Here is a 55,338-nt window from a genome sequence, read left to right as displayed (position 1 = left end):
GATCTCCATGTCGCGGTGACCATGGGTGCCAAAGCCAGTGCCCGGGGCGATGCGGTCTTCATTGATGACCCGCAGGTTGCCCACGCCCATGTGGGCGGGGTCGTAGTACTCAGCAAACGAGAAACTGTGCTGGCTGTGCAGCCAGCCATGGTCGGCCAAACCTCGGTCTTCAGAGCGGCGCAGGGTGATCATGGTGTGAAGCTCGCATTTCCAAGAGAGTGATGCAGCCAATGTAGAAGCAAGCCCCAGGCGCAGGGGCGGAGCCTGTTGAAGCCTTAATTCAAATAACATGAAGCATCCCTGCACTTGAGACCCGCCTGTGGACCAACGCAACGCCCTGACCCCCGACGCCCTGACCATGATGGACACCATCGCGCGGACTGGCAGTTTTGCCGCCGCCGCCCGAGAGCTGGGCAAGGTGCCTTCGGCCCTGACCTACAGCGTGCGCCAATTGGAGGACGCGCTGGACGTGCTGCTGTTTGACCGCCGCTCACGCCAAGCCAAGCTGACGGCAGCTGGGGAAGAGTTGGTCAGCGAAGGCCGCCGCTTGCTGGCAGAGATGGACGCCGTGGCCAACCGGGTGCGCCGCGTCTCCACGGGCTGGGAGGCGCAACTGACCATCGCCATCGATGGCGTGATCAACCGCCCCACCGTGCTGGAGCTGTGCGAAGCCTTTTACGGCCTGCGCCCGCCCGGCCATGAAGCCAGCGGCCCGGGCACCCGCCTGCGCCTGCGCACCGAGGTGCTGGCCGGTACCTGGGAGGCCTTGATCTCGGGCCAAGCCGACTTGGCGGTGGGCGTGCCCTTTGAAACCGCCCCCACCACCGGCATTGAGTGCCAACCCTTGGGCGAGCTGAACTTTGTCTTTGCGATGGCGCCGCACCACCCACTGGCCGCCCTGCCCGGCCCCTTGAGTGATGCCGACATCGTGCACCACCGGGCCGTGGCCGTAGCGGACTCGGCCCAGCGCTTGTCCCCCATGACGGTGAACCTGCTGCCCGGCCAAGACGTGCTGACCGTGCCCACCATGCAGGCCAAGATTGAAGCGCAGCTGCGGGGCCTGGGTTGCGGCTTTTTGCCCGAGCCCTTGGTATGCGACCTGGTGCGCGCCGGGCGCCTGGTGGTGCAATCTGTGCAGCGGCCGCGCCGCAATGCCAAGCTGGGCTATGCCTGGCGCACGGCCTCGGTGAGTGCGCCGCGCAAGGCCCCGCAAGGCCTGGCCCTGCAATGGTGGCTAGGCCAGCTGCAAAGCCCCGCCACGCGGCGCTCGCTGCTGCAACGCGCCAGCGGCATGCAAGGCTTGCACACGGACGTGGATTGATGAGGCCGCGGGGTCGATTTGCACCCTCGCCCACCGGCCCGCTGCATAAGGGCTCGCTGGTGGCGGCCCTGGCCAGTTGGCTAGACGCCCGCGCTCAGGGTGGGCAATGGCTGGTGCGCATTGAAGACGTGGACACGCCCCGCTGCGTGCCGGGGGCCGCCGAGCACATCTTGCAGCAGTTGGCCCGCTGTGGCCTGCTCCCTGATGAGCCGCCGCTGTGGCAATCCACCAGGCACGAGGCCTACGCGCAGGCCCTGGCGCAGTTGGTGCAATCCGGCCTGGCCTACCCTTGCAGTTGCAGCAGGCAGGACATAGCCCGAGCCTTGGCCGCCCAGGGGCTTGAACATCAGCGGCATGGCGAGCGAGTCTATCCGGGCACCTGCCGCCAGGGCTTGCAGGGTGGCCAGCCCCGCGCTTGGCGGCTGCGTACCGACCTGCACCCGACACTGAGCACGCCGCTGTACTGGCACGACCGTCGGCTTGGGGCCCAACACCAATGTGTCAGCACCGCCGTGGGTGACTTTGTGCTGAAGCGGGCCGATGGGCTGTGGGCCTATCAATTGGCGGTGGTGGTGGACGATGCGGCGCAAGGCATCACCCACATCGTCCGTGGAGAAGACTTGGCCGACAACACCGCGCGGCAGATCGGCTTGCAGCAGTGCTTAGGCATGCCGACGCCCCAATACTTGCATACGCCCTTGGTGCTGGCAGCTGACGGGCATAAGCTCTCCAAGCAGAACGGTGCGGCCGAATTGGACCTCTCTGATCCTTTGGCCGCCTTGCACAGCGCGGCAGCAGCCTTGGGGCTGCCGCCACAGCCTAGCGCATCCACGGCCAACTCCTTGGCGGATTGGCTGGCCTGGGCCGTCAGCGCTTGGGCCAATCTTTATGTTCGACGGTGACAATGCTGAAGCGTGTGCGCCGCACACTTTGCCCAGCAGCCCGAGACGGTGATTGATCGATGTTTGACTTCAACGCGTTCTTTGCTTTCGCCCCTCATTGGGACGGTCAGGGCTTTTTGCGCTCTGCTTTTTTTGGGGCCTGGGCCAGCTTGTCGGGCCTGAGCTTCGGGGTGCAACTTGCCGTGGGCTTGGCCACGCTGGCGGGCGGCATTGCGCTGATTCGGGCCTATCGGGCCAAACGTCTGGCCATGGCCGGAGTCAGCCGCGTAGAGTCGTCCTTTGTGCGGCATTTGGCGGGGTGGTATCTGGTGACCGCGACCCTGTGGGTCGAAACCTGGATAGCCAGCAGCCTGTTGGGTCAGCAGGCTGCTGCCCCGGTGCTGCTGGGTCTGGCCAACGGGGGCTTGGTGTTGTGCGCCATCAAGACCGGCAGCTGGGTGTTCCGCATGTTGATGCAGCCCCACGACCTGCTGAAGTTCTCACTCTGGTGCATCGAGTGGTTCTTGATTGCCTCGGTGGTGTTGTCCTTTTTGGGCCTCTATTCACCCATGGTTGGGCTCATCGAAGCCATCCACTTTTCGGTTGGCGACCAGGTGTTCAAGGGCAAGAACATCGTCGAAGGTATTTTGATGGCGGCGATTGCTTTCACCTTAGCCGCCCAGTTGGCGCGCTTGCTGGAGCTGTGGCTCAACCGCTATGCCGAGCGAAAGAGCCTGCATCACAACGACGCCCTGTTCTTGAGCCGCATCTTCGGCACCTTGCTGTTTGTGGGCACCACCATCGGGGTGTTGACCCAATCGGGCATTGAAGGGGGCACCTTGGCCGCCTTTGCCAGCGCGCTGGGCATTGGCTTGGGTTTTGGCCTGCAGCAAGTGGTGATGAACTTCTTCAGCGGCCTCAACATCTTGATGGAACGCACCATCAAGCTGGGGGACTTCATCACCATCGACAAGGTGACGGGGCGGGTCATCGACTTGAACCGCCAGTCCATCGTCATCCGCGACGGCGACGGCACCGAAAGCCTGATCCCCAACTCCAGCATCACGCGCGGGACTTTGCAGAACCACACGCTGAGTAACCCAGACTTTCGGGTGTCGTTCAATCTGGAGCTGGCCAGCATTGAGAACTTCAATCAGGCGCGCAGCATCATCTTGGGTGTGCTGGACATCCACCCTCGAGTACTGAACAACCAGCCCAAGAGTGTGTTGATCACCGGCCTCAAAGAAAACTGCGTCACCCTGGAGGTCAGCCTGTGGATCAACGACTTGGACAAAGGGCGTAAGTCTTTGATCTCAGAGCTGTTGGTCGGCATTGGCATGGGCTTGCGCGAAGCCAATATTCGTTTGAATCACAAGGAAGACTGAGCGCCTGGTTCGGTCGGTGGCATGATGCCGGGCTTTCGACCCTCATCCCCCACCTGAACAGGACTCCTCATGAGCACCCCCAGCACGGGCCTGCAGATCGACGACGTGGTCGTCGGCAGCGGCCCCACCGCCCAAGCGGGCCAGACCGTCACCGTCCATTACACCGGCTGGCTGCATGATGCCGCCGCCCCCGGCCAGCGCGGCAGCAAGTTTGACTCCAGCAAAGACCACGGCGAGCCCTTCGAGTTTGATCTCGGCGCTGGCATGGTCATCCCCGGCTGGGACGAAGGTGTGCAAGGCATGAAGGTGGGCGGCACGCGCGTGCTGACCATCTCGCCCGAGCTGGCCTATGGCGCCCAAGGCGCTGGTGGTGTGATCCCGCCCAACGCCACGCTGGTGTTTGAGGTGGAGTTGCTGCCCACGCCCGAGCGGCCCCAACTGCAGATGACCGATGTGGTGGAAGGCTCCGGCGCCGTGGCCCGCGAAGGCCACTCGGTGACCGTGCACTACACCGGCTGGTTATTCGATGAAGCCGCCCCGCAACAGCGTGGCCGCAAGTTCGACTCCAGCAAAGACCGCAACCGCCCCTTTGAGTTCGACCTCGGCGCCGGCATGGTGATCCGCGGCTGGGACGAGGGCGTTCAAGGCATGAAGGTGGGCGGCACCCGCGTGCTGGTCATCCCGGCTCACCTGGGTTATGGCTCGCGCGGCGCCGGTGGCGTGATTCCGCCCGATGCAACTCTGGTGTTTGAAGTGGAACTGCTCGGCGTTTAAAGCGGTGCCGCCGGGGGCTTGCAGCCGAGCACCTGCCCCTGGCCCTTTAGGAAGCCGCGACGCACCGCGCCAGCGGCAATGGCGGCCGCCACCTTGGCGGATTGGCGCTCTGCCCCACTGAGCTTGCGCAGCCAGCCCCGGAAGGGAATGGCGCCTTCCACCGCGCCCTTCACGGCGCCCGTGGCGGCGTTGCCCACCGCACCAACACCACGCTCCAGCGCGCTGGGGTTTTGTGGGCTGTGGGGCACATCCAGATCTGGCCCCAGCGCCTCATTCAGCGCGTTGATCTCAGCGGCCAGGCCTTCACAGGACAAAGCGGCCTGGATGGCATAGGGCGCACGCACTGCGTCTTGCAGCACGACCGGGATCTCCACCTTCACCACATTCAGATCGCTCAACGGTGTGGTGGCAATTTGCGCCACTTTGTCTTGGCCTGTAGGCGCTGTGCCGTTGGGGGCGCTGGTTTGGCAGCCCACCAAGCCCCAGGCCAAGCCTAGACAGCACAACAGAGGATAGGCGGAGGGAATGCGTGGGGTCATATTGGCCTGTCTGCCCTTAGGCATTGTCACAAACTCGGTCTTGAGCTGCATTGCGCCAGCTTCGTTGTTGTATTCAGAGCCGCACTTCAGCCAAGCAGGCAAGGGCATGATGAGCACCAAAGTCAAAAAGCCATTCTCGCCGCTGGGCCACCGCAGGCATCAGACATTGAGGAAGTGCGTTCGGTAGTGGATCAGCTCGTCAATGGACTCGTTGATGTCCGCCAAGGCCGTGTGGGCCTGGGCCTTCTTGAAACCTTCGGTGGCGACAGGCTTCCAGCGCTTGGCCAGCTCTTTGAGCGTGCTGACATCGAGGTTGCGATAGTGGAAGTAGGCTTCCAGACCGCGCATATAGTTGGCCAAGAAGCGGCGGTCTTGGCAAATCGTGTTGCCACACATGGGGCTCTTGCCCTTGGGCACGTACTCAGCCAAGAACTCGATCACGCTGGCCTCGGCATCGGCCTCGGTCACCTCTGAGGCTTTAACCCGGTCGATCAGGCCGCTCTTGCCGTGCGTGCCTTTGTTCCAGTTGTCCATGGCGTCGAGCACGGCGTCGGTTTGGTGAATGGCGAACACCGGCCCTTCGACCCGAACGGTGAGATGCGGGTCTGTCACCACCACCGCAATCTCGATGATGCGGTCTGACTCGGGCTTCAAGCCGGTCATCTCCAAGTCAATCCAAATCAGGTTGTGTTCGCTCTTGGCCAGTATCGGGGCGGTGGTGCTCATGGGTTCTCTCGCGTCTCTGTGATCCGGCCATTCTCCAACAACTACACTTGAGCCCATGTCTTCCATGATCGTGACCTGGGCCTTTTGTGCCGCTGTGCTGGCCTCATTGGCCACCAAATTCTGGCTGGCCTCGCGCCAAATGCGGCATGTGCATGCCCACCGTAGCAGCGTGCCGCCCGCCTTTGCGGGGCAAATCAGCCTACCGGCCCACCAAAAGGCGGCGGACTACACCGTGGTGCGCAGCCAGTTTGGCCTCTTGACCGAGGCCTTTGGTGCCGCCGTGCTGCTGGGCTGGACGCTGCTGGGTGGCTTGGACGCATTGAACACCTGGGTGTATGGCCTGGTGCAGCCGGCCTGGGGTGAGATGGCCTATCAACTGGCCTTGTTCGGCCTGTTCAGCCTGATCGGTGGGGCGCTGGATCTGCCCTTTTCGCTCTGGCAGGTGTTCCGCATTGAGCAGCGCTTTGGCTTTAACCGCATGACCTTGAAGTTGTTTGTGGTGGACATGCTCAAGGGCAGCGTGGTGGGCATCGTGATTGGCGTACCGCTGTTGAGCGCGGTGCTGTGGCTGATGAACGCTGCGGGCAGCCTGTGGTGGCTGTGGGCCTGGGGCTTGTGGGCGGGTTTCATCTTGTTGATGCAACTGATCTATCCCACGCTGATCGCGCCCTTGTTCAACCGCTTTGCGCCACTCGAAGACCCCGCATTGACCAGCCGGGTCCAAGCCTTGATGCAACGCTGCGGCTTTAAGGCCCAGGGCTTTTTTGTGATGGACGGCAGCCGCCGATCCGCCCACGGCAACGCCTATTTCACGGGCCTGGGCCGCAGCAAGCGCGTGGTGTTTTACGACACCTTGCTGGCGCGCTTGCAGCCCACCGAGGTGGAGGCCGTGCTGGCCCATGAGCTGGGCCACTTTCACCACAAGCACGTGCTGCACAACCTCTTCACCATGCTGGGCGTGAGCCTGGCCGGCTTGGCCTTGCTGGGCTGGCTGAGCGGCCAAATGGGTTTCTACACAGGCCTGGGCGTGAGCCCCAATATCGGCTCGCCCTCGCATGCTTTGGCCTTGATTTTGTTTGGCATGGTGCTGCCGCCCTTCATGTTTTTCATCTCACCGCTGATGGCGCTGCGCTCGCGCAAAGCCGAGTTTGAGGCCGACGCCTATGCCAGCCAACATGCCGATGGCCAGGCCTTGAGCCAAGCACTGCTCAAGCTCTATGAAGACAATGCCAACACCTTGACACCGGACCCGCTCTACGTGCGCTTCTATTACTCGCACCCTGCCGCGTCAGAGCGCTTGGCCGCCTTGGCCGCACTCGGCGCCAGCCGCCCTGCGGCGCCCGGGCTGGCGGCATGAACAAGCACGCGCATTTGCAAGTGGCCTTGGTGGTGGGCGCACACGGCCGCCACGCGGTGATTGAAACCCCTGAAGGCCAGCGCTTGATGGCCCACCCGCGCGGCAAGAAAAGCGCCTGTGTGGTGGGCGACCGCGTGCGCTGGGCGGTGGCGGGCGACGAGGCGGTGGTGGAGGCCGTCGAGCCGCGTCGCAACCTGCTGATGCGCCAAGATGAATGGCGCACCAAGTCCTTTGCCGCCAACCTGGACCATCTTTTGTTCATGGTGGCGGGCGAGCCCATGTTCAGCGAGGCGCAACTGACCCGCGCTTTGATCGCCGCCGAAGACGCCCGCATTCCCACCACCCTGCTGCTGAACAAGGCCGACCTGCCCATTGCAGACGCAGCCCGCGAGCGACTGTTGCCCTACAAAGCCATGGGCCTGACGGTGCTGGAAACCTCGCTCAAACGCGACTTGGACGGCGCACGGGCCTTGCTCGGCCCCTGCTTGGCCGGCCGCACCACCTTGATCCTGGGTGCCAGCGGCATGGGCAAGAGCACCTTGATCAACCTGATGGTGCCCGCCGCCGCAGCCCAGGTGGGGGAGATTTCTCAAGCCTTGAACTCGGGCAAGCACACCACCACCACCTCGACTTGGTTTTGGCTGGATGGCCTCAGCGGCAGCGACACGCCGCAAGGCCAAGACGGCGCTCGCGCCGCCTTGATCGATTCACCGGGTTTTCAAGAGTTTGGGCTGATGCACATTTCGCCCCAGCAACTGCCCGAGTTGATGCCGGACTTTCGAGCGCATTTGGGCGATTGCCGCTTCTACAACTGTACCCATCGGCATGAGCCAGGCTGTGGTGTGCGTGCGGCAGCCCAGCGCGGCGAGATCAGCCCGTCCCGAGTGCGCCTCTATGAAGGCTTGTGGGAAGAGCTGGAAGCGAGGCAGCGCAAGGGTTGAATCAACCCAGCAAGTTGGCCAAGGTCAGCAAGGCCAGCAGCAGCATCCACAAGACCACGGAGCGCCAGACCAAGCCCACCACCGCGCCCAGATGGGCCAACTGCGGCGGCAGGCCCGGCGTGGAGCCGGTGGCTTCGCCCTCAGCGGCATCGACGCCGACCGTGAAGGACTTGGAGCGATCGGGCGTGACGCCCGGCGCACTGGCGCCCCCAAGCTGCACCCCTACCGCGCCAGCGGCGGCGGCCAGGATGATGCCTTCATTGGCATGCTTCCACAGCTCGGCGTCGCGCCGCCAGCCAGCCACGGCCTCTTCAAAATTGCCCACCACGGCAAAGCCGAATGCGGTCAGACGCGAGGGAATGTGGTCGATCAGGGCGAAGGCCTTTTGGGACAGATCGCGCAAGCCTTCATTGACGGCGACACCCAGACTCAGGCTCTTAAAGGCCCAGTAGCGGCTGCCGAACTCGGCCATGCGGTAGAGCACCGCACCTGCCGGCCCCAGGCCTAAGCCGGACAACACCACAAACCAGAAGAACACGCCAAACACATGGCGGTGCGCCGCCAGCAGCGAGTGCTCGATGACATGGCGCAGCAGTTCGGTGCGTGGCAGCTCCGAGGTATCCAGGTGGCGCCATTCGGCCAACAGGCTGCGGGCTTGGTCTTCATCGCCACGCTCAAGGGCGTCGCGAATGTCGGTGAAGTAATGGCTGAACTGGCGAAAGCCCAGGGTCAAGTAGAGCACCGCCACATCAAAGGCCAGCGTCAAGAAGAAGCTGACGTACTCTGAGAGTGCGAAGTGAATGGCCCAAGCGATCAGCGCTGGCACCAGCGCCGTGACGGCCCAGACGATGCGCGCGTGATGCGGCTGGCCTGCATCAAAGTTGCGCCCTGTCCATCGCACCCATGCCGTCAGGGAGTCGTGCACCCAATTGTCGCGCGGCAGGGGTTTCACCTGCTCCAACATCAGCGCAAAAAGTACGGCAAAGAAGCTCATCGCCCCGGATGATAACGAGGGAATCGTGTTGTCTTCATCCCGCGCTTGCAGGCTGCGGGGCATTGGCGCAAAGAGGCCACATTTTCAGGCGGGCTGGGCGTCGCCGAGCAGGTGATAGAAGTTGCGCAGCATGGACGCCGTGGCGCCCCAAATGAAGTAGCGCTGGGCTGCCGCATCGTGCCAAGGCATGGAGAGGTACTGACGCTTGTGGCCCTGCCATTCATGCTCATGCCATTGGTGGTGCGCCGGGTTCATCAGGTGGCTGAGCGGCACTTCAAAAACGTCTGCCACCTCGCCAGGGTCAGGCCGCCAAGGCAGCTCAGGCGGCAGCAGAGCCACCACGGGGGTGATGACGAAACCCGTCACCGTTTTGTAGGCGGGCATGCTGCCCAGCACCTCAGCCTGATGCGGCAAGAGGCCCACTTCTTCCTCGGCTTCACGCAGTGCGGTGGCCTGGGGTGAGTCGTCATGGGGCTCTCGCTTGCCTCCGGGGAAGCTGATCTGCCCGGCATGGTGCTTGAGATGCGCGGTGCGCCGCGTCAGCACCACGCTGCTGATCTGCCCTTCGCGGACCACCAAGGGCAGCAGCACCGCCGCCTGCGCGGGTGGGCGATCGGGCTTGATATCCAGCCGAGCCGCATCACCTTGAATCACCGGCTGCCACTGCGCCGCCGCCAGCAGACGCTGACGCACCCAGCCTACCTGCAATGCAGGTGCAGCCAGTGGCGGGAGATGCCCATCCCGCCGAACCACGGGTGTTTTTTCGGGGTCAAAGCCGGGAATGCCTCGGCCGACAGGAACAGTGGTCATGATGGGCAGGATAAACGCAACAAAGCCGCTTCACCGTGAGATGAAGCGGCTTTGTCAGAAAAACCGGCAGCTCTGAGGAGATGCCAGCGGCCTGGATCAGGCCAGCTTTTCTTTGATTCGAGCCGACTTGCCCGAACGCTGACGCAGGTAGTACAGCTTGGCGCGACGGACATCGCCGCGACGCTTGACTTCGATCGACGAGATCAGCGGGCTGTACAGCTGGAACGTACGCTCCACGCCTTCGCCGCTAGAGATCTTGCGCACGATGAAGCTGCTGTTCAGGCCGCGGTTGCGCTTGGCAATCACGACGCCTTCATAGGCCTGCACACGCTTACGGGTGCCTTCAACGACGTTGACGCTGACGATCACGGTGTCGCCAGGAGCGAATGCCGGAATGGTCTTGTTCAGGCGAGCAATTTCTTCTTGCTCAAGGGTTTGGATCAGGTCCACAGGGTTCTCCAAAAAGATCGTGCCGACGCGGGTTTGAAATGGATGAGCGATGGTCTCAAAGACCTCACTCTGCCCGGCAGAGGATCGAAAAGCTGATGATTATAGCGCGAGAGTCGCCAAATAGCGCTCATCGGCTTTTGAAAGCCGCCCAGCCGCCCGGGCTGAGGCAATCAGATCAGGCCGGCGCTGGGCTGTGAGGCTCAGCGAGCGCTCGCGGCGCCAGCGGGCGATGTCGGCATGGTGGCCAGACAACAGCACCGGCGGCACCGGCTGCTCACCTTCGGGCAAAGGCAGCACTTCAGGACGGCTGTAATGCGGGCAGTCGAGCAGCCCGTCTTCGAAGCTGTCTTGCTCGTGTGAGCGAGCGTCGCTGAGCACGCCTGTCTGCAATCGGGCAATGCCATCCAGCAAAGCCAGCGCGGGCAACTCACCGCCTGACAGTACAAAGTCACCCAGGCTCAGCTCCAGGTCGACCTCGCGGTCCAAGACGCGCTGATCAATGCCCTCATAGCGGCCGCACAGCAAGGTCGCACCAGGCCCTTGGGCCAGTTCGCGAAGCAGGGCTTGATTGATGGGCTGGCCGGTTGGGCTGAAGTGAATGACGGGGCCTGATGTGGCACCCGCCTCCGCGCGCGAAGAGCGCACCGCGCCCAGGGCTTTGAGCAAAGGCTCGGCCAGCATGACCATGCCTGGGCCGCCGCCATAGGGGCGGTCGTCGACACGGCGGTAGTTGTCGCTGGCGAAATCTCGCAGCGGCCACATGCGCACATCGACTTGCCCCGACTCAAAGGCACGCCGGGTCACACCCACGGTCATGAAGGGGGCAAACAACTCAGGGAAGAGTGTGATCACGTCAAAGCGCATGGCACCCTCCAGGGCGTGCGCGCGGCCAAGGACGGCAGCGCTCAGTAATCCAGACCCCAGTCGACGGTGATGCGCTTGTGCTCCATCTCGACCTTGTCCACAAAGGCAGCCACAAAGGGGATCAGGCGCTCGGCATCGTCGGGCTTGGCGTCAGGCGTCGCATCAGGCTTGCGGATGCGCAGCACGCTGTGCGGGCCGGTATCCAGCAGGTCAATGACTTCACCCAGCAATTCGCCCTCGCGATTGAGCACGCTCAGGCCGATCAGGTCGACCCAATAAAACTCATCGGCACTGGCCGTGGGAAAGCTTTGGCGGGAGATGAACACCCGCACGCCCTTCAGGCTCTCTGCCGCGTTGCGGTCAGGAATTTCTTGGGCAGTGGCCACAATCACATCGCCCTGCTCGCGCGCAGTGGTGATCTTCAACAGCGGGGGCAGAGGCAACATCGCCTTGGCCGGCTTGGCCACCAAGGCAGGCTTGTTGGCCTGAGGCAGGGCTGGCTGCAGAAACCAACGCCGCGAGGAAAAAAGGGCCTGAGGATCGGCGGAAAAGGCTTGCACCTTGAACCCGCCTTTGATGCCCCAGGCGTCGATGATGCGACCGACTTCGACCGCGTCATCCGGCCATGCGAGAGCGTCTGTCACAAGAAGGAGTCCTCTTGAAACCGCGCACCGACCATGGCCTTAAAGACCATCAGGCAGCAGCCTTGGCCTTGGCTTCACCGACCAAACGCTTGACGGTGTCAGAGAGTTGAGCGCCAACGCCGCCCCAGTGGGTCACGCGGTCTTGGGCTACGCGCAGGCCTTCAACGCCTTCTTTGGCCATGGGGTTGTAGAAACCCAGGCGCTCGATGAAGCGGCCATCGCGGCGCTCACGGGAGTCAGCCACAACGATGTTGTAGAAAGGGCGCTTCTTGGAGCCGCCACGAGCCAAACGAATCACGACCATTTTGTCGTCCTTGAAATCATGGATTCGACCGCTGAACCAAGGAGACACCGCAAGGTCAGCCAGCCTGAAACCGGCCGCCACACAAGCAAACCGGCATGATCCAGCCCCGTAGATACGCCGCTGTGGGTGGATGGGTGCCTTGTCTATTGAAAGACGCCCCTGCCCTCAGTGACCGTGGCCGAAACATGAGATTATAGACGGTTGTTTGCACACCACCTAGCGCACATGTCCGAAACAGCCTTGTTGATCCGCCCGAGCACCGATGCCGACCTTGCCGCCATCACCGCCATCTATGCCGACAACGTACTGCATGGCACCGGCACCTTTGAGCTGGAGCCACCCGATGAGGCCGAGATGGCCCGCCGCAGAGGCGACGTGCTGAGCAAAGGCCTGCCCTGGCTGGTGGCCGAACGTGCGGGCGTCGTGCTGGGCTATGCCTATGCCAACCACTTCCGGCCCCGTTTGGCCTACCGTTTCTGCGTGGAGGACTCGATTTACCTGGGCCCGGATGCCAAGGGCCAAGGTGTAGGCACCTTGCTGTTGGCAGAACTGATTGCGCGCTGCACAGCGGCCGGTGCGCGCCAGATGGTGGCGGTCATTGGCGACAGCGCCAACTTGGGCTCGGTGGGCGTGCATCGCCGCCTGGGTTTTGAAGATGCAGGTGTGCTGAAGAGCGCTGGCTGGAAGTTCGACGCTTGGCGCGATGTGGTGCTGATGCAGCGCCCGCTGGGCCTGGGCGACAGCGAAGCTGCAAAGGATGCTGTATGAGCACGACCGCAAAATCCAAGACCTTGGCGACCTGGCTGGCCGTGCTGGGGGGCACCTTGGGCGCACACCGCTTCTATCTGCACGGGCTCAAAGACCCCTTCGCTTGGTTGCATCCGCTGCCTACCTTGATCGGCTTGGCCGGAGTGATCCGGATGCGTAACCTGGGCCAGGACGACACCGTTTCTTGGCTCTTGATCCCCATCTTCGGTGCCATGATCTCCGTGGCCATGTTCAGCGCAATCTTCATCGGCCTGACCAACGACGAGCGCTGGGCCCAGCGCTTTGGTGCGGGCCAGGCCCCTCAAAGCACTGGCTGGGGCCCGGTGATAGGCGTCGTCGTGGCCTTGTTCCTGGGTGCGGGGGCGCTGATGGGCAGCATTGCCTTCGGCGGCCAGAAGTTTTTTGAATGGCAGCAGGAGAAGGCGGCTGCTGCGGCAGCGGCAACGGCGCTTGACCCCAGCATGGAGAGGTTGAGCTGAGAACAGCACCGTGCTGAGCCAGTAGCACAGCCCCGCCACAAAGCCGAAGGCCGGGATGGTCAAGATCCAAGCCCAAACAATGTTGCTTGAGCGTCAACAGGCCCTCGCCTTCAGGCCCTAAAGATGAAGTACACCGCGCCGATCAAGCACAGGCCAGCCCACAGGTAGTCCAACTTCAAGGGTTGCCCCATGTAGAAGACCGCAAAGGGCACGAAGACGGCCAGCGTGATGACTTCTTGGGCGATCTTGAGCTGGGCCAAGCTGTAGCCTCCGGTGTAGCCAATGCGATTGGCAGGCACCTGCAACAGGTATTCAAACAGCGCGATGCCCCAGCTCACCAAGGCCGCCACCAGCCAAGGCTTGCTGGCTTGATGCTTGAGGTGGCCGTACCACGCAAAAGTCATGAACAGGTTGGACAAGACCAACAAGCCGAAGGTCTGCACGCTCAGTGGCAGTGCGCTGAAAAAGGCACTCATGAAGAGGCTCCTCTCAGGTCAAAGGGGCGATGGCTTGGTCTGCCGTGGTGGTGACCCAGGTGCTGACGGTGTCAGTGGGGCTCAGACCAGGAATCAGCAAGCCGGGCAGCAGGTCCTGCAAGGGCCGCAGCACAAAGGCACGCAAATGCATGCGCGGATGTGGCAGGGTCAGGCGCGGCGTGTGTAGTTGCAGCTCGCCCATCATCAGCACATCCAGGTCCAGTGTGCGCGGTGCGTTGGGATAAGGGCGCTCCCGGCCGTGCTGCAGCTCCAGCGCCTGCACGGCATCGAGCAGTTCCAACGCTTGGAGGCCGGTTTGCAGCCACGCGACGGCATTGATGAAGTCTGGACCTTGGGCCTGCCAAGGCGCACTGCGATAGAGCGGCGAGCAGGCCAAGAGCCGGGTTTGAGGCAAATGCCCCAGCGCTTGGGCGGCACTGCGAACAGCGCCCACGGCATCGCCTAAATTGGCCCCCAGGCCAATCAGCGCATGGTCAGGCGCCAGCGCCGCCATCACCGCCCTGCCCGCCCGCCGCTGGCGCGGCGCCACGCGCCCCAGACGGCTTGCGACGACGGCGGCGGCGTTTGCGCGGCGCCTCAGCGCCACCCGCGTCTGGCGCGCCATCATCGGCCTCCTCGTCGCCCTCTTGCTCGGCAGCGGCGTCGGCCGTGTCCTTGGGCGGGCGAGGCGCCGAGCGCGGCGCCGCACCGTCGGGCTTGGGGCCAGTGCGCTTGCTGCGCGCACCGGGGGCGCGGCTGCTCTCGCGGGCAGCCTCGACCAGGGCTTCACGCTCGGCGTCACTGCCCAAAGAGAAGTCTTCCCACCACTCAGCCAATTCGGGCGAGGCCTCGCCCACATCGGCGCGCAAGCGCAAAAAGTCGAAACCCGCCCGGAAGCGCGGCTGCTCGACCAAGGAGTAAGCGGAAGATCCGGTACGGCGGTCGAAGCGCGGCTGCATCATCCAGATCTCGCGCATATCAGCCGCCAACTTGCCGCGGCCGGAAATGTCGCCAATGCGCGCGTCAAACACGCTGTCAATGGCCTGCTGCAGCGCAGGCGTAGGGTGCTCGCCCTTGGCCTTCAGGTCGGCCCAGGCGTTTTGCACGTCGTGCCACAACATGCAGGCCAGCATGAAGCTGGGTGCCACAGGCTTGCCCTCGCCCACACGGCGGTCGGTGTCATTGAGGGCCAACTCGATGAACTTCTGGCGCGGGCCGCCTTCTTCGGTGCGACTGAAAACGGAATCGAGCACCGGGAAGATGCCGCGCTCCAAATCCTGGGCCTTGAGCTGTGCCAAGCTGGCCAGGGCATGGCCGGTTTGCAGCAGCTTCATCATCTCGTCAAACAGGCGAGAGGCCGGCACATTGGCCAGCAGAGCCGCTGTTTCACGCAATGGCTTCTGCGTTTTCGGCTCAATGGCAAAACCCAGCTTCGCCGCAAAACGGACCACGCGCAAGATGCGGACCGGGTCTTCGCGATAGCGGGTCAGCGGGTCGCCGATCATGCGCAGCAGCTTGGCTTTGGCGTCCTTCAAGCCACCGTGGTAGTCGACCACCGTTTGGGTGCGAGGGTCGTAATACATGGCGTTGACGGTGAAGTCGCGGCGCGCTGCGTCTTCGATCTGCGGGCCCCAGACGTTGTCGCGCAACACGCGCCCGCTGGCATCCACCACATGGCTTTTGTCGGCAATAGCGGCCTTGGAGGTCTTCTCGTTGCCCGGCACTTGCTCGGCGGCACTCGCGTCGAGGTAGGCCCGGAAGGTGGAGACTTCGATGACCTCGTGGTCGCGGCCACGGCCATGGATGACGTGAACAATGCGAAAGCGCCGCCCGATGATGAAAGCGCGGCGGAACAGGCCCTTGACCTGCTCCGGCGTGGCATTCGTGGCCACGTCAAAGTCTTTGGGGCGGCGATGCACCAGCAGGTCACGCACCGCACCACCCACCACATAGGCCTCATAGCCCGCGTCTTGCAAAGTGGTGACCACGCGAATGGCCCGCTCGTCGAGCAAGCTCGGGTCAATGCCATGTTCGGCCGGCCCAAACTCGACGCGTTTGCCCAGGGGAATGCGGGCGGCTTTGCCACTCTTGGGTTCTGAGGCGTCGCCGTCAGATTTGCCCAGCAGCTTGCTGATGAATTTGCGGATCATGTGTTGAAGAGGTTCAGGATGCGCCAGCCGCGTTCGCGGGCAATGGCTGCCAGTGCTGGGGTGGGGTTGGTGGCGATGGGCGTGCGCACACGCTCCAGCAGGGGCAGGTCGTTGGTGGAGTCGCTGTAGAACACCACGTCGTCGAAAGTTTCAAGGCTCAAGCCTTGCTCGGCCAGCCAGGCCTCTACGCGATCAATCTTGCCCGCCTGATACGTGGGAACGCCCTCAATGGCGCCGGTGACCCGGCCTTGGGCATCGCGCTGCAGGTTAACGGCCAAAATATGGGGAAGCTCAAAGGCGGCAGCAATCGGGCGAGTGACAAACTCGTTGGTGGCCGTCACCATGGCGCACAGGTGGCCGGCCTGCAGGTGCTGACGCACAAGTTGGCGCGCGCTGTCATGCATCATGGGCTCAATCACTTCGCGCATATAGCGCGCATGCGCAGCGGCGGCCTCCTCGGGCGGGCGGTCGCGCCACACCGAGGTGGCGAAGGCGATGTACTCGGCCAGGTCAAGACGCCCGGCTTGGTACTGGGCGTAGAACTCATCATTGCGCCGCTGCCACACCTCGGCATCGGCCCAGCCCAAGGTCACCATGAAGGCGCCAAAGGCATGGTCAGAATCGCCGGGCAGCAAGGTGCCGTCCAAATCAAAAAGTGCCAAGGTTTGGGCCATGCTCAACACATTCCTTCTTCAGCAACCATCTTCTTCAGCAGCGGCACGGTGACAGCCCGCTTTTCGGCCAGCGAGAAATGATCCAAGCGCTGCAGCAAGGCCATTTGCGACGACAAATCGCGCGAGAAGCGCGTCATCAAATGCTCCATCACCTCGTCCGATAACCACAGCCCACGGCGGTCGGCCTCGCGCCGCAAGGCTGAGCGCGTCGCAGCCTCGTCCAAGGGCTGCAGCGCATAGACCGGCCCCCATCCGAAGCGTGAGCGCAGGTCCTCGCGTACCGGCAAATCCACCGGTGGCAGGCTGCCCGAGCAGGCCATCTGAATGCCATGGGTGGCGGCCTCGACAAACAGCGTGAAGGCAGCGTGCTGACGCGCGGCGTCCAGTTGCTCTGCGCCTTCGATGACGATCAGCGTCCAGCCTTCATCAAAGGCCCATGGCAGCGGATCTTGCGCTTTAAACCAGCCGCAGCGACCGCCCTGGCTACGCACCTGGGCCGCCAGTGCCGACAACAAATGCGTCTTGCCCGAGCCCTCCGGCCCGTGCAGATACAGCGGCGCCGAGGGGGCGGACCAGTGACGCAGCGCAGCCACGGCCATCGCGTTATGGCCCGGCACAAAAGTCTCAAAGCTCGGCTCTGCGCCCAAGCCCATGTCCAGCGGCAGTTGTTTCATCCGCGGTACAGCTCGCTGTTCAGATAAGTCACCTTGACGCGGCGCAGCGCCACCAGCAGCACGGCCGACACCGGCAAGGCGATCAGCACGCCGACAAAGCCAAACAAGTGTCCGAAGGCCAGCAAGGCAAAAATCACGGCCAAGGGGCTCAGGCCAATGCGTTCGCCCACCAAACGTGGCGTCAACACAAAGCTCTCCAGCACCTGGCCCAGGCCGTAGATGACGGCGACCGCGCCCACACCCCACCAACCGGTGAACTGGAGCAAGCCAGCCAACAAGGCCAACACCGCACCTAGGCCAAAACCCAGGTAGGGGATGAAGATGGCCAGCCCGGTGAAGATGCCCACGGGCAGTGCCAACTCAAAACCAGCCATCCTCAGGGCCACGGTGTAATAGACCGCGAGCGCCAACATCACGGCCAACTGGCCCCGCAGATATTGGCCCAGCACGTCGTCGCACTCGGCCAAAAAGGCCTCAGTGCGGGCCTGAAAGCGTGGGGGCACAAAGCGGCGCAGCCGCTCCATGGTGTGGGACCAATCGAGCAGCAGGTAGAACAGCACCATCGGCACCAGCACCAAGTTGCCCAGCAGCGACAGCACCACGCTGCCGCCAATGCGGGCCGAACTGAGCAAGGTGGCCAGGCCATCTTCCAGGTTGCCATCAAAGAACTTCAGCGCCATGGCCTTGATGCCTGCGACGTCCAACTGGACTTGAATACCGAGTTGAGCCAGCACCGGCGTCAGGTGCTGATTCAGCCGTTCAGCCAAGAGCGGAATCTGCGCTTTGAGCAGCGGAATCTCTTTGGAGAGGATGGGAATGATGAGCAAGAACAGCGACAGCACGCCCAGCAGCGCCAGCAACACCACCAGCGTCACCGACAAGGTGCGCGGCAGGCGGCGCGCCACCAAGGCCTCGACCGCTGGGTGTAGGGCATAGGCCAGCACAGCGGCCACGATGAAGGGGGTCAACACCGGCGCCAACAGCCACACCACGCCCATGAGCGTGGCTGCAATCAGCAGCCAGCGGAACATTTGGCGCTGGTCAGGGGTAGGTGTCATGCAATCGAGAGGCGCCTAGGGGCGATGAAAAGGGTTTCAGGAACGCTGAGATTGTAGGTGCTGACCCTAGAGCCCTCGGGCGCATTAATGCAGCAAGGGCCGTGGACTGCTGCGCAATACGTCGAGGCGAGCTTGCAGCAAAGGCGCGTCGGCAGCATCGGGCCGTTGCGCCAAATATGCGCTCAAATCTGACTCTGCGGGTTCGTCCAGGCCCAACTCAGCCAACACCAAGCCACGGTCGCGCCGCTCTTCCCAGGCCTCGGGCAAGAGGGCCACCAGACGCTCTTGGATGGCCAGCAAGCGCGGCCAGTCTTGCCGTTCGCGATACAGGGCTTTGAGGTTGCCCAGCAGACGCGCCAGGATGTAGCGCGGCTCAGTAGACTGCAAAAACAGCCCCAGCGGCGCTTCAAAGTCGCCGACCAGGCCTTGGCGTTGGCGGAAGGGCTCCAGACGTTCTTCCAGGGCTTCACGGCTCAGGGAGCGGCCAGTGAAGGGGTCCATCACCACCTCCCCTGCAGGCAGCCGCAGCTTGACCAAAAAGTGGCCTGGAAATGACACCCCATAGGCCTTGAGCCCAATGTGCTGGGCCAATTCCATATAGAGCAAGGCCAGTGAAATGGGAATGCCGCGCCGGGTGCTCAAGACACGATGGATCAGGCTGTTCTCGGCGGCGTAGTAGTCATTGACATTACCCGAGAAGCCCAACTCCTTGAAGAAATAGCGGTTCAAGGCACGCAAACGCTGCACCGCCCCGGCGTCTTGGGGCAGCCGCAGCCGCAGGCGCTCAGCCAGGCCCTCCACCTCGGCCAACACCGCCTCGACATCCAGCACCGGGTCGTCGTCCAGGCCCACGGCGGCAGCGGCTTCCAGCAGCGGAAAGTGATCGTCCTCTGCCACCAAGGCAGCAAAGTACTCAAAAGCACTGGTCGACGCGGGAGCCCAACGCGAAGTCATGACTGCAAGTGTAGAGGCCCGCGCGCGAGCTTTCAGCCCCGGCGGACAAAACTGCGCAGATTCAGGCCTGTCATGCGCAAGACCGCAAAGTAGGCCGCAATGGCCGTCGCGATGATCAGCGCCAGCCAGCCCGCGCGTGCCAAGCGGTCAGCCTGCAGCGCAATCCAGTCGAACTGGGCCACGGCCCACCACAGGCCCGCCCCCATCAAACCATTGGCCAGCAGCAGGCGCAAGCCAAACACGCCCCAACCCGGCAGCGGCGCATACAAGCCCTGGCGGCGCAAGCCCATGAACAGCCACAGCGCATTCAAAGTGGCACCCAGGCCGATGGACAAGGCCAAGCCCGCATGGCCCAGCCAGGGCACAAAGGCAATGTTCATCAACTGCGTCGCCACCAGCACCACCATCGCAATGCGCACCGGCGTGCGCATGTCCTGCTTGGCAAAAAAGCCGGGCGCCAGCACTTTGACGCCCACAATCCCCATCAAACCCACGCCGTAGGACTGCAGGGCCAGAGCCGACATGGTCACCGCCTCGGCACTGAATTTGCCGTTGTGGAACAAGACCGCAATCAGAGGCTGGGCCATCAGCAGCAAGGCCACCGCACAGGGCAGCGCCAGCAGGGCGACCATGCGCAAGCCCCAATCCAGGTGGGCTGAATAGCCTTCGTGGTCACCCTTGGCCTGCAGGGCAGAAAGGCCCGGGATCAGCACCACGCCCAAGGCCACGCCCAAAATGGCAGTGGGCAATTCCATCAAACGGTCGGCATAGAACAACCAAGAGACAGCCCCTTCCCCCAGGTGCGAGGCAATCTGGGTGTTGATCAGCAGCGAGATCTGCGCCACCGACACTCCCAGCAAGGCAGGCCCCATCTGCGCCAGCACCCGACGAACACCCGGGTGGTGCCAAGCGGCACTGATGGCACGCCAGCTCAACCCAATGCGGGGCAAGCAGCCAATGCGGCGCAAAGCCGGAATCTGGATACCCAACTGCAGCGCACCGCCTATCAAGACCCCCGCCGACAAGGCATGAATCGGCGCAAAGCCATAGCGCTGCAGCAGCGGTGCTATCCAGAGCGATGCGCCGATCATGGCCACGTTCAACAAGACGGGTGTGGCCGCAGGCACGGCAAACTTCTTCCAGGTGTTCAACACCCCCGCAGAGAGAGCCACCAGCGACATGAACCCGATGTAGGGGAACATCCAGCGGGTCATCAGCACCGCCAAGTCCATCTCTTTAAGCCCTGCCCCGAACATCCACACGATGATGGGCGCCCCCGCCACACCCAGCACACAGGTCGCCAGCAGGCACCAAAACAGCACGGTGGCCACGGCGTCGATCAAGCTGCGGGTGACTTCGTCGCCCTCACTCGCCCGAGTGGCCGCCAGCAGCGGCACAAAGGCAGCCGAAAAGGCGCCTTCGCCAAACAAACGCCGCAGCAAATTGGGAATGCGAAAAGCAACGTTGAAGGCGTCGGTGATCGCCGAGGCACCAAATGCTGCAGCAATGAGCTGGTCACGCACCAAGCCCGTGATGCGGGACAACATGGTCCAGAGTGAAACGGTCGAAGCGGCCTTGAGCAGATTCATATATAGGCCGCGCGGCAGCGCACAGCGAAACGGAAGCAGGGCGAAACGGGCGCGCAAGAGGCTGCACGCCAGGAGCGACTGATTATAGAAAGCGTTACTTGGACACCGGCCAGTTGCACAGCTTGGCCAAATTCCTCGGCTGAGGAGGTCGGTAACTCTAGAGCACCGGCTCAGGGCCGGATTGCCAAGTTATTGAAATAACTGCTATACTCGACAGTCTTTACCACCTGGACAACCATACAGTATGGCCACCTCTTCCAAAGCCAAGAAGCGCACAGTGCGCCTGGCCTCGGGCCGCAAGCGCGCCCGCCAGGACGTCAAATTGAACGAAGCGAACTCTTCGCTGCGCTCCAAGTTCCGCACCTCCATCAAGAACGTGCTCAAGGCCGTCGCCAAGGGTGACAAGTCTGTTGCAGCTGAAATGTTCAAGACAGCCCAAGGCGTGATCGATTCGATCGCTGACAAGGGCATCTTCCACAAGAACAAGGCAGCACGCCACAAGAGCCGCCTGTCGGCCAAAGTTAAGGCGCTCGCCGCCTAATCGAAACCCCCAGGTGGAAAGAGAAAGGCCCTGCACAGCGGGGCCTTTTCATTTCTGAGTTCCTGAGTTCTGTACTCAATGAGCCGGGAGGCTCAAGAACTAGGCTGCTCCGGCAAGTAGCAGGCCTCCACCACTTGCAGGCCGTTGTCGCGGGCAAAGTTCATCACAAAGTCCCAGGCCATGGGCTCAATGCCCTTGAGCGCCTCGTTGACGATGACGCACTTCACGCCATTGATGACACGGGGTACGCAGTAAGGCGAGTAGCCAATGTAGGCGCCGATGCCACCTTGTGTGCCGCCGGGGCGAAAGCACGACATGGCACCCGCCAAGCGCTCCGCCCAATCGCTGGGTCGGAAGGTTCGGCCATCCTGGGTGATTCCCTGGATAAAGAGTTCGCTGGGCTTGGACACTGACTTGTGGTTCGAGTTGACAGGTACGGGCGCGGATACTACCGATAAAAGCTGGCATGGCGCTGTCGCCTGATGCGCATGGGTGGCGCAGGGTGACGGTGTCGCTATTGTGCCTTGGAGTTGTTGCACCGCAGCAAGCATGGAGATCATTCAAGGTGACCGAAGCCTTGCTCTTCGGCCGCACAGGGCACCGCTTTAGAATCAAAGCGTGGGCTGGTGCGACTTTCGGCCTGTTCGGCTTGAGAAAACGCACCCGCCCATTGCTTTTTTGTCGCCCACTTCTTTCCTCAACTTTTTGGAGATCGTTAATGTCTACCGACATGTCCCACGTGATGAACACTTATGGTCGCCTCCCCATTGCGCTGTCGCATGGCTTGGGCTGCCGAGTGTGGGACACCGAGGGCCGACGTTACTTGGACGCCTTGGGCGGCATTGCCGTCAACACCCTGGGCCATGCCCACCCTAAGCTGGTGGCGGCCTTGCAGGCGCAGGTCGGGCAGATGATCCACTGCTCCAACTACTACCAAAGCCCGCTGCAAGAGCAGCTGGCCGCCAAGCTCTGCGAGCTGTCTGGCCTGGAGGCCGTATTCTTCTGCAACTCAGGACTAGAGGCCAATGAAGCCGCCCTGAAGATCGCCCGCAAGGCCGGGCATGACCGTGGAATTGATCGCCCGGAAGTCATGGTGTTTGAGAAAGCCTTCCATGGCCGCTCTATCGCCACACTGTCGGCCACCGCCAACCCCAAGGTGCAAGCGGGTTTTGGCCCCTTGGTCGAGGGCTTTGTGCGCGTGCCGCTGAACGATCTTGAAGCCGTGCGCCAAGCCATTGCCAGCCACCCCAATTTAACCGCCATCTTCTTGGAGACCATTCAAGGCGAAGGCGGCGTGGTGCCGGCTCGCATCGAGTTTTTGCAGGGCTTGCGCGCCTTGTGCGATGCGCACAACCTGCTGCTGATGCTCGATGAAGTGCAATGCGGCATCGGCCGCACCGGCCAATGGTTTGCCCACCAGTGGGCCGGCATCAAGCCGGACGTGATGCCCCTGGCCAAGGGCCTGGGCTCGGGCGTGCCCATCGGCGCGGTGGTGGTGGGCCCCAAGGCCAAGACCATTCTGGGCCCGGGCAACCACGGCACCACCTTTGGTGGCAACCCCTTGGCCATGCGGGCGGGCATCACCACGCTAGAGGTCATGCAGGCCGAAGGCTTGATGGCCCATGCGGCCGAGATCGGCGCGCACCTCAGCGCCAGCTTGGCGCGCGAGCTGGCAGGCGTGGCGGGTGTCAAGGAGATCCGAGGCCAAGGCCTGATGCTGGGCATTGAGTTGGACCGCCCTTGCGGGGTGATCCTGACCCGCGCCATGGAAGCGGGTTTGCTGCTGTCGGTGACAGCCGACACGGTGGTGCGCATGGTGCCGCCGCTGATCCTGAGCCGCGACGAAGCCGACGAGATCGTCCGCATTCTGGCCCCCCTCATCAAGACCTTCCTCGCCGAGCCCAGCGCATGAAACCGGGAATGAGCCTCATGAAACACTATCTGCAATTCAAGGATCTCCGGGCCGAGGAATACGCCTATCTGTTTGAGCGTGCGCGCATCATCAAGCAACGCTTCAAGAACTACGAGAAGTACCAGCCCCTGGTGGATCGCACCCTGGCCATGATCTTCGAGAAGGCCTCCACCCGCACCCGCGTGAGCTTTGAAGCCGGCATGTACCAAATGGGCGGCTCGGTGGTACACCTGACCACCGGCGACAGCCAACTGGGCCGCGCCGAGCCCATTGAAGACAGCGCCCGCGTGATCAGCCGTATGGTCGACATCGTGATGATCCGCACCTTCGAGCAGACCAAGATCGAGCGCTTTGCCGCGCACTCGCGCGTGCCCGTCATCAACGGCCTGACCAACGAGTTCCACCCCTGCCAGATCCTCGCCGACCTCTTCACCTACCTAGAGCACCGTGCGCCCCTGAACGCCAAGGGTTACGACCTCGACTGCCTCAAGGGCAAGGTGGTGGCTTGGGTGGGCGACGGCAACAACATGGCCAACACCTGGCTGCAGGCAGCTGAAGTCTTGGGCTTCACCGTGCATGTCAGCACGCCCGGCGGCTATGAGGTGGACGCCACCGTCGCTGGCATCAGCAACAGCGCCTGCTACAAGGTCTTCAAAGACCCCGTCGAGGCCTGCCGGGGCGCCCACTTGGTGACCACCGACGTCTGGACCAGCATGGGCTACGAGGCCGAGAACGAGGCTCGCCTCAAGGCCTTCGCCGACTGGTGCGTGGACACCGACATGATGGCCCAGGCCCAGCCCGACGCCCTGTTCATGCACTGCCTGCCCGCCCACCGTGGCGAAGAAGTCAGCGCCGAGGTCATCGACGGCCCCCAATCCGTCGTCTGGGACGAAGCGGAGAACAGAATGCACGTGCAAAAAGCACTCATGGAGTACCTCTCGCTCGGCCGCATCGGCTGAACACCGAGGCCCAGGCCCGCAAGGGCCTGCAGACTGTTCGATCACGATAGACGGGTGACTCAGAGCGCCCGCAGGAGACAAGCACCATGAAGTTGGCGGTGATCACCGACCTGCACGCCAACCGCGAAGCGGTTGAGGCCGTGCTCCAGCACGCTCATGAGCAAGGCGCCGAGCGCTTTGCCTTTTTGGGCGACTACGTCGGCTATGGCGCAGACCCCGGCTGGGTGGTGGACACCGTGCGCCGCTACATCGCCGACGGTGCCATTGCGGTGGGCGGCAACCATGACGCGGGGGTGGCCGAAGCGCCCTCACCCAATATGCGGCCGGAAGCGCGCATCGTGCTGGAGTGGACCCGGTCGCAACTTGATGCGGATCAACTCGCTTGGTTGCAAGGCCTGCCACTCTCCAAGACTGACGGTGACATGCTGTTTGTGCATGCCAACGCCTTTGCGCCGGCCGAGTGGGAATACATCCAAGGCCGCATCGAGGCGGTGCGCAGCCTGCATGCCACGACCTGCCACTACACCTTCTGCGGTCACATGCACGAGCCCAAGCTCTTCCACCTCTCTGGCACCGGCAAGGCGGGCGATTTCGTCCCCACACCCGGCATCGAGATCCCGATTCCCTCTCTGCGCCAATGGCTGATCGTGCCGGGCTCGGCGGGCCAACCGCGAGACGGCAACCCCGCCGCCTGCTACGCCATCTTCGACACCGATGAGCAAACGCTGACCTTCCAACGCGTGCCATACGACTACGAACTGGCAGGTGCCAAGATCCGCGAGGCCGGCCTCCCTATTCGACTGGCGGAGCGACTGGCGCATGGACAGTAACAGCTTCACCGGCTTCGGCAGCAATGCCGCCGAGGTCGGGCTGAACCCGCTGGAAGCAGGCCAAGAGATCGACGGCTTCAAGCTCGAAGAGCGCCTGCACCAGGGCGGCATGGCCACGCTGTGGCGGGTCTCCCTCATGCCTGACACGCCGCAAGGCGCCAAGCTGGCGGCCAAGGTCACGCCGGGCATGCCGCTCATCATGAAGGTCCCGCGCATCAAGGGCGGCGAGGACCCGGCCACCATCGTGGGCTTCGAGGTCGAGCGCATGATCATGCCCACGCTCAGCGGGCCGCATGTGCCCAAGTTCGTGGCCAAGGGCGACTTCACCCGCCAGCCTTTCATCGTGATGGAGCACATCCCCGGCGCCAGCCTCAGGCCGCGCTTGGATGAGGCCCCGCTGTCGCTGGACGAAGTGGTGGAGTTGGGCTCGCGCGTGGCCGCCGCCCTGCACGAGTTGCACCGCCAGCATGTGGTGCACCTGGACATCAAGCCCAGCAACATCCTCTTTCGGCCGGACGGCACCGCCGTGCTGATCGACTTCGGTCTGTCGCGCCACGACCACCTGCCCGACCTGCTGGACGAAGAGTTCACCCTGCCCATGGGCACCGGGCCTTATATGTCGCCCGAGCAGGTACAGTTTGTGCGCAACGATCCGCGCTCAGACCTCTTCGCCTTGGGCGTGATGCTCTATCACCTGACCACCGGCGAGCGGCCTTTTGGCGCGCCCAACTCGGTGCATGGCTTGCGCAAGCGCTTGTTTGTCGAGGCCGTGCCGCCCCGCGCCATCCGCCCAGACTGCCCGCCCTGGCTGCAAGAGGTCATCCTCAAGTGCCTGGAGGTCAAGCCCGAGCACCGCTATCAAAGCGCCGCGCAGTTGTCACTGGCCCTGCAAGACCCGACTCAGATCCCGCTGACCAAGCGTGCCGAGCGCATGACGCGCAGCGGCGCGCTCACCCGCCTCAAGCGTTGGTTCTTCGCGATTGGCTCCGAGCCCGAGACCCGGGGCATCAGCGCCACCCAGGTGGTCAACCAGAACCCCATCATCATGGCGGCGGTGGACGTGGAAAACGCTGCGCCAGAGCTGATCGAAAAACTGCGCGAGACCGTCAGCCGCATCGTGCTGACCGAGCCCGGCGCTCGGCTGGCCTGCGTCAGCGTGATGAAAATTGCCCGCATTGGCATGGACGAGCTGACCGACGAAAAAGGCCAGAGCGTGCACGTCAAGCAACTGATCAGCCTGAAGCACTGGGCGCGGCCCATCAGCAAGTCCCTCAATCTGCAAGACGGCCGCTTGACTTTCCACGTGCTGGAGGCGCCCGACGCGGCCTCGGCGATTGTGGAGTTCGCCCGGCGTAACCAGGTCGACCACATCGTGATGGGCGCACGCGGCCAGTCGACGCTGCGCCGCTACTTGGGCAGCGTGTCCTCGCAAGTCGTGGCTGAAAGCGACTGCACCGTGACCGTGGTGCGCGCCAGCGCCCCCACGGAGGACGCGGGGCAATGACCGCCCTGGGCGCCTTGCCATGACGGACAACCCCTGCGTGGGTTGCGGCGCCTGTTGCGCCAGCTTCCGGGTGGACTTTGCGCGGCAAGAGTTGCTCAGCGAAGGCGGCAGCGTGCCCGACGGCCTGACCGTGGAGCTGACGGACTGGACCTGCCGCATGCGCGGCACCGACCATGCACTGCCCCGCTGTGCTGCGCTGACGGGCCAGGTGGGGGTCAATGCCCAATGCGGCATCTACGAGTGGCGCCCTGGCCCTTGCCGCGAGTTTGGCGCGCTCTCGCCCTTGGGGCGTGGCGACGAGGCCTGCGCCCGCGCACGTCGACGCCACGGCATGCCCCCACTACCCGGCTGATCTGGCTGATCCGGCCACGTCGAAGCCCGGGGTTTTCCCTGGGTGTTGGCGGCAACCGACACCACATCCCCGCCATTGGCGCTAACTTCGCGCCCATGGACAAATACTTTAGTTGTCAACTAATTGACATCAGCCCACCGGTGCGCACCGGCTCGCCGGTGTTCCCTGGCGACACCGCCTACCAGCAGCAATGGGGTGCCACTGTTTCGCCGGGTTGCCCGGTGAATGTGGCCAGCCTCACCCTATCGCCGCATGTGGGCGCCCATGCGGATGCGCCGCTGCACTACGACCCGCAGGGTCAGTCCATCGGCCAGGTGAGCCTCACGCCCTACCTCGGGCTGTGCCGCGTCATCCACGTGATGGGCTGCGGCCCGCTGATCGAGCCTCAGCACCTGCAGCACGCTTGGGGCAACCTGCCGCCACGCGTGCTGGTGCGCAGCTACATCCGCCAGCCACAAGACCACTTCGACACCGCCCTGCCCGCCTTTGCGCCCGAGACCATCACCGCCCTGGCCGATGCCGGCGTGCTGCTGGTGGGCATTGACTCGGCGAGCGTAGACCCCGCCGACAGCAAGACCTTGCCCAGCCACCAAGTGCTGCGCCAGCGCGGCCTGCGGGTGCTGGAAAACCTGCTGCTGGACGAGGTGGCCGAGGGGGACTACGAACTGATCGCCCTACCGTTGAAATTGATGGAAGCCGACGCCTCACCTGTGCGGGCGGTGCTGCGGCGGCTGGCCTGAACCCTTCAATACCGCCACAGAGACACGGAGACACAGAGAAAACTTCATTTTTTGTTTTTCCTCTGTGTCTCTGTGCCTCTGTGGCGGTCTTCCTAACTTCCTTGAGAACACAACCATGACCCTGACTCGACAAGACTGCCTGGCCCTGGACGCCGCAGACCCCCTGGCCGCGTTGCGCGAGCAATTCCAACTGCCCGACGGCGTGAACTACCTGGACGGCAACTCTCTGGGCGTGCTGCCACGCAGCACCGGCCACCGCGTGGCCGAGGTCATCCAGAAAGAATGGGGCGAGGGCCTGATCCGCAGCTGGAACACTGCCGGCTGGATCACCCTGCCGCAGCGCGTGGGCGACAAGGTCGGCCGGCTGGTGGGTGCGCAGCCCGGCGAGTTGGTGGTGGCGGACTCCACCTCCATCAACCTCTACAAAGTACTCAGTGCAGCCCTCAGTCTGGCGCGGGCAGATCACCCAGAGCGCAAAGTCATTCTGTCCGAGCGCAGCAACTTCCCCACCGACCTCTACATTGCGCAAAGCCTGGCCGCCCAGCACGGCATGACGCTCAAGCTGACCACGGCCGAACAACTGAGCCAAGACCTGACGGCCGACGTGGCCGTGCTGATGCTCACCCATGTGAACTACCGCAGCGGCCGCATGTTCGACATGGCCGCTGTCACCGCCCAGGCCCATGCCGTGGGTGCGCTGACGGTGTGGGACCTGGCGCACTCCGCCGGTGCCGTGCCCGTCGACCTGAATGCCGCCCAAGCCGACTTCGCCATTGGCTGCGGCTACAAATACTTGAACGGCGGCCCGGGCGCCCCCGCCTTTGTGTGGGCCCATGCGCGCCATGCCGACCGCTTCTGGCAGCCGCTCTCCGGCTGGATGGGCCATGCCCACCCCTTCACTTTTGACACCCAGTACGCGCCCGCACAAGGCATCTCGCGCTACTTGTGCGGCACGCCTGCCGTGCTGGCCATGTCGGCCCTGGAGTGCGGTGTAGACACCCTTCTGGCGGCCGAGCCCCACGGCGGCATGGCCGCACTGCGGGCCAAGTCGCTGCAATTGACCGACCTGTTCATTGCCCAGGTGCGCGAGCGCTGCGCGGCCCACAGCCTGCCCGTCGTCACGCCCGCCACCCATGGCGAGCGCGGCAGCCAGGTCTCGCTGGCCTGCCCGCGAAACGGCTATGCAGTGATGCAAGCGCTGATCGCCCGAGGCGTGATTGGCGACTTCCGTGCCGGTGACGGCACCGCCGCCGAGCCCGACCTGCTGCGCTTTGGCTTCACCCCGCTGTATGTGCGCTTTGAGGACGTGTTTGACGCCGTCACCGCCTTGGCCACTGTGCTGGACAGCGGCGAATGGCGCGAAGCGCGCTTCAACCAAAAAGCCGCTGTGACCTGAAGGAGCCGCCCTATGACCTGCCCCTATCACGCCCCTCACAGCGCCCCCGACGCCGAGCCCACCGGCGCCGAAGCCATCGTCCATGAAGAAGGTGCGCAGCTCGACTTTTCGAGCAGCATGACCTATGGCGATTACCTTCACTTGGACGAGGTGCTCAGCGCCCAGCACCCGCTCTCGCCCGACCACAACGAGATGCTGTTCATCGTGCAGCACCAAACGAGTGAGTTGTGGATGAAGCTGATGCTGCACGAGCTGCGTGCCGCCGTCAGCCACCTGGCTCAAGACGAGCTGCCCCCCGCCTTCAAGATGCTGGCCCGCGTCTCCAAGATCATGGAGCAGCTCGTCCACGCCTGGGACGTGCTGGCCACCATGACCCCGCCCGAGTACTCGGCCATTCGGCCCTATCTGGCGCAAAGCAGTGGCTTTCAGAGCTGGCAATACCGCTGCATTGAGTTCAGCCTGGGTAACAAGAACGCCGCCATGCTCAAGCCCCATGCGCATCGGCCCGACCTTTTAGCCCCGGTGGAGCAAGCCTGGCGCACGCCGTCGCTGTATGACGAAGCCCTGCGCCTGCTGGCCCGCCGTGGCATCGCGGTGCCCCAGAGCCACACCGAGCGCGACTGGACCCAGCCCTACAGCGCAAGCCCCGCAGTAGAGGCCGCCTGGCTGCAGGTCTACCGCAACCCGCAGACTCATTGGGACCTGTACCAACTGGGGGAGGAGCTGACTGATTTGGAAGACGCCTTCCGCCTCTGGCGCTTCCGCCACCTCACCACGGTGCAGCGCATCATCGGCATCAAACGCGGCACGGGTGGCACGGGCGGTGTGAGCTACTTGCGCAAGATGCTGGACGTGGTGCTGTTCCCGGAGATTTGGGATCTGCGGACGGACCTGTGATTGAAGTTAGGCAGAGCGCCGTGCAAGGCGCAGCGCTGCGGCTAGGGTCTCCCCTATTTGCACCCCCGCGCTGGCGCCGCTGCTCCTAGAATCCGCGCTTCACCCGCACACCTGCCACCCGCTTTCACCCAAGGCGGTGGCCCAACGGAAGCCTGACCATGGACACCCGCACCGCCCCCGCCCGCCTTCGCATTGCCCGCCTGCGCGAGGCCCTGCAAGCCCACCACCTGCACGGCGTGCTGGTGCCCTCCAGCGACCCCCATCTCTCCGAATACCTGCCCGGCCACTGGCAAGGGCGTGAGTGGTTTTCGGGCTTCACCGGCTCGGCCGGCACCTTGGTGGTGACGCTGACGGACGCCGCCCTGTTTGCCGATGGCCGCTATTGGGAGCAAGCCGAGCGCGAGTTGCAGGGCAGCGGCATTGAGCTGGTCAAGATCCCCACGGGTGCTGCCGTACACCACCTGGATTGGATCGCCAGCCACCTCAAAACAGGCGACACCCTGGGTGTGGATGGCAAGGTGCTGGGCCTGGCCGCCGCACAGCAACTGCGCGCCGCCACCGACCGCGCGGGCATTGTGCTGCGCACCGACCTGGACCCGCTGGCAAGCGCCTGGGACGAGCGCCCCGCCCTGCCCGCCGCGCCCATTTATGACCATGCCGCCCCCTATGCCCCGATGAGCCGCGCAGCCAAGCTGGACATCGTGCGCGCAGGCATGGCGCAGCATGGCGCCACCCACCACTTTGTCTCGACGGTGGACGACATCGCTTGGATCACCAACCTGCGGGGTTCGGACGTCGACTACAACCCCGTCTTTTTGGCCCACCTGCTGATCGCACCCGCTGGCGCCACCCTCTATGTGGGTGCGGGCAAAGTGCCTGCCGCCTTGGCCGCCCAGTTGGCGACCGAGGGCATCACCCTGGCCGACTACGGCCAAGCCGCCAGCGGCCTGGCCGCGCTGCCGCGCGACGCCAAGCTGCTGGTTGACCCCCGCCGTGTCACCCTGGGCCTGCGCGAAGCCGCCGCCCAAGGTGTGACGCTGATCGAGGCCATCAACCCCAGCACCTTGGCCAAGAGCCGCAAGACGGCGCAAGAGGCGGCCCACATCCGTGAAGCCATGGCCGAAGACGGCGTGGCCATGTGCCACTTCTACGCCTGGTTTGAACAGGCCAAGGCGAGCGGCGAGCGCATCACCGAGATCACCATCGACGAAAAGCTCAGCGCCGAGCGCGCCCGCCGCCCTGGCTTTGTGGGCCTGTCCTTCCCCACCATTGCGGGCTTCAACCCCAATGGCGCGATGCCGCATTACCGCGCTTTGCCCGAGTTGCACTCGGTCATTGAGGGCAACGGCCTGCTCTTGATCGACTCCGGCGGCCAGTACCTGGGCGGCACCACCGACATCACCCGCGTCTGGCCCGTCGGCACCATCACCGCAGAGCACCGCCGCGACTTCACCTTGGTGCTCAAGGGCACGCTCAACCTGAGCCGCGCCCGCTTCCCCAAAGGCACGCCCTCGCCCATGCTCGACAGCCTGGCCCGCGCGCCCCTGTGGGCCGAGAGCCTGGAATATGGCCACGGCACCGGCCACGGTGTGGGCTACTTCTTGAACGTGCATGAAGGCCCGCAGAGCATCAGCAAGGCCATTCCCGACGCCCACATGGCCATGCTGCCCGGCATGATCACCTCCATCGAGCCCGGCCTCTACAAGCCGGGCCGCTGGGGTGTGCGCATTGAGAACCTGGTGCTCAACGTCGAAGCGCCCGGCAGCGAGTTTGGCGAGTTCCTGGAGTTTGAAACCCTCACGCTCTGCCCCATCGACACCCGCTGTATTGACATGAGCCTGATGCGCGCCGATGAGATCGCTTGGCTCAACAAGTACCACGCCACAGTGCGCGAGCGCCTGGCGCCGCGCCTGCAAGCCCCGGCGGACCGCGCCGCGCTGGCTTGGTTGATGGAGCGCACAGCGGCGATTTGAGACACTGAACCAGCGCAAGCCTGAACGCGCTTGCACAGGCAAAAATAAACCCGGCCAAGGCCGGGTTTGTCGTTTGCAGCAACGCCAAGCGCGCTTAGTTCAGCTGGTTACCTCGCCGTGGGCCCTGCTCTTTTTCTTCTTGGCGGCGCGGCTGCTCACGGTTATTCGGGTTGCCATTCACCGCAGGTGCCACCGGCACAGGGCGCGGCTCTGGCGGACGAACCATCTGCACCTCAGCAGGACGCGGCTGCACCGGCATAGGCCGCGACTCGGGGGCGGGCATGGGTGGGCTCACACGCTGGGTCTCCACGCGGGGCATTTCAACCACCCTGGGTGGCACTGCCACGCGTGGCGGTTCGCTGCGCACCGTGTCTTGGCGAGGAGCTTCCAGGGTGATGGGCGAGCGCTGCACCTGCGGGTTTGGCGCTGTGATCGGAGTGGGCACGGGCGACGGCGTGGGTTGCACCACTTGCACAGGCGCAGTTCCGCGTGGTGGCTCCAAACGCACCGAGCCGTTGTAATTGCGCTCGCTGGCCTGCATGGCTCGCTCTGGTGCATTCAAGCCACGCTCACCCTGGGCTTCATAGGGCGGACGGATGAGCTGCGACGAGCTCGGCGACTGCGGCGTGCCGACCCGGGCAAAAGGTGCCAAGACACCTTGGGACGGCACACTGGCGGGCGCCACTGTCACCGGCTGAGGGGCCGTGCCAGGCAGAGCCACCGCGCCAGCAGGCTGAACCGACACTGGCGCAGCAGGGCCGACCTGGGCCGGGCCGCCAGTCCCGCCGATGGGGCGCAGCGTGACGGCCCCAGGCGCTGTGGGTGCCACGTTCACGGCTGGGCGGCCCGACGGCTGGCTCACAGCCGTCACTTGCGCAGCCGCTGGCGACAGCCCGGCCGGTGTCGGCGGCGCCACCGTCACCCACTGCGGGCTGTCGCCCGGGCGGCCACGGCCACGCATCACCTCTTCGGCGGGCCGAGGTGCCACACTGCCCGGTTGATGCGCAGCCAAGGCATTGCTAGGCACCACCGAGACGCCCCCGGCCACACCCTGGTTGGTGTACATCACCGGCTGCCCCGGCGGCGGCACCGGCCGCGTGGGGTTGGGCACATAGGGGCTGTTGATGGCATGCCCATAGCGCGGCGTGTAGCCGTAGTAAGGCTGGTAGTACTCACGCGGTGCCAGCGGCACCCAACCCACGCTGGGGCCAATGCTGAGGCTAACGCTCAGGTGAGAGCCGCCCACCCAAGCCACCATGGCGGGTGCATAAACCGGCCTGCGCACATAAGTGCCCGGCACCCAAACCCAAGAGCCTCCCCAAAAGGCCCAACGGCCATAGTGGAATGGTGCAAAGCCCCAAGGCGCGTTGTCCACCCAGGTCCAGCCCCAGGGGGCGACCCAGCTCCAGCGGCCATCGCGATACGGCGCCCAGCCCGAGCGCACCGTGGTGGGGATCCAGATCGTGCCGAACTCGGGGTGTCGGTCCCAGCGACCGTGGCGATCCAGGTCATCAATGCCTGTCATCTCGCCCACGGCAGGGCGATTGGCATAAGCCGGGCTGGGGCGCAGATCCTCAGCCCGGGCCCAGCGCTCCAGATCGTCATTGGGCAAAGTGGCCCAGCTGTAGTGGGTGGCTTGGCTGCGCTGGTCCACCCAGAACTCGGCGCGCTGGCCGTTGCTCAGCGTGAGGAGGCTGTCACGGGCGTCAAAGCGCATCTCACCGCTGTAAACCGCCGCAAAGCTGCCACGGTCTGAGTGATCCACGCGGTACAGCCCGGTGGTGCGGGGCGAAAACCGCCCCACGGTAGTCTGCAACTGCAGCTCGTCCACCACTTCTTGCTCGCGCACGCGCAGGGTGACTGCGCCCGAGCGCACCAACAGCTCTACCCGCTCATCATCCAGGCGCAGCACTTCCAGGTCGGTGCGCTCATCCATCCGGATGGTGGACGAACCCACCTGCACCACCAAGCGGCCGTTGGCATCGGTGGCCAAGCGCTCACCGCTGGTCAAGGGCCGGTTCAACACCGCAGAGGTCCATTCCTTCTGGCCCCGCTCCAGCAACCAGACCTGGCCCTTGGTCTCGGCCAAGCGGCCCACCCGCCCCGGGGGGTCATCCACCGCACGGGCAGCCCCGGCGCTCAATGCAAGTGCGCTGGCCAGCAGGGTCCACAAAAAAACAGCTTTGGTTCGCATGGCGAGATTCTCCTTGGGCCACTAACGCGCCAGACCCGGCACACGGTGACCAGCTTTACACCGAGCAACGCGTATTAAGCGCCACACGCACTGATGCCTCTCAGTCGTCAGATGCCGGGTCCAGCCCAGGAAACAGCACTTCGGTAAAGCCCAGCAAGGTCAAATCGCGCATACGCGTGGGGTAGAGCCGCCCGATCAAGTGGTCACATTCATGCTGCACCACCCGCGCATGAAAGCCCTCAGCCTCGCGCTCAATAGGCCGCCCTTGCGGATCGAATCCGCTATAGCGAATGCGCTCAAAGCGCGGCACTTGACCGCGCAGGCCAGGCACAGAGAGGCAGCCCTCCCAGCCCAACACTTCCTCGGGCTCAGCCCCGCCCGAAGACAAAGGCGTGATGCTCGGGTTGATCAGCACCGTGCGCGGCACCGCCGGAGCCTCCGGGTAGCGCTCATTGCGCTCGAAGCCAAAAATCACCAGTTGCAAATCCACCCCAATCTGCGGCGCCGCCAAGCCCGCCCCATTGGCCGCCGCCATGGTTTCGAACATGTCGGCAATCAGCGCATGCAACTCCGGCGTGTCGAACGCGGTGACGGGCTGGGCGACGCGCAGCAAGCGCGGGTCGCCCATTTTGAGGATGGGGTGGGTGGGCATGGGGGGATTATCGGCGGCAAGCCCGACTACTCATGGCCCCGTGAGCGCAGAAGCCCCGCCAAAAACGCAAGGCCCAAGCCGATAAAGAACAAGCCAATGAGGGTGCGCATGACGGACGGCCCAAGCATGTGAATGATCAAATTCGGTATCTCGCAGCGCTTGAAGCAAAGGTCCGCTGGATCAATACCCGACAGCAGAACTGCGAGACCACAGGACAAGCAGATACCGCCCAAAAGCCAGCCGCCAAATCTCACGATGTGCATGGAATGACTCCTCTCGCCTCCAGGCAACAGGCCCGCGCATCCCGCTGCCAAGGCCGCTACCGATGATCCGACCCTTGGGATCAATTCACAGCGGCAAAACCTTATCTCATCCTCACCGGGCCTTTCCAACAAACGGCTCGAGAGGAGTCAGGGACTACAAGCGCAGCTTGTGGCTATCCCGCTCGACTACCTGGTTGGACGCTGGTTTTGTATGGCTTGAAGTTTTTCACCGAGCACGCGCTGTGCCAGCCCTGGGCCATGCCCGGCTTCATCCGACCGCCCAAGACCAGCAGCCTGGCCGGGCTGAGCGGCGCGCGACTTAGCTCCAATGCGTTGAGGCGTCTAGCACTATTCGATCCTCTTTGCCCTTTGATCCCGTCCGCCTTGATGCAGGATCAGAGCGCTGACCCGCCCCTCATCGGTCAACACGAAGCTAATCTGGGCATCGACCACTTCGAAGTAGAACTTCGCTTCGGATTCTGCATAGGCCGGGAAACGGGGTTGGTCGCCGAGGCGTACTTCAAGGTGGCCCGCCGCCAGCGTCACCTCGAACTCCAACCCTGGGGCAAGCTCATACCGCCCCACGTACCGCTTGAGGAGACGTTCCTCGACATTGACTCGTGTCCTCGCGGATCTCGCCTGATCAACCTGAGCGAAGATGGCATCCGTCGACGCCAATGAAAGAGGTCTCTGCTCTGTGACAGGCCAACCATGCACCTGTGCGACACGCCTGACCAGCAGCGCAGTGAGCAGTTGGCCGGCATCGGAGTTGGTCATGACCACGATCCCCTGTCCGGTGCTGGTAAACATCTCGACATGGCTGCGGTAACCCTGGTTGCCACCAAAGTGCGCGAACCGGCCGTGAGCCTCCCCAGGGCGGACCACAAACCCGAGCCCCATCTGGTCGCGATGTTGCGACAACATCTCGCGAGTCTTATCGCGCGAAAGCAGGCGATCAGAGCGCCCGGCGCTCGACTTCGCCACCTCGGTCCACAGCAGCGCAAGGTCGGATGCTGTGGTCCAAAGCCCGGCGGCCGCTGACTCGGGATGGACATACCAGCCACCAGGAATGGCCTCGCCGCTGGTTCGGTGGCCACGCGCGGCCCTCGCCGCAAGCGCATCAGGCAGTTTTGATTGGAAGGTGCTGTCGCGCATGCCCACCGGATCGAATACGGACGCCTTGATGATGTCCTCGAAGGGCTTGCCCAGGCGCTCCATGAGCGCGAGCTGCAAGATGGTGTATCCAAGCCCGCTATAGCTCACCGCAGCCCCCGGCGCCGAGGCTCTGCGCGCAGCCCGGTTCGATGCTGGAGGTACGCCCTCGAGAATCTGCTGCATCGTGGGCAATGAAGCATCGCGTGAGTAGCCGGCGAATCCTCCGGGGGTAATGCCCGCAGTGTGCCCGAGCAGATCCCGCAGCGTCACTTTCCCTTTGCTCGACGGGTCGGCATCGGGGAGTTTCCAAGACCGGAGGTAGCTGTTGACATCGGCGTCTAGATCGAACCGTTCACTCTCCACTTCCCGCAGCACGGCGAGTGCGGCGATCGGCTTGCTGACCGAGCCGGCCTGGAACAATGTTGCAGTCGTGACTGGCGCGTCGCCCGCGTCCGCTGCCATCACGCCGTAGCCCTTCGCCCAGACGATCCGGTAATCTTCAATGACGGCGATGCTCAAGCCGGGCACCCGAAGCGCTTTCATCCAGCCCGCTAAGGAGAGTTCGAGCGTCCGGCCCTCCTTCGAGACAGCAGGCAGAGCGGCCTCGACGCGCTGGATCTGCTGCTCGACAAGGGGGGCTGCCTGTGCGTCATTCGCCGCGTGGGCGGGACAGCCGAGGAACACGGCCAAAGCAAGAACGGCAATCGAAAAGCGCATATGTATGCCACTAGACAAGATAGCTTCGTAAAGGCGGGCGGCCTGTCTTCATCGCAACCGCAGCTTGCAGACCAAGCGCCTGCCAAGCGACATCAATGCACTGGGCAGGCGTTCTGCCAGGGCATTGCCAACATGCACAGGAGTAGGCCATGAGTGAATCTAGCATGCGGCTTGTTGGTATGGCGTTCACAAGGAGCGCGTTGATCAGGCACTGGCCTTCCCTGGCCGGTAAAGATAGCTGCAGCAGGCAGGCACAGTCAGAGGCGCCCGTGCTGCACCAGACATCAGAGCATTTGATGCAATCACCAACGGCGTGTGCAGACAGGGCGCTCAAGCCTGAAGCGCCGCTATCATCCCCGGCACCCCAGCCTGCTGCCATCCCCCCATGCTCCGAGCCGCTGCTTTCTTGCTTCGCCCCTATCGAGATGACGACGCGCCCGTCATGAGCGCTGGGGTTCGTGAATCGGTTCAAACGGTGGGCCGCTGGATGAGTTGGGCCACGCCTGATTTCTCAGACTACGACGCGCTGTGCTGGTTTGCGGCCTGCAATGCGGCCCGTGCATCGGGTGAAGGGCATGAGTTCGGCATCTTCACGCTGGATGGGCAGTTTGTGGGGGGCTGTGGCCTGAACCAGTTCAATGCCCCCAACAAATTCTGCAACCTCGGCTATTGGGTGCGAGATTTCAAGCAGCGCATGGGCGCGGCCACAGCGGCCACCCTGGCCCTTCGGGACTTGGCGCTAGGAAAGCTGGGCCAAGCGCGGGTGGAGATTGTGGTGGCCGAGGGGAATGAACCTAGCCTCGCTGTCGCACGCAAAGCCGGTGCCACCCACGAAGGACTGGCGCGCCAGCGGCTGCAACTCCACGGGCAAGCGGTGGACGCCCATGTTTTCGCGTTCACGTCGTCCAAGTAAGCCCACCCTGGCTTCAATGGCTCAAGGCACGGCCTCGACGTTCACGCTCACCAGCGGCTCAGCTCTGGCGCCGCCGTTGATCATGCCGCGCAGCGGGGCCACGTCGGCATAGTCGCGGCCCCAGGCCAGGGTCACGTGGTCAGGGCCGACGATGAGGTCGTTGGTCGGGTCCAGTGCCACCCAACCGTGCAAGGGACACCACACTTCCACCCAAGCGTGTGAGGCATCGGCCCCCACCAGTTTGGGCATGCCGGGGGGCGGCTGGGTCAGCAGGTAGCCGCTGATGTAGCGGGCAGACAAGCCCAGCGCCCGCAGCGCGCCCATCATCACGTGGGCCAGGTCTTGGCACACGCCCTGGCCACCGGCCAAGGCCTCAGGGGCTCGGGTGCTGACGCTGGTGCTGCCCGGCACATAGGCCATGCGCTGGTGGACCAGCTTCATCAAGCGCAGTGCCCCGGCCAGGAGGGGTGTGGCCGGGCTGAAGGCCTCGCGGCCAAAATCAGCCAAGGCAGGCGTGAGGGGCACGCAGGGCGACGCCAAGCTGAACTCCACGCTCTCTGAGCGCGTGGCTCCGGCGTGGTAACGCAGGGTTTCAGCCACTTGCTCCCAGGCCGGGCTGAGGTGGGGCGAAAGACCCGGCACCCAGCCGACACCCGCTTCAAAGCGGCTGACCACGCGCAGCTGCGCATGCTGCCGTGAATGGCTGAAGGCCAACCAGCGGTTGCCAAACACGTCTTCGTGCAACTGGCCCGGGGGCACCGGGCCGCCCTCGCCCACACCGGCCTGCAGCCATTCATCAGGGGCTGGGCTGATGTGAAGCTGCCAGCCACGCACCTGTTGGCGCAGTGTGGTGCGCGGCAGCAGCCAGCCCAGGTGGTGACCCAGCTCCACCGGCGGCGCATAGTCATAGCGGGTCTCATGCACCACGCTCAGCCAACGGGCGGGCTCAAACCTCAAGGTCTTGGGGCTCATTGCTCGGTCCCCCCAAAGCCCATTGAACGCGTGAGATGCAACTGCGGGCTGAAGGCCATGCTGACGTGGGCAAAGAGGCGCTGGGCAATGGCGTCCGACAAACCAGCCATTTGGGCACTGGTCACGCACAGCGCCTCGCGCAGCGCTGCCACGGCCTGCTGGTCAGCCAGGCTTTCCGGTAGCACCCACTGCGCGGGGTTGGGCAAGCGCTGCGCCCAAGCCTCGGCCCAATCGGGGTCGTGCTGCGCCAAGCGCCGCAGGCGGTTCTTCAGGGCGGTGGCCACCCAGGCCAATGAGCGTGGGCTGTCGGCGTCGTGCACCAGCAAATGCAGCAAGGGCAAGACTTCCCTTCGCCCTTGGAACTGGGCGCGGAAGGTGATGGTGGCGTCAAAGAGCTGCAGCAAGGCGGCAGCGCCTTCATCGCTGTCAGGCAGGCCGTGGGCCAGGCCGGCGTCCAGCACCTGAGCCAGATAGTCCATGCGCTCGATATGCCGCCCTACGCTGAGCAAGCGCCAGCCGTCGTCGCGCATCATGCGGTCGGTCTGGGCACCGGTGATGGCGGCCAGTTGCATGGCTGAAAACGTCAGCACCGCCAAGGTGTCTGGCGGGCTGGCGGCCGCCAAGGCGACGGCACCTAGGCGCTGCCGCACGTTGGCCTCGGCTTCGTGGATGAGCGTCCAGTGCTCGGCGGCCAGGCGGTCTCGCAAGCCCGAGGCGCAGGCCTTAAGGCATTGCAGGTTATAGGCCAGGCTGACGCTGGCGTGCGGGTCGCCCAACTGCTGCACCATGGCCTGCACCAGCGCCGCCACGTTGGGCCAAGGCGGCGCTTCTTCGTCGACCAAGCCCACATGACGGGCCATGCGCTCCAGCGCGCTCCAGAGTGGCGCGGGGGCGTCGGTGGGCTCCGCCACCATCAGACGGGCCAAGGCCACCTGGGCGTCTGCTCGCTCGGTGTAGCGGCCCAGCCAGAACAGGTTTTCTGCGGCACGGCTGGTCACGATGCGCGGCGCCAAGGCCAGGGCTTCGCGGCTCAAGGGCTCGCGCAGCGGCGGGCGCACATCGGCGGGCTCTGCGCTGGGCTGGCTGGGTGGCGCGGTACTGGCACCGACCACCCAAGCGTCCGCACTGGCACTGCCGCGCTGCATGGACAGCCACGGGTCATCGCCGCCATCGCCTTGGCCGGCAATGCGCACCAAGCCCCCCGGCACCGCCTGCCAGCCGCCTTGGCCATCGGCCAGCACAAAAACTCGCAACACGGCCGGGTGCGCCGCCAAATGGCCACCGCGCCACACGGGGGTTTCCGAGGGCCGAATGCGCGCCTGCAAGGTATGCGCGGCCGGGTCCATGCTGATGGCTTGCACCCACTGGGCCCGGGCCTCCGGGCTCAGCGCATCCACCACCCGAGGGGCAAAGCTGCGCGTGGTGGCGCTGGCCGTGAAGGTGGGCGCCACCACAAATCCACTCAGCTCGCCTTTGAACTTTTCCCACACACTTTGCTCACCACACCACCAGGCCTCGCTGGCGGGCAGACTCAGGGTCTCGCCCAGCAGGCGCTCAGCCACGCCCGGCCAAAAGGCCGCGAGCCCGGGGCTTTCCAGCCAACCCGCTCCTGGCGCATTGGCCACCACCACCTGCCCGCTGCGCATGGCTTGCAGCAGGCCGGGCACGCCTAAGGTGGAATCAGCGCGCAGCTCCAGCGGGTCCAAAAACTCGTCGTCCACCCGCCGCAGCACCACATGCACCGGCTCCAGCCCATGCAAGGTCTTCAAAAAGACGCGGTTGGCGCGCACGGTCAGGTCACCGCCTTCCACCAAGGTCAGCCCTAAATGACGGGCCAAGAAGACCTGCTCAAAATAGGTTTCGTTGTGGCGCCCAGGCGTCAGCAAAACCACGCGGCTGCGCTCGCCCGCAGGGCTCAGCCGCAACAAGCCTTGCATGAAAGCGCGATAAGCACCGTCCAGGCGCTGCACTTGCAAAGCACGCAAGCTGCCCGGGAATTGCGGGCCGACGATGCCCCGGTTCTCTAAGAGATAACCCAAACCTGAGGGGGCCTGCGTGCGCTGGGCCAACACCCACCAGCGGCCTTCTGGCCCACGCGCCAAGTCCAGGGCCAAGACATGCAGGTGAACGCCGCCCAGCGGCCGCACGCCGTGCATGGCCCTCAGGTATTGGGGATGGGCCAGCACCAGTTGTGGCGGCAAGAGGCCCTCGTCCAGCAGTTGGCGCGGCCCGTACACATCGGCCATGGCGGCGTTCATCAGCCTTGCGCGCTGCACTGCACCGGGGGCGATCTGGGCCCAGTCTTCGGGGCTGAGCAGCATGGGCAGCAGCTCCAGCGGCCACGGTCGTGTGGCTTCGTCGCCGTCGCCAAACACGTTGTAGCTGGCGCCGTCTTCGCGCACGCGGTGGCGCACCTGGGTGGCGCGGGCGTTCAGCGCCTCGGGCGACGCCACACCGCTGTGGGCCAAAAACTGCGCCCACAAGGGGGCCACTTCGGTGCCCCCGGCCTGCCACTCGCTGTAATGCAGCGGCTGGCCGGGCAGCACCCAGGGGTGCAACCAAGCCAGTGCGGTGTCAGCGAAAGGGGGCGGGCTCATCCCGCCATCATGCACGCCTTCAGGGTCTGCGTTTAAAGGCGGCGTGCGGGCGGTGCTCAATGGGACACAAGAAAGTCGCGGCTGATGCCCATGCCAAGGTCGGAGACGCGGTCCAAAAACTGGGTCAGATAGGCATGCAGGCCGGTGGCCAAAATCTCGTCGATGCGGCTGTAAGCCAAATCGGCCTGCAAGCGGCCCGCGCGGCGCAGGGTGTCTGCGGACTGGTCATTGGCCACCAGCTTCAGGTTTTCCAGCACACCGTTCATGCAGGCGGCCAAAGAGCGAGGCATGTCCGGGCGCAGGATCAGCAGCTCAGCCACCTTCTCCGGCTGAATGACATTGCGATAGACCTTGCGATAGACCTCAAAACCCGACACCGAACGCAACAGCGACGACCAATGATAGAAGTCGTATTCGCTGTCGTCCGTCTCTTGCGCGGCTTCGCCGTGGGGTAGCAAGCCCGCTGCGGCCTCTGCCGCATGAAAGTCGCCCTTCAAGGCATGGAACTTCACGTCCAGCAAACGCGCGGTGTTGTCGGCCCGCTCCAAGAAGGAGCCAATGCGCAGGAAGTGGAAGGCCTCGTCTTGCAGCATGGTGCCCACGGTCACCCCACGCGAAAGATGGGAGCGGAACTTGACCCACTCAAACAGAGCAGAAGGGTCGCGAGCCAGCATGCCATCCGCCAGCAGGCGATTGAACTCCAACCAAGTTTGGTTGGTGGTCTCCCAAACTTCGGTGGTCAGGGTGCCACGTACTGCGCGGGCGTTTTCACGGGCGGCTTTGAGGCAGCTCAGGATGGACGAGGCGTTGCGCTCATCGCGCACCATGAACTCGGTGACATCGCGCGGGTTGACGGTTTTGTAACGCTGAGCATAAGGCTCGGTCAGCTCAGAGATGCTCAGCACCCCTTGCCAACCCAATTCGGCGCTTTCGGCCGACTGCGGCAGCAAGGAGGTCTGCACGTTGACATCCAACATGCGGGCAGTGTTTTCTGCGCGCTCGATGTAGCGCGACATCCAGAACAAATGGTCGGCGGTTCTTGACAGCATCATTTTTCTCCTTGGACCGCTTCAGTCTTCCAACACCCAGGTGTCTTTGGTGCCACCGCCTTGGCTGGAATTCACCACCAAGGAGCCTTCTTTCAAGGCCACGCGGGTCAAGCCACCCGGCACCATCTGCACCGACTTGCCCGAGAGCACAAAGGGCCGCAGGTCGATGTGGCGGGGTGCAATGCCCGCCTCCACAAAGGTCGGGCAGGTGGACAGCGACAGCGTGGGCTGCGCAATGTAGTTAGACGGATTGGCCAGCAGTTGGGTGCGGAAGTCGGCGATCTCGGCCTTGGTGGCGGCTGGGCCTACCAACATGCCGTAGCCGCCAGCGCCGTGCACTTCCTTCACCACCAACTCGCCCAGATGGTCCAGCACGTATTGCAGGTCTTTGCTGTCGCGGCACAAGTGGGTGGGCACATTGTTCAAGATGGGCTTCTCGCCCAAGTAGAACTCCACCATCTTGGGCACATAGGGGTAGATGGACTTGTCGTCGGCAATGCCCGTACCCACCGCATTGGCCAGCGTGACATTGCCTGCTTTGTAGGCGCGCAGAAGGCCTGCGCAGCCCAGGCGAGAGTCGGGGCGGAAGACCTCTGGGTCCAGGAAATCGTCGTCCACGCGGCGGTAGATCACATCAATGCGACGCGGCCCACGCGTGGTGCGCATGAACACGAAGTCGTCTTTGACGAACAAGTCCTGGCCTTCGACCAACTCCACGCCCATCTGCTGCGCCAAGAACGCGTGCTCAAAGTAGGCCGAGTTGTACATGCCAGGCGTCAGCACCACCACGGTGGGCTCGTTCACGCCGCCCGGGGCCACGCTGCGCAGGGTGTCCAGCAGCAAGTCGGGGTAATGCGCCACGGGCGCAATGCGGTGCTCGGCGAACAAGTCGGGAAAGAGCCGCATGGTCATCTTGCGGTTTTCCAGCATGTAGCTCACGCCGCTGGGCACGCGCAGGTTGTCTTCCAGCACGTAGTAGCTGCCGCTGCCGTCCGGGTTGGCGGCACGCACGATGTCGATGCCTGCGATTTGCGAGTACACGCCCCCGGGTACGTCCACGCCCATCATCTGCGGGCGGAACTGCGCGTTGCGGGTGATCTGCTCCTCCGGGACGATGCCGGCCTTGAGAATCTCTTGGCCGTGATAGATGTCGTGGATGAAGCGGTTGAGCGCCGTCACCCGCTGGCGCAGGCCCTTTTCCATCTCGCGCCATTCATGGGCGGGGATGATGCGCGGGATCAGGTCAAACGGGATCAGACGCTCGGTGCCTTCGCCAGCGTCTTTGTCGCCATACACGGCAAAGGTGATGCCCACGCGGCGGAAGATCAGCTCGGCCTCTTCGCGCCGGCCGCGCATCACATCGCGCTCTTGTCGGCCCAGCCAGCGGTCGTAGGTGCGGTAGTGGTCGCGAACCGTGGTGCTGGTCGCGTGCATTTCGTCAAAGCTTGGTCTCATAAAGCGGTCTCCTGCCCGATTGACTGTAGCAACATCCGAGCCACATTCCCCGAGGGCACACCCTAAAGGTGCATCAGCGCTCTCAGCGCCTCTGCCTCAGGGCTCTGCGCGCCAATGCCAGTAGCGCTGACGCACCGCCCGAGTGCAAGCCTCTGCCTCGGCGCCCCAAACCCAGGCGCCACAGTGGTCGCTGCGCACCACACTGATGCCTGCCTGGGCATAGCGGGCCAGCACTGCGGGGTGCGGGTGACCAAAGCGGCTGCGGTAAGCCACCTGGATGACGGCCACGCGCGGGTTCACCGCCTGCAAGAAGGCGGCGGTCGACGAGGTTTGGCTGCCGTGATGGGGCACGATCAGCACCTCGGCCGGCAACAGGTGGGCGCTGTTCGCCACCAGCAGCGCTTCTTGCTCGGCCTCGATGTCACCCGTTAACAGCGCGCTGCGGCCTTGGGCGTCCGTCACCTTCAACACACAGCTCAAGGTGTTGGGGCGGGCCTGAGGTGCGGGCGGGCCGGGCTGCGGGTGCAGAACCTCAAAGCGCACGCCGTCCCACAGCCAGTGTTGGCCCGCCTCGCAGGGCTGGTGCCGCGCAGCTTTGCGGCGCAGGCCATGGCTGGGCTCCAAACTGCTGCGCATCTGCAGAACGGGCACGCCCTCCAACACGGCGTCAGCCCCGCCCACATGGTCGGTGTCGCGGTGGCTCAAGATCAGCTCATCGAGCTGACGAATACCCTGGGCTCTCAAAAGCGGCAAGACGATGCGCTGGCCTGCGTCAGCGTCTCGCGCGAACTTGGGGCCGGTGTCGAGCAAGAGCGCGTGCTGGGCCGTCTTCACCAGCACCGAACTGCCCTGCCCCACGTCCAAGGCCAGCAACTCGAACTGACCGTGTGCGGGCTTGGTCACGGGCGGCATCAGCAGCGGCAGCATCAACAGCAGGCCCAGCACACGCCTGGGCCACGCGCCGGGCCACACCACGCCCACCGCGCCGATGAGGCCCAGCACCACCGCCCACCACGGCGCATCCGCCGCCACCCAGCCTGCTCCGCCCCAGTGCGCCAAGTGCTCCAAAGCCCACAGCATGGGCGCCACGGCCCAAGCCGCCATGCTCCAAAAGCCTGACCACAACATGCCCAGCAAGGCCAGCGGCGTGACCACCAGTGTGACCCAAGGCACGGCGAAGAGATTGGCCACAAAGCCCACCACCGAGACTTGGTTGAACAGAATCAGCGTCAAAGGCGCCAAACCGAGCGACGCCACCCATTGCGTATGCCACGCTTGGGCCAGGCTTCGGCTCAAGCGCTGAGCCCAGCCAAGTGGGGGCTCAGGCGGCGCCTCAGCGTCGGCCAATGGCGGCGGCTCGGGCGAGGACAGCATCAACAAGCACACCGCCCCAAACGAGAGCCAAAAGCCTGGTGCCAGCAAGGCCCACGGGTCCCACATCACTACGCCCACCGCCACCCACAACGCCAAGAGCCAGCCCGGCCAGTTCACGCCCAGGCTTTTAAGGCCCGCCCCCAAGGCCAACATGCCCACCGTGCGCTGGGCGGGCACACCCCAGCCTGCCAGCAAGGCATAGCCCAAAGCCAAGAGCACACCGCCCCAACGCGCTGCCAGCGGTGCGGGCCACCACAAGCAAAGCCGGGCACTGCGCCGCCAAGCCCAGCCCACCGCCCGCGAGGCCAACCAAGCAAACAAGGTGATATGCAGGCCGCTGATGCTGATGAGGTGAGCAATGCCGGTGCGCCGAAAGACCTCCCACTGTGGGCCTTCGATGGCGGCTTGATCGCCCACGCTCAAGGCCGCTAGCACGGCGGCGGCTTTGGCGTCGGGCACGGCCAGCAGCACGCGGTCGCGCAAGGCCTGGCGTGCTCGCTCGATGGGCGCGTCCCACAGGCTGGCGGTGGCCAAGCGCTGGGCTGGCACAGCCGCTTGCGCACGTACAGCACCCACCGCGCCCAATTGCCGCTCAAACAGCCACAGCTCGGCATCAAAACCGCCAGGGTTCATCACACCATGCGGGCGCTTTAAGCGCACGGGCAATTGCCAGCGCTCACCCGCCTGCAAGGCCTCTGGCGGGCCTGCCAGCAAGGCGTCTTCCTGCCAGCCGCGCCGCCATGTCAGCCACAAGCGCTGGGGCACCTGCACCGAAGATGCGGCTTCGCCGAGTTGCTTGGCGTGCTGCACCTCGAATACAAACTGCACGCCGTCGGCGGTGATCTGAGGCATGTCCACCACCCTGCCCACCAGCTGCAGCTCTTGGCCTTCCAACTCAGGTTGAAGCACGGCCTGCAAGCGGGCACTGGCGCGGGCATCTGTTTGGCCCCAGGCCAGCAAAGCTGTTCCCAGCACCATGCACAACACCGCCAGCACTTGCATGCCAGGGCTACGCCACCGATGCCATGCCCAAAGCGCCTGCAGCCAGAGCAATCCACCCGCACCCATACCGACCTGCGCCCAGTGGACAGGCCAGCTCCGCGCCTGGGTCAGTTGAGCTAAACAACCACCCAGTGCTGCCAGCGCGACCAGGGAGAGCACCCACGGCCATCTGTTAGGCATGCCCCAGTGTAGGATGCCTGACTTTGAAATTCCCCCTTGGAGAAACCCCATGTCTGTTGCTGCTCGCCTGAAGGAATTGGGCATTGAGCTTCCGCCCATTGCCATCCCTGCTGCGGCTTATGTGCCTTTTGTTCAGACCGGCAATCTGGTGTTTTTGTCCGGCCACATTGCCAAGAAAGACGGTAAGCCCTGGGTCGGCCAATTGGGCCTGACCATGGCCACTGAAGAAGGCAAGGCCGCCGCGCGAGCCATTGCCATCGACTTGCTGGGCACTTTGCAAGCGGCCTGTGGCGACCTGGACCGTGTGGCCCGCGTCGTCAAGGTGATGAGCTTGGTCAACTCCACCTCCACCTTCACCGAGCAACACCTGGTCACCAACGGCTGCTCTGAGCTGCTGGGCGAAGTCTTCGGCCCCACCGTGGGCGCGCATGCGCGCAGCGCCTTTGGCGTGGCGCAAATCCCCATGGGCGCTTGCGTGGAGATCGAACTGATTGCCGAATTGAAGGCCGACTGAACATGGCCCTGCCCTCTTCTCGCCTCCTCTTACTCGGTGTCACAGCAGCCGCCTGGGGCGCGGTGGGGGCCGCCTTGGTGTCGCAGTTTCACTTTGACATGCAGCCCTGCCCCTGGTGCACGCTGCAGCGATTGATCTTCTTGGTAATCGGCCTCCTCACGGCCATTGCGGCCCTCCTGCCCACAGGGGGTGTGCGCAAAGCCTTGGCGTGGCTGGCCACGCTGATGGCGGCCTGCGGTGTGGCTGCTGCCCTGTGGCAGCACAAGGTCGCCGCTTTGGACACCATGGGCTGCGCTCAAACCTTGGCCGACAAGATCTTGTCCAAGCTGGGCTTGTTTGACCTGGCCCCCGATGTCTTTGCGCCCACGGCGTCGTGCGCCGAAGCCTCGGTCGATTTATTGGGCGTGCCCTATGCGCTCTGGAGTTTGGCCTTGTTTGCTTTGCTGGGCTTGACCACCACCACCCTGGCACTGCGCCGCCATGGCTGAGACCAGCACCGACTTCATCCAAGTGGTGGACGGTGCGCTCAGCACAGCGTTTTGCCAAGGCTTGATCGACGCTTTTGAGAGCAGCCCCCACCGCGTGGCCGGCCAAACCGGCGCCGGGGTGGACGAGAGCAAGAAGATCAGCACCGATCTCTACCTCAACCAACACCCCGAGTGGCGCCCGGCGCTGCAAGAGATCCAGAAGGCCACCACCTGGCATTTGACGGAGTACTTCAAGCGCCACCACTTTGCGCTGATCGCGCCGATGGCACTGACGGTGCAACACCCGCAGACGGGTGAGCCCACCGCACTGACCCACGACAACTTCGACACCGTAGGCGCGCCCCAGGCCATGGACCTGATGCGCACGCTCTACCGTCTGGGCCCCATCCAGATGCAGAAGTACCCACAAGGCCGGGGCAACTACAACTACTGGCACTGCGAGCACTATCCCGATAACGCCCGGTGTGAGACGCTACACCGAAGCCTGCTGTTCATGTTCTACCTGAACGACGTGGCTGAAGGCGGCGAGACCGACTTCTACTATCAGCAACGCAGCATCCAGCCCACCACTGGCCGCATGGTCATGGCTCCGGCCTACTTCACCCACACCCATCGGGGGCGCGTACCTGTGTCGGGCGACAAGTACATCCTCACCAGTTGGGTGTTGTTGAATCGGGCGGAGGCTTTGTATGGCTGACGCCGACCGATAAACTACAAGCCTCAGCCGGAGCCCGCCATGCCAGACCGCGTCGAAGAACTCGCTGCTCAAGGATTCTCATTGCCCCCGGCCGAACGGATGCGACTGCTGGATCTGCTGCTTGATTCGCTGAATCAACCCCGTTCAGACGCCGAAGACGACACCTTGAAGGTGGAGATTTCGCGCCGCGTTGCTGCACATGAACGCGGAGAAGGCCGACTCTAAGACATGGTTGAATTTCTGGCCGAAGCTGCTCGCGTCGCGCCTTGTAGCCAGTTCATTTATTGGGGTGAGATGTCCCCGTCCGAAAGCGCGGCTGACTCATTGCCCACCAGTTCTTTCATACCCGTTTTGACATGACTGACAAGCGATACAAGTTTGGGTTTTGGATCTCTGTGATTTGGGTATTCGGCATGCTTGGGCTTTTGTTCATCAAGCGAGCGGACATCGCTTCGATGCAACCCAATGCATGGGGAGATTTTTTTGCGGGTGCTTTTGCGCCTCTGGCTTTTTTGTGGTTAGTCCTGGGCTATCTCCAGCAAGGGGAGGAGTTGCGCCTCAGCACTGAAGCTCTTCGACTGCAAGCAGATGAGCTGAGAAATTCTGTCGAACAGCAGGCTGCGCTGGTAGAGGTCTCCCGCCTGCAATTGGACGCAGAAAGGGAAGCGTCAATTCAAGAGCGCGAGGCAAGGGACCATCAGGTCAGGCCTGTTTTCGTTTTTCGAGCACTTGGCACGGCTGTAAGCGGCGACGGGGTGTCTCTGCTCACATTTGAAATTTCGAATACCGGCCAGTCTGTAACCGACTTCCGTCTCTTTGCGGAGTCAAACCATGGACGCCTTGAAAAGCTATTGGATTTAGCGTCGTTTAAGCGCGAGTTCATACGCAGGTTCAACATAGACCCATCCAGTGCTGATCCGACGGAAGCCTTTTCCCACCTTATGATCGAGTATGTAAATGCCTTTGGGCAGAGGCGATCAGTCCGTTATGTAGGTCGACTCGACCAAAACCCGTATGACGATGCGTCTGCGTTCCAGGCGGTTGATGAATAAGGCAGGGGATCGAAGTTTGAGACCTCAACGATGAGCGCCTACATCATGACGAAAGATCGGGTGTAAAGACTGCTCAACTCGCCAACACCCTCGTCACCTTCACCGCCCCCTCAATCTTCAGCCCCTTGCGCGCACGCTTGCCCTGGTGGCGGGTGTAGGCCACGCCGCTGATGACTTCGTCTTTGGCTTTACCGGCTCGGCCGGTGCCCAGCACGCGCACGCTGGCTTGGCAAGCGCTGACCGAGATGAGCGGGTCTTTGGCGTCCACATCCATCAGCGTCAGGCCGCGACCACCATTGGCTTGGAGTTTGAGCTCGGCCAAGGGGAAGACCAGCAAGCGGCCGGTCAATGAGAGGCAGGCTACTTCTTGGAGTTGCGGTGGCACGGGGGCCGGTGGCAGCAGGGTTTCTGCTGCGTCCAGGGTCAAGAAGCTCTTGCCGCCCTTTTGGCGGCTGTTCAGGTCGCTCAAGCGGGCCAGCAGGCCAAAGCCGCCGGTGTTGGCCAGGAGCATCACTTGGCTTGGCGGGCCCGCAAAGTAGTGGGCCAACTGCGTGCCTGCTTCCAGGTCGATCAGGCTGGTAATAGGCTGGCCGTCTCCCCGGCCACCGGGCAGGCCGGCCACGCCCACGCTGTAGACGCGGCCGTTGGAGCCAAACACATACAGCGTCTCCACACTGCGGCAGGCAAAGGTGCCGTAGAGGCCATCGCCGGCCTTGAAGCTCAAGGTATTGGCGTCCACCTCATGGCCCTTCAGGGCGCGGACCCAGCCCTTCAAGCTGACCACCACAGTGACGGGCTCGTCCACCACCTTGATCTCGGCCACGGCACGCTTTTCTTCTTGGATCAGCGTGCGGCGGTCATCGCCATGCTGCTTGGCATCAGCCTCGATCTCTTTGATGACCGTGCGCTTGAGCACCGCCGGGCTGCCCAAAATCTCGTCGAGCTTGGCCTGCTCGTCGCGCAGCTTGCTGAGCTCTTGCTCGATCTTGATGGCTTCCAAGCGCGCCAGTTGGCGTAGGCGAATATCAAGGATGTCGTCGGCCTGAATCTCGGTCAGCTTGAAGCGCGCGATCAGCGCTTCCTTGGGCTCGTCGGACTCGCGGATGATGCGGATCACCTCATCGATGTTCAGCAGCACCAATTGACGGCCTTCGAGCACATGGATGCGGTCCAGCACTTTTTGCAGGCGGTGCTGGGTGCGGCGCTGCACCGTGGTCTGCCGGAAGGCCACCCATTCGGTGAGCATCTGGCGCAGACCTTTTTGCACCGGGCGCCCGTCAATACCCACCATGGTGAGGTTGATGGGGGCATTGCTCTCCAAGCTGGTATGGGCCAGCAAGGTGGAGATCAAGTCTTGCTGCTCGATGGTGCGGCTCTTGGGCTCAAACACCAAGCGCACAGCCGCCTCTTTGCTGGACTCGTCGCGCACGGTGTCCAGCACGGCCAGCAAGCTGGCCTTGAGCTGCAACTGCTCGGGCGACAAGGCCTTCTTGCCGGTCTTGACCTTGGGGTTGGAAAGATCCTCGATCTCTTCCAACACGCGTTGGCTGCTCACCCCCGGCGGCAGCTCGGTGACCACCAACTGCCACTGGCCGCGCGCCAGCTCTTCAATCTTCCAACGCGCCCGCACCTTCAGGCTGCCGCGCCCCGAGGCATAGGCCTCGCGGATGTCGGCGCTGCTGGAGATGATCTGCCCACCGCCTGGGTAGTCGGGGCCGGGCATCAGCCCGTACAACTCATCGTCGCTGAGCTTGTCGTTACGGATCATGGCCACCGCCGCCGCAGCCACTTCGCGCAGGTTGTGGCTGGGGATCTCGGTGGCCAAGCCCACCGCAATGCCGCTGGCGCCATTGAGCAGCACAAAGGGCAGGCGTGCGGGCAACAGACGGGGCTCTTCAAAGGAGCCGTCGTAGTTGGGCACAAAGTCCACCGTGCCTTCGTCCAGCTCATCGAGCAGCAGGCGGGCGATGGGGGCTAGGCGGGCCTCGGTGTAGCGCATGGCGGCCGCACCGTCACCGTCGCGGCTGCCGAAGTTGCCTTGGCCGTCGATCAGGGGATAGCGAAGCGCAAAGTCTTGAGCCATGCGCACCATGGCGTCATAGGCGGCCGTGTCGCCATGCGGATGGAACTTGCCCAGCACGTCGCCCACCACCCGCGCACTCTTCACCGGCTTGGGTGCCCCGCCCGAGCCGCCATGGCTCAGACCCATGCGCTGCATGGCGTAAAGAATGCGGCGCTGCACCGGCTTGGCGCCATCGCAGACATCGGGCAAAGCCCGGCCCTTGACCACGCTGAGCGCATATTCCAGATAGGCCCGCTCGGCATAGTGGGCCAGGGTGACGGTGCTGTCGTCTCCACCGCCGGGTGGGGGGGCAAAACTCAAAGGGGTTTGTTCCATAGGTCAATGGCAAGACGGTCTGTGGCGCAGTGCCCCACTCAGCGCAAAGTGGCGGTGGGTGTGGCGCTGGTCGAGACCAGATTCATGGTTTTTACATTGCGCTGCTGGCGTTGCTGCAGCAGCTCCCAATAGATTTCGAGCACCAGGTGCACATGCGCCTCGGTTTCAGCAAACGGCGGCACCTTACCGCCATGGCGGCGCACCTTGCCCTCGCCGGCGTTCCAGGCCGCCAGTGCCGGGGCAATGCCGCCCATGCGGCGCGACAAGTCCGCCAGCATCCGCGCACCCGTCATGATGTTGCTGCGCGGGTCGCGCAGGCGCTCTTCCACCGGGCGGGCGGCGCGCTCGGCTTTGGTGGCATAGCGCTCTCCCGTGTCCGGGGTGATCTGCATCAGGCCTATGGCGCCTTTGGGCGACACCAAATCGGGCTTGAAGCCAGACTCCACGGCAATCAGCGCCTGCATCAACTCCACATCCACGCCGGTCGCCGCTTCGGCCTCTCGCAAGATGGGCAGCAAGGCTTTGGCCTCGGGGGCAAAGGCCAGCCATGTCATCAAGGCCTTGCGAGAGGCCACTTTGCCGGGCACTCGGCCAATGTCCTCGTTGCCTTGGCGCAGCACGGGGGTGTAGCGGCTGTCTTCTTTCTTGGTCGAGAAATGAGCGACACCCTGCGCGTCCACATAGCCCCACAGCGGCGGCTCCGCAGCGCGCACACTCAGCCCCGACGACAGCCAGACCATGCTGGCGGCCAAGGCCTGAGGAGCGCCGCACCACCTCATGCGACCGGGTCCTCTTGGCCCATGGCGCGGCGGGCTTGGTACTCGCGGTCCAGCAGGCTCATCACGATCAAATCATCGTAGCCATCGGCACCATCCACCTGCACACGCACGCTTTCACGCAGGCGGCCCTCTTCGACAAAGCCTTCGCTGCGATACAAGTGCTGGGCACGGGTGTTCAGGCCTTTGACATCCAGCCAAAAGCGGTGCGCCCGAAAATCTGAAAACGCCATGCGCTTGAGTACCCGCACCGCCGCACGGCCCAAGCCTTGGCCCTTGGGCTGCAGCACCAAGCGCTTCAGCTCCACACTGCCATGCGGGTTGCGGCAGCCTTGCAAGATCACAAAGCCTTGGCGCTCGCTGCCCTCGCCCGACTCAATGATGAAGTGGCGGAAGTCGGGGAAGCGAATGGCACCTTCGTGCTGGGTGCGGTCCCAGGGCGTGATGAAGGGCAGGTTGCGCGCATCGTGTTCGATTTCGACCACGGCATCCAAGTCCGACAGCACAGTGGGGCGCAGGCGAATGGGCATCAGATGTCCACCTCCACGGCGTCGCCGTGCAGCTCCATCAGGTCGCGGCGGGCCTGAGCCTCGCCCTTGCCCATCAGCTTGGTCATGGAGTCCACGGTGCTGGCAAAGTCCAATTGACCATACTGCACTTGCAGCAGGCGGCGGGTGTCGGGGTTGAGCGTGGTGTCCCACAACTGCTCGGCGCTCATCTCACCCAAGCCCTTGAAGCGGCCAATGCTCCATGAGCCTTCCTTCAAGCCTTCCTTGCGCAGCTTGTCCAAGGCGGCATCGCGTTCACCGTCGTCCAGCGCATAAATTTTGGCGGCCGGCTTTTTGCCGCGCGCCGGCGCATCCACCCGGTAGAGCGGTGGCTTGGCCACATACACGTGGCCGGCTTCGATCAGACGCGGGAAGTGGCGGAAGAACAGCGTCAGCAGCAGCACCTGGATGTGCGAGCCGTCCACGTCCGCATCAGAGAGGATGCAAATCTTGCCGTAGCGCAGGCCCGACAACTCGGCCGTGTCGGTGGCACCGTGCGGGTCCACGCCGATGGCCACCGAGATGTCGTGAATCTCGTTGTTCTTGAACAGCAGGTCGCGCTCGACCTCCCAGCTGTTCAGCACCTTGCCGCGCAAGGGCAAGATGGCCTGGGTCTCTTTGTTGCGGCCCATCTTGGCGCTGCCGCCGGCCGAGTCGCCCTCGACCAAAAACAACTCATTGAGCTGGGTGTCTTTGCTTTCGCAGTCGGTCAGCTTACCGGGCAGCACGGCCACGCCCGAGCCTTTGCGCTTCTCAACCTTTTGGCTGGCGCGCTGGCGCGTCTGCGCCTGCTTGATCACCAGCTCGGCCAGTTTTTTGCCGTGCTCCACATGCTGCGAGAGCCACAGCTCCAAGGCCGGCTTCACATAGGCCGAGACCAAGCGCAGCGCATCTCGGCTGTTCAGCCGCTCTTTGGTTTGACCTTGGAACTGCGGGTCCAGCACCTTGGCGCTGAGCACAAAGCTGGCGCGCGAGAACACGTCTTCGGGCATCAGCTTCACGCCCTTGGGCAGCAGCGAGTGCAGTTCGATAAAGCCCTTGATGGCCGCAAACAAACCGTCTTTCAGGCCCGCCTCGTGCGTGCCACCGGCCACGGTGGGGATCAGGTTGACATAGCTCTCGCGCAGCAGCGTGCCTTCTTCGGTGAAGGCCACACACCACGCGGCGCCCTCGCCTTCGGCAAAGTTCTCGTCTTCACCGCTACCGGCGTAATGCTCGCCCTCGAAGAGCGGAATCATCGGGTCGGCCGGCAGGGACTGCTGCAGATAGTCGCGCAGGCCGCCTTTGTAAGCCCAAGTTTGTACGTCACTGGTTTTCTCGGTGGTCAGCGTCACCGTCACACCGGGCATCAGCACGGCCTTGCTGCGCAACAAGTGCATCAGCTCGTGGCGGGGCAGTTCAGCACTTTCAAAATACTTGGCATCGGGCCACACCCGCACTGAGGTGCCCTTTTTGCGCTCGCCCGCTGCTGTAGGGCGCACCACCAGGGGCTCGATCACGTCGCCGCCCGAAAAGGCCAAAGCGGCCGCTTGGCCATCGCGCCACACCGAGACTTGCAAGCGCTTGGCCAAAGCATTGGTCACGCTCACGCCCACGCCATGCAAGCCGCCCGAGAAGCTGTAAGCCCCGCCCGAGCCCTTGTCGAACTTGCCCCCGGCGTGCAGGCGGGTGAAGACGATCTCCACCACGGGCACTTTCTCCTCGGGGTGCAGGCCAAAGGGAATGCCCCGGCCGTCGTCATCCACGCTGACGGAGCCATCAGCATGCAGGGTGACCGCAATGCGCTTGCCATGCCCGGCCAGCGCTTCGTCGGCTGCGTTGTCGATCACCTCTTGCACGATGTGCAAAGGGTTGTCGGTGCGGGTGTACATGCCGGGCCGCTGCTTGACGGGCTCCAGGCCTTTGAGAACGCGGATGGAAGATTCGCCGTAGGTCGGCTCAATCGGTGAGGGTCGGGTTGCCATGGCGGGGGATTGTAGGAAGCGAAACGGTGGCCTAAGCACACGACAAGGGCCGAAAAGTCGGCTGTGTTTTCATACAGTCTACGCCAGACCGCAGGCTTTTCAGCCCCGTGACCGCTCAGGCCCCGATCGCAACCGCTCGCGCCGAGATTTTTTCTCGATCTCGTGATATTCACGATGAAAGGTGATTTATTCTCTTTTCCGTAATTATTTTCTCAAACTATTGCGTTATTCAAAATCGATAAAGCCGCAGACGCTGACCATTCCGTCACAACTGAGGGGGCAGAAACAAATTATCGGTACGGCAGGGGGTGTAAAAATTATCCCCATCATCAGCCTACTTGTCAAGCCCCGGGAGATCATTCACACGTTTTGTGAAGAGCTTGGGGTGTGAGGCGTGCCATTTTTTCAGGGCCTCGATGGGGGTCTGGTGGTTGAGGGCGCGTTGAGGAATTCGATGGTTGT

54 protein-coding genes and 1 pseudogene (1 of these 55 only partly in view) are annotated in these 55,338 nt (G+C 63.8%); 25 read left to right on the top strand and 30 right to left on the bottom strand.

The annotated features are described in order from the left end of the window. Nucleotides 1-192: the beginning of a pirin family protein gene (locus ACIQ3Q_RS09905; protein WP_396268908.1), read on the bottom strand. It extends 510 nt beyond the left edge of the window; 192 of the gene's 702 nt are visible here — the first part of the coding sequence; its start codon is at nt 190-192; the stop codon falls past the left edge of the window. A 166-nt stretch (nt 193-358) separates the two neighbouring features. Here ACIQ3Q_RS09905 and ACIQ3Q_RS09900 point away from each other — a divergent pair, with 166 nt between their 5' ends. From ACIQ3Q_RS09900 to ACIQ3Q_RS09880, 5 genes and pseudogenes are all read left to right on the top strand, one after another. Next, nucleotides 359-1,321 carry a LysR family transcriptional regulator gene (locus tag ACIQ3Q_RS09900; protein ID WP_396268913.1) on the top strand — a complete coding sequence of 321 codons (963 nt, stop codon included), beginning with the start codon at nt 359-361 and terminating at the stop codon, nt 1,319-1,321. After that, entirely contained in the window at nt 1,321-2,223 is a 903-nt protein-coding gene (gene gluQRS, locus ACIQ3Q_RS09895) for a tRNA glutamyl-Q(34) synthetase GluQRS (RefSeq protein ID WP_396268907.1), read from the top strand. The genes ACIQ3Q_RS09900 and gluQRS overlap by 1 nt, the downstream gene beginning before the upstream one ends. 59 nt (nt 2,224-2,282) lie before the next feature. Then, nucleotides 2,283-3,587 carry a mechanosensitive ion channel family protein gene (locus ACIQ3Q_RS09890; protein WP_396268906.1) on the top strand — a complete coding sequence of 435 codons (1,305 nt, stop codon included), beginning with the start codon at nt 2,283-2,285 and terminating at the stop codon, nt 3,585-3,587. Nucleotides 3,588-3,656: 69 nt separating this feature from the next. Continuing rightward, a pseudogene (locus ACIQ3Q_RS09885) lies at nt 3,657-4,004 on the top strand (FKBP-type peptidyl-prolyl cis-trans isomerase); the annotation flags it as partial. A 27-nt stretch (nt 4,005-4,031) separates the two neighbouring features. Then, a complete protein-coding gene (locus ACIQ3Q_RS09880; protein ID WP_396268912.1) occupies nt 4,032-4,361 on the top strand; it encodes an FKBP-type peptidyl-prolyl cis-trans isomerase in 330 nt (109 codons plus the stop codon). Here ACIQ3Q_RS09880 and ACIQ3Q_RS09875 read toward each other — a convergent pair. Together ACIQ3Q_RS09875 and orn are read right to left on the bottom strand one after the other, a co-directional pair. Beyond that, nucleotides 4,358-5,008 (bottom strand): hypothetical protein, encoded by a 651-nt coding sequence (locus ACIQ3Q_RS09875; protein ID WP_396268905.1) that lies wholly within the window; start codon nt 5,006-5,008, stop codon nt 4,358-4,360. The two genes, ACIQ3Q_RS09880 and ACIQ3Q_RS09875, sit on opposite strands and share 4 nt — an antisense overlap. A 51-nt stretch (nt 5,009-5,059) precedes the next feature. Continuing rightward, a complete protein-coding gene (orn, locus tag ACIQ3Q_RS09870) occupies nt 5,060-5,626 on the bottom strand; it encodes an oligoribonuclease (RefSeq protein WP_396268904.1) in 567 nt (188 codons plus the stop codon). Between the two features lie 55 nt (nt 5,627-5,681). Here orn and ACIQ3Q_RS09865 point away from each other — a divergent pair, with 55 nt between their 5' ends. Together ACIQ3Q_RS09865 and rsgA are read left to right on the top strand one after the other, a co-directional pair. Further along, the gene (locus ACIQ3Q_RS09865) at nt 5,682-6,983 is read left to right on the top strand and encodes a M48 family metallopeptidase (protein WP_396268903.1); all 1,302 of its coding nucleotides are present in this window, start codon (nt 5,682-5,684) and stop codon (nt 6,981-6,983) included. Then, nucleotides 6,980-7,924 carry a ribosome small subunit-dependent GTPase A gene (gene rsgA, locus ACIQ3Q_RS09860; RefSeq protein ID WP_396268902.1) on the top strand — a complete coding sequence of 315 codons (945 nt, stop codon included), beginning with the start codon at nt 6,980-6,982 and terminating at the stop codon, nt 7,922-7,924. Before ACIQ3Q_RS09865 ends, rsgA begins: the two co-directional genes overlap by 4 nt. Before the next feature lies 1 nt (nt 7,925). Here rsgA and ACIQ3Q_RS09855 read toward each other — a convergent pair whose 3' ends face one another. The 6 genes from ACIQ3Q_RS09855 to rpsP form a co-directional block, all read right to left on the bottom strand. After that, on the bottom strand, nt 7,926-8,918 hold the full coding sequence (locus ACIQ3Q_RS09855) for a CobD/CbiB family protein (protein WP_396268901.1): 993 nt from the start codon (nt 8,916-8,918) through the stop codon (nt 7,926-7,928). A gap of 84 nt (nt 8,919-9,002) precedes the next feature. Continuing rightward, the gene (locus tag ACIQ3Q_RS09850; RefSeq protein WP_396268900.1) at nt 9,003-9,728 is read right to left on the bottom strand and encodes a CoA pyrophosphatase; all 726 of its coding nucleotides are present in this window, start codon (nt 9,726-9,728) and stop codon (nt 9,003-9,005) included. Nucleotides 9,729-9,824: 96 nt separating this feature from the next. After that, nucleotides 9,825-10,178: a 50S ribosomal protein L19 gene (gene rplS, locus ACIQ3Q_RS09845; RefSeq protein WP_157267671.1), complete on the bottom strand. Its 354-nt coding sequence runs from the start codon at nt 10,176-10,178 to the stop codon at nt 9,825-9,827. Nucleotides 10,179-10,277: 99 nt separating this feature from the next. Continuing rightward, entirely contained in the window at nt 10,278-11,042 is a 765-nt protein-coding gene (gene trmD / locus ACIQ3Q_RS09840; protein ID WP_396268899.1) for a tRNA (guanosine(37)-N1)-methyltransferase TrmD, read from the bottom strand. Between the two features lie 41 nt (nt 11,043-11,083). Next, on the bottom strand, nt 11,084-11,686 hold the full coding sequence (rimM, locus tag ACIQ3Q_RS09835; protein ID WP_396268898.1) for a ribosome maturation factor RimM: 603 nt from the start codon (nt 11,684-11,686) through the stop codon (nt 11,084-11,086). A gap of 49 nt (nt 11,687-11,735) precedes the next feature. Then, nucleotides 11,736-11,990 carry a 30S ribosomal protein S16 gene (rpsP, locus tag ACIQ3Q_RS09830; RefSeq protein WP_396268897.1) on the bottom strand — a complete coding sequence of 85 codons (255 nt, stop codon included), beginning with the start codon at nt 11,988-11,990 and terminating at the stop codon, nt 11,736-11,738. A 225-nt stretch (nt 11,991-12,215) separates the two neighbouring features. On the opposite strand from rpsP, the gene ACIQ3Q_RS09825 reads away from it, so the two are divergent. Beyond that, nucleotides 12,216-12,758 carry a GNAT family N-acetyltransferase gene (locus ACIQ3Q_RS09825; RefSeq protein WP_396268896.1) on the top strand — a complete coding sequence of 181 codons (543 nt, stop codon included), beginning with the start codon at nt 12,216-12,218 and terminating at the stop codon, nt 12,756-12,758. After that, on the top strand, nt 12,755-13,237 hold the full coding sequence (locus ACIQ3Q_RS09820) for an NINE protein (protein ID WP_396268895.1): 483 nt from the start codon (nt 12,755-12,757) through the stop codon (nt 13,235-13,237). The genes ACIQ3Q_RS09825 and ACIQ3Q_RS09820 overlap by 4 nt, the downstream gene beginning before the upstream one ends. A gap of 110 nt (nt 13,238-13,347) precedes the next feature. On the opposite strand, the gene ACIQ3Q_RS09815 is transcribed toward ACIQ3Q_RS09820, so the two are convergent. The 8 genes from ACIQ3Q_RS09815 to murJ form a co-directional block, all read right to left on the bottom strand. Continuing rightward, nucleotides 13,348-13,713, bottom strand: coding sequence for a DMT family protein (locus ACIQ3Q_RS09815; RefSeq protein WP_396268894.1), 366 nt, complete (start codon nt 13,711-13,713; stop codon nt 13,348-13,350). 13 nt (nt 13,714-13,726) lie between these two features. Then, entirely contained in the window at nt 13,727-14,227 is a 501-nt protein-coding gene (gene folK, locus ACIQ3Q_RS09810; RefSeq protein ID WP_396268893.1) for a 2-amino-4-hydroxy-6-hydroxymethyldihydropteridine diphosphokinase, read from the bottom strand. Next, nucleotides 14,208-15,863, bottom strand: coding sequence for a polynucleotide adenylyltransferase PcnB (gene pcnB / locus ACIQ3Q_RS09805; protein ID WP_396268892.1), 1,656 nt, complete (start codon nt 15,861-15,863; stop codon nt 14,208-14,210). The genes folK and pcnB overlap by 20 nt, the downstream gene beginning before the upstream one ends. Further along, entirely contained in the window at nt 15,860-16,537 is a 678-nt protein-coding gene (locus tag ACIQ3Q_RS09800; protein ID WP_396268911.1) for an HAD family hydrolase, read from the bottom strand. Before ACIQ3Q_RS09800 ends, pcnB begins: the two co-directional genes overlap by 4 nt. Nucleotides 16,538-16,539: 2 nt before the next feature. Beyond that, nucleotides 16,540-17,211: a DnaA regulatory inactivator Hda gene (gene hda, locus ACIQ3Q_RS09795; RefSeq protein ID WP_396268891.1), complete on the bottom strand. Its 672-nt coding sequence runs from the start codon at nt 17,209-17,211 to the stop codon at nt 16,540-16,542. Continuing rightward, nucleotides 17,208-18,269: an AI-2E family transporter gene (locus ACIQ3Q_RS09790; RefSeq protein WP_396268890.1), complete on the bottom strand. Its 1,062-nt coding sequence runs from the start codon at nt 18,267-18,269 to the stop codon at nt 17,208-17,210. Before ACIQ3Q_RS09790 ends, hda begins: the two co-directional genes overlap by 4 nt. An 84-nt stretch (nt 18,270-18,353) precedes the next feature. Then, a complete protein-coding gene (locus ACIQ3Q_RS09785; RefSeq protein ID WP_396268889.1) occupies nt 18,354-19,223 on the bottom strand; it encodes a SirB1 family protein in 870 nt (289 codons plus the stop codon). A gap of 32 nt (nt 19,224-19,255) precedes the next feature. Continuing rightward, complete coding sequence (gene murJ, locus ACIQ3Q_RS09780; RefSeq protein ID WP_396268888.1) at nt 19,256-20,812, bottom strand: murein biosynthesis integral membrane protein MurJ; 1,557 nt, start codon at nt 20,810-20,812, stop codon at nt 19,256-19,258. A gap of 244 nt (nt 20,813-21,056) precedes the next feature. Between murJ and rpsT the strand changes: the two genes are divergently transcribed. Then, nucleotides 21,057-21,353 carry a 30S ribosomal protein S20 gene (gene rpsT / locus ACIQ3Q_RS09775; protein ID WP_396268887.1) on the top strand — a complete coding sequence of 99 codons (297 nt, stop codon included), beginning with the start codon at nt 21,057-21,059 and terminating at the stop codon, nt 21,351-21,353. A gap of 92 nt (nt 21,354-21,445) precedes the next feature. Here rpsT and ACIQ3Q_RS09770 read toward each other — a convergent pair whose 3' ends face one another. Beyond that, nucleotides 21,446-21,763 (bottom strand): DUF3579 domain-containing protein, encoded by a 318-nt coding sequence (locus ACIQ3Q_RS09770; RefSeq protein ID WP_396268886.1) that lies wholly within the window; start codon nt 21,761-21,763, stop codon nt 21,446-21,448. A 308-nt stretch (nt 21,764-22,071) separates the two neighbouring features. On the opposite strand from ACIQ3Q_RS09770, the gene ACIQ3Q_RS09765 reads away from it, so the two are divergent. From ACIQ3Q_RS09765 to ACIQ3Q_RS09725, 9 genes are all read left to right on the top strand, one after another. Beyond that, nucleotides 22,072-23,265, top strand: coding sequence for an aspartate aminotransferase family protein (locus ACIQ3Q_RS09765; protein ID WP_396268885.1), 1,194 nt, complete (start codon nt 22,072-22,074; stop codon nt 23,263-23,265). Further along, entirely contained in the window at nt 23,262-24,224 is a 963-nt protein-coding gene (gene argF / locus ACIQ3Q_RS09760) for an ornithine carbamoyltransferase (protein WP_396268884.1), read from the top strand. Before ACIQ3Q_RS09765 ends, argF begins: the two co-directional genes overlap by 4 nt. Nucleotides 24,225-24,310: 86 nt before the next feature. Continuing rightward, nucleotides 24,311-25,054 carry a metallophosphoesterase family protein gene (locus tag ACIQ3Q_RS09755; RefSeq protein WP_396268883.1) on the top strand — a complete coding sequence of 248 codons (744 nt, stop codon included), beginning with the start codon at nt 24,311-24,313 and terminating at the stop codon, nt 25,052-25,054. Then, nucleotides 25,044-26,558, top strand: coding sequence for a protein kinase (locus tag ACIQ3Q_RS09750; RefSeq protein ID WP_396268882.1), 1,515 nt, complete (start codon nt 25,044-25,046; stop codon nt 26,556-26,558). The genes ACIQ3Q_RS09755 and ACIQ3Q_RS09750 overlap by 11 nt, the downstream gene beginning before the upstream one ends. Nucleotides 26,559-26,577: 19 nt before the next feature. Beyond that, nucleotides 26,578-26,910: a YkgJ family cysteine cluster protein gene (locus ACIQ3Q_RS09745; RefSeq protein WP_396268881.1), complete on the top strand. Its 333-nt coding sequence runs from the start codon at nt 26,578-26,580 to the stop codon at nt 26,908-26,910. 95 nt (nt 26,911-27,005) lie between these two features. Further along, a complete protein-coding gene (gene kynB, locus ACIQ3Q_RS09740; RefSeq protein ID WP_396268880.1) occupies nt 27,006-27,650 on the top strand; it encodes an arylformamidase in 645 nt (214 codons plus the stop codon). A gap of 115 nt (nt 27,651-27,765) precedes the next feature. After that, the gene (kynU, locus tag ACIQ3Q_RS09735) at nt 27,766-29,046 is read left to right on the top strand and encodes a kynureninase (protein WP_396268879.1); all 1,281 of its coding nucleotides are present in this window, start codon (nt 27,766-27,768) and stop codon (nt 29,044-29,046) included. 12 nt (nt 29,047-29,058) lie between these two features. Beyond that, nucleotides 29,059-29,943: a tryptophan 2,3-dioxygenase gene (gene kynA, locus ACIQ3Q_RS09730; protein WP_396268878.1), complete on the top strand. Its 885-nt coding sequence runs from the start codon at nt 29,059-29,061 to the stop codon at nt 29,941-29,943. Between the two features lie 158 nt (nt 29,944-30,101). Then, a complete protein-coding gene (locus ACIQ3Q_RS09725; protein ID WP_396268877.1) occupies nt 30,102-31,916 on the top strand; it encodes an aminopeptidase P family protein in 1,815 nt (604 codons plus the stop codon). Nucleotides 31,917-32,010: 94 nt separating this feature from the next. On the opposite strand, the gene ACIQ3Q_RS09720 is transcribed toward ACIQ3Q_RS09725, so the two are convergent. The 3 genes from ACIQ3Q_RS09720 to ACIQ3Q_RS09710 form a co-directional block, all read right to left on the bottom strand. After that, nucleotides 32,011-34,110 (bottom strand): DUF6600 domain-containing protein, encoded by a 2,100-nt coding sequence (locus ACIQ3Q_RS09720; RefSeq protein ID WP_396268876.1) that lies wholly within the window; start codon nt 34,108-34,110, stop codon nt 32,011-32,013. Between the two features lie 100 nt (nt 34,111-34,210). Next, complete coding sequence (gene def / locus ACIQ3Q_RS09715) at nt 34,211-34,762, bottom strand: peptide deformylase (protein ID WP_396268875.1); 552 nt, start codon at nt 34,760-34,762, stop codon at nt 34,211-34,213. Nucleotides 34,763-35,373: 611 nt separating this feature from the next. Further along, a complete protein-coding gene (locus tag ACIQ3Q_RS09710; protein ID WP_396268874.1) occupies nt 35,374-36,897 on the bottom strand; it encodes a serine hydrolase in 1,524 nt (507 codons plus the stop codon). Between the two features lie 385 nt (nt 36,898-37,282). On the opposite strand from ACIQ3Q_RS09710, the gene ACIQ3Q_RS09705 reads away from it, so the two are divergent. After that, entirely contained in the window at nt 37,283-37,810 is a 528-nt protein-coding gene (locus tag ACIQ3Q_RS09705; RefSeq protein ID WP_396268873.1) for a GNAT family N-acetyltransferase, read from the top strand. A 21-nt stretch (nt 37,811-37,831) separates the two neighbouring features. Here the strand turns inward: ACIQ3Q_RS09705 and ACIQ3Q_RS09700 are convergent, their stop codons facing one another. From ACIQ3Q_RS09700 to ACIQ3Q_RS09680, 5 genes are all read right to left on the bottom strand, one after another. Then, entirely contained in the window at nt 37,832-38,782 is a 951-nt protein-coding gene (locus tag ACIQ3Q_RS09700; protein WP_396268872.1) for a transglutaminase domain-containing protein, read from the bottom strand. After that, nucleotides 38,779-41,379, bottom strand: coding sequence for a circularly permuted type 2 ATP-grasp protein (locus tag ACIQ3Q_RS09695; protein ID WP_396268871.1), 2,601 nt, complete (start codon nt 41,377-41,379; stop codon nt 38,779-38,781). The genes ACIQ3Q_RS09700 and ACIQ3Q_RS09695 overlap by 4 nt, the downstream gene beginning before the upstream one ends. Before the next feature lie 56 nt (nt 41,380-41,435). Then, a complete protein-coding gene (locus tag ACIQ3Q_RS09690; protein ID WP_396268870.1) occupies nt 41,436-42,428 on the bottom strand; it encodes an alpha-E domain-containing protein in 993 nt (330 codons plus the stop codon). A gap of 21 nt (nt 42,429-42,449) precedes the next feature. Next, a complete protein-coding gene (locus ACIQ3Q_RS09685) occupies nt 42,450-43,883 on the bottom strand; it encodes a circularly permuted type 2 ATP-grasp protein (protein WP_396268869.1) in 1,434 nt (477 codons plus the stop codon). A 96-nt stretch (nt 43,884-43,979) separates the two neighbouring features. After that, entirely contained in the window at nt 43,980-46,439 is a 2,460-nt protein-coding gene (locus ACIQ3Q_RS09680; protein WP_396268868.1) for a DNA internalization-related competence protein ComEC/Rec2, read from the bottom strand. Between the two features lie 49 nt (nt 46,440-46,488). On the opposite strand from ACIQ3Q_RS09680, the gene ACIQ3Q_RS09675 reads away from it, so the two are divergent. From ACIQ3Q_RS09675 to ACIQ3Q_RS09655, 5 genes are all read left to right on the top strand, one after another. Beyond that, complete coding sequence (locus ACIQ3Q_RS09675; RefSeq protein WP_210810354.1) at nt 46,489-46,953, top strand: RidA family protein; 465 nt, start codon at nt 46,489-46,491, stop codon at nt 46,951-46,953. A gap of 2 nt (nt 46,954-46,955) precedes the next feature. Next, nucleotides 46,956-47,441, top strand: coding sequence for a disulfide bond formation protein B (locus tag ACIQ3Q_RS09670; protein WP_396268867.1), 486 nt, complete (start codon nt 46,956-46,958; stop codon nt 47,439-47,441). Continuing rightward, a complete protein-coding gene (locus ACIQ3Q_RS09665) occupies nt 47,434-48,138 on the top strand; it encodes a 2OG-Fe(II) oxygenase (protein WP_396268866.1) in 705 nt (234 codons plus the stop codon). Before ACIQ3Q_RS09670 ends, ACIQ3Q_RS09665 begins: the two co-directional genes overlap by 8 nt. A gap of 39 nt (nt 48,139-48,177) precedes the next feature. Further along, nucleotides 48,178-48,363, top strand: coding sequence for an addiction module protein (locus tag ACIQ3Q_RS09660; RefSeq protein WP_396268865.1), 186 nt, complete (start codon nt 48,178-48,180; stop codon nt 48,361-48,363). A gap of 131 nt (nt 48,364-48,494) precedes the next feature. Next, a complete protein-coding gene (locus ACIQ3Q_RS09655) occupies nt 48,495-49,190 on the top strand; it encodes a hypothetical protein (protein WP_396268864.1) in 696 nt (231 codons plus the stop codon). A 73-nt stretch (nt 49,191-49,263) separates the two neighbouring features. Here ACIQ3Q_RS09655 and parC read toward each other — a convergent pair whose 3' ends face one another. The 4 genes from parC to ACIQ3Q_RS09635 are packed head-to-tail and all read right to left on the bottom strand — an operon-like array spanning nt 49,264 to nt 54,876. Beyond that, nucleotides 49,264-51,588 carry a DNA topoisomerase IV subunit A gene (gene parC / locus ACIQ3Q_RS09650; protein ID WP_396268863.1) on the bottom strand — a complete coding sequence of 775 codons (2,325 nt, stop codon included), beginning with the start codon at nt 51,586-51,588 and terminating at the stop codon, nt 49,264-49,266. A 38-nt stretch (nt 51,589-51,626) separates the two neighbouring features. Beyond that, nucleotides 51,627-52,367: a lytic transglycosylase domain-containing protein gene (locus tag ACIQ3Q_RS09645; protein WP_396268862.1), complete on the bottom strand. Its 741-nt coding sequence runs from the start codon at nt 52,365-52,367 to the stop codon at nt 51,627-51,629. After that, nucleotides 52,364-52,894, bottom strand: a complete 531-nt coding sequence (locus ACIQ3Q_RS09640; protein WP_396268861.1) for a GNAT family N-acetyltransferase — start codon at nt 52,892-52,894, stop codon at nt 52,364-52,366. Before ACIQ3Q_RS09640 ends, ACIQ3Q_RS09645 begins: the two co-directional genes overlap by 4 nt. Next, the gene (locus ACIQ3Q_RS09635) at nt 52,894-54,876 is read right to left on the bottom strand and encodes a DNA topoisomerase IV subunit B (RefSeq protein WP_396268860.1); all 1,983 of its coding nucleotides are present in this window, start codon (nt 54,874-54,876) and stop codon (nt 52,894-52,896) included. Before ACIQ3Q_RS09635 ends, ACIQ3Q_RS09640 begins: the two co-directional genes overlap by 1 nt. Nucleotides 54,877-55,338: the final 462 nt, after the last annotated feature.

This window comes from Ideonella sp. (genome assembly GCF_044358605.1).
Classification (GTDB): Bacteria; Pseudomonadota; Gammaproteobacteria; order Burkholderiales; family Burkholderiaceae_C; genus Ideonella.
This window is presented reverse-complemented; position numbering and strand designations above follow the sequence as displayed.

Bases quoted from the DNA above. Each gene is read 5' to 3' on its own strand.
- kynA (WP_396268878.1), top strand. From the start codon at position 29,059: ATGACCTGCCCCTATCACGCCCCTCACAGCGCCCCCGACGCCGAGCCC.
- ACIQ3Q_RS09695 (WP_396268871.1), bottom strand. From the start codon at position 41,379: ATGAGCCCGCCCCCTTTCGCTGACACCGCACTGGCTTGGTTGCACCCC.
- folK (WP_396268893.1), bottom strand. From the start codon at position 14,227: ATGGCGGCGCTGGCGCCTGACCATGCGCTGATTGGCCTGGGGGCCAAT.
- def (WP_396268875.1), bottom strand. From the start codon at position 34,762: ATGCCCACCCACCCCATCCTCAAAATGGGCGACCCGCGCTTGCTGCGC.
- orn (WP_396268904.1), bottom strand. From the start codon at position 5,626: ATGAGCACCACCGCCCCGATACTGGCCAAGAGCGAACACAACCTGATT.
- ACIQ3Q_RS09825 (WP_396268896.1), top strand. From the start codon at position 12,216: ATGTCCGAAACAGCCTTGTTGATCCGCCCGAGCACCGATGCCGACCTT.
- ACIQ3Q_RS09680 (WP_396268868.1), bottom strand. From the start codon at position 46,439: ATGCCTAACAGATGGCCGTGGGTGCTCTCCCTGGTCGCGCTGGCAGCA.
- argF (WP_396268884.1), top strand. From the start codon at position 23,262: ATGAAACCGGGAATGAGCCTCATGAAACACTATCTGCAATTCAAGGAT.
- gluQRS (WP_396268907.1), top strand. From the start codon at position 1,321: ATGAGGCCGCGGGGTCGATTTGCACCCTCGCCCACCGGCCCGCTGCAT.
- ACIQ3Q_RS09850 (WP_396268900.1), bottom strand. From the start codon at position 9,728: ATGACCACTGTTCCTGTCGGCCGAGGCATTCCCGGCTTTGACCCCGAA.
- ACIQ3Q_RS09710 (WP_396268874.1), bottom strand. From the start codon at position 36,897: ATGCGCTTTTCGATTGCCGTTCTTGCTTTGGCCGTGTTCCTCGGCTGT.
- ACIQ3Q_RS09685 (WP_396268869.1), bottom strand. From the start codon at position 43,883: ATGAGACCAAGCTTTGACGAAATGCACGCGACCAGCACCACGGTTCGC.
- ACIQ3Q_RS09800 (WP_396268911.1), bottom strand. From the start codon at position 16,537: ATGGCCCAAACCTTGGCACTTTTTGATTTGGACGGCACCTTGCTGCCC.
- kynU (WP_396268879.1), top strand. From the start codon at position 27,766: ATGACCCTGACTCGACAAGACTGCCTGGCCCTGGACGCCGCAGACCCC.
- ACIQ3Q_RS09880 (WP_396268912.1), top strand. From the start codon at position 4,032: ATGACCGATGTGGTGGAAGGCTCCGGCGCCGTGGCCCGCGAAGGCCAC.
- ACIQ3Q_RS09815 (WP_396268894.1), bottom strand. From the start codon at position 13,713: ATGAGTGCCTTTTTCAGCGCACTGCCACTGAGCGTGCAGACCTTCGGC.
- ACIQ3Q_RS09665 (WP_396268866.1), top strand. From the start codon at position 47,434: ATGGCTGAGACCAGCACCGACTTCATCCAAGTGGTGGACGGTGCGCTC.
- ACIQ3Q_RS09660 (WP_396268865.1), top strand. From the start codon at position 48,178: ATGCCAGACCGCGTCGAAGAACTCGCTGCTCAAGGATTCTCATTGCCC.
- ACIQ3Q_RS09790 (WP_396268890.1), bottom strand. From the start codon at position 18,269: ATGACACCTACCCCTGACCAGCGCCAAATGTTCCGCTGGCTGCTGATT.
- ACIQ3Q_RS09670 (WP_396268867.1), top strand. From the start codon at position 46,956: ATGGCCCTGCCCTCTTCTCGCCTCCTCTTACTCGGTGTCACAGCAGCC.
- ACIQ3Q_RS09690 (WP_396268870.1), bottom strand. From the start codon at position 42,428: ATGCTGTCAAGAACCGCCGACCATTTGTTCTGGATGTCGCGCTACATC.
- ACIQ3Q_RS09725 (WP_396268877.1), top strand. From the start codon at position 30,102: ATGGACACCCGCACCGCCCCCGCCCGCCTTCGCATTGCCCGCCTGCGC.
- ACIQ3Q_RS09865 (WP_396268903.1), top strand. From the start codon at position 5,682: ATGTCTTCCATGATCGTGACCTGGGCCTTTTGTGCCGCTGTGCTGGCC.
- ACIQ3Q_RS09755 (WP_396268883.1), top strand. From the start codon at position 24,311: ATGAAGTTGGCGGTGATCACCGACCTGCACGCCAACCGCGAAGCGGTT.
- ACIQ3Q_RS09655 (WP_396268864.1), top strand. From the start codon at position 48,495: ATGACTGACAAGCGATACAAGTTTGGGTTTTGGATCTCTGTGATTTGG.
- ACIQ3Q_RS09820 (WP_396268895.1), top strand. From the start codon at position 12,755: ATGAGCACGACCGCAAAATCCAAGACCTTGGCGACCTGGCTGGCCGTG.
- rsgA (WP_396268902.1), top strand. From the start codon at position 6,980: ATGAACAAGCACGCGCATTTGCAAGTGGCCTTGGTGGTGGGCGCACAC.
- ACIQ3Q_RS09900 (WP_396268913.1), top strand. From the start codon at position 359: ATGATGGACACCATCGCGCGGACTGGCAGTTTTGCCGCCGCCGCCCGA.
- ACIQ3Q_RS09720 (WP_396268876.1), bottom strand. From the start codon at position 34,110: ATGCGAACCAAAGCTGTTTTTTTGTGGACCCTGCTGGCCAGCGCACTT.
- trmD (WP_396268899.1), bottom strand. From the start codon at position 11,042: ATGCGCTTTGACGTGATCACACTCTTCCCTGAGTTGTTTGCCCCCTTC.
- ACIQ3Q_RS09640 (WP_396268861.1), bottom strand. From the start codon at position 52,894: ATGCCCATTCGCCTGCGCCCCACTGTGCTGTCGGACTTGGATGCCGTG.
- ACIQ3Q_RS09745 (WP_396268881.1), top strand. From the start codon at position 26,578: ATGACGGACAACCCCTGCGTGGGTTGCGGCGCCTGTTGCGCCAGCTTC.
- ACIQ3Q_RS09705 (WP_396268873.1), top strand. From the start codon at position 37,283: ATGCTCCGAGCCGCTGCTTTCTTGCTTCGCCCCTATCGAGATGACGAC.
- rpsT (WP_396268887.1), top strand. From the start codon at position 21,057: ATGGCCACCTCTTCCAAAGCCAAGAAGCGCACAGTGCGCCTGGCCTCG.
- ACIQ3Q_RS09750 (WP_396268882.1), top strand. From the start codon at position 25,044: ATGGACAGTAACAGCTTCACCGGCTTCGGCAGCAATGCCGCCGAGGTC.
- ACIQ3Q_RS09875 (WP_396268905.1), bottom strand. From the start codon at position 5,008: ATGCCCTTGCCTGCTTGGCTGAAGTGCGGCTCTGAATACAACAACGAA.
- hda (WP_396268891.1), bottom strand. From the start codon at position 17,211: ATGAAACAACTGCCGCTGGACATGGGCTTGGGCGCAGAGCCGAGCTTT.
- murJ (WP_396268888.1), bottom strand. From the start codon at position 20,812: ATGAATCTGCTCAAGGCCGCTTCGACCGTTTCACTCTGGACCATGTTG.
- ACIQ3Q_RS09700 (WP_396268872.1), bottom strand. From the start codon at position 38,782: ATGAGCCCCAAGACCTTGAGGTTTGAGCCCGCCCGTTGGCTGAGCGTG.
- ACIQ3Q_RS09675 (WP_210810354.1), top strand. From the start codon at position 46,489: ATGTCTGTTGCTGCTCGCCTGAAGGAATTGGGCATTGAGCTTCCGCCC.
- parC (WP_396268863.1), bottom strand. From the start codon at position 51,588: ATGGAACAAACCCCTTTGAGTTTTGCCCCCCCACCCGGCGGTGGAGAC.
- pcnB (WP_396268892.1), bottom strand. From the start codon at position 15,863: ATGATCCGCAAATTCATCAGCAAGCTGCTGGGCAAATCTGACGGCGAC.
- ACIQ3Q_RS09785 (WP_396268889.1), bottom strand. From the start codon at position 19,223: ATGACTTCGCGTTGGGCTCCCGCGTCGACCAGTGCTTTTGAGTACTTT.
- ACIQ3Q_RS09855 (WP_396268901.1), bottom strand. From the start codon at position 8,918: ATGAGCTTCTTTGCCGTACTTTTTGCGCTGATGTTGGAGCAGGTGAAA.
- ACIQ3Q_RS09890 (WP_396268906.1), top strand. From the start codon at position 2,283: ATGTTTGACTTCAACGCGTTCTTTGCTTTCGCCCCTCATTGGGACGGT.
- ACIQ3Q_RS09765 (WP_396268885.1), top strand. From the start codon at position 22,072: ATGTCTACCGACATGTCCCACGTGATGAACACTTATGGTCGCCTCCCC.
- kynB (WP_396268880.1), top strand. From the start codon at position 27,006: ATGGACAAATACTTTAGTTGTCAACTAATTGACATCAGCCCACCGGTG.
- ACIQ3Q_RS09635 (WP_396268860.1), bottom strand. From the start codon at position 54,876: ATGGCAACCCGACCCTCACCGATTGAGCCGACCTACGGCGAATCTTCC.
- ACIQ3Q_RS09645 (WP_396268862.1), bottom strand. From the start codon at position 52,367: ATGAGGTGGTGCGGCGCTCCTCAGGCCTTGGCCGCCAGCATGGTCTGG.
- rpsP (WP_396268897.1), bottom strand. From the start codon at position 11,990: ATGGTCGTGATTCGTTTGGCTCGTGGCGGCTCCAAGAAGCGCCCTTTC.